We start from the raw sequence: 56,788 nt of genomic DNA, 5'->3' as shown, positions 1-56,788 counted from the left end.
GGATCACCCGTTCGGCAAAGCAGGCCAATTCAGAGGCCTTCGTCTTTGGCGAGCACTTTGGTGATGCCCGCCAGTGGCTGCAGGCCGATGCGGAAGATTCGGCGATGAACTATCGCGGCTTTACCTTCCCGCTGTGGGGCTTCCTCGCCAATACCGATATTTCCTACGATCCGCAGCATATCGACGCTGAAACCTGCATGAAGTGGATGGATAACTACCGCGCCAGCCTCTCGCATCAGCAGCAACTGCGCATGTTTAATCAGCTCGACAGCCATGACACCGCGCGCTTTAAATCGCTGCTGGGTAAAGATGTGGCGCGACTGCCGCTGGCGATCGTCTGGCTGTTCAGCTGGCCTGGCGTGCCGTGCATCTATTACGGTGATGAGGTGGGGCTGGATGGCAATAACGATCCGTTCTGCCGCAAGACCTTCCCGTGGGATACCGAGAAGCAGGATCAGGGGCTGCTGTCGCTTTATCAGCGGCTAATAAAGTTGCGTAAGCAGAGCAAGGCGCTGCGCTACGGCGGGTGCCAGGTGCTGTACGCCCACGACAACGTGGTGGTGTTTATGCGCGTCTATAATCAGCAGCGGGTGCTGATTGCCATTAACCGGGGTGATGCCTGCGAAGTGGTGCTGGATGATTCGCCGCTGCTTAACGTTAAACAGTGGACGTTGAAAGAGGGGAAAGGCGTGGTGCAGGAGGGCGTGCTCTCATTACCGGCGATTTCTGCCTCGATCTGGTACGGCAGCTGAACGCGCAATAAAAAAGGCCCGCATCAGCGGGCCTTTCTCGTCAACGATGCCGATTACAGGCTGGTGACGTTCTCGGTCAGGTATTTCGCTACGCCTGCTGGAGAAGCAGCCATACCTTCTTTCCCTTTTTCCCACTGAGCCGGGCACACTTCACCGTGCTCTTCGTGGAACTGCAGCGCGTCAACCATACGCAGCATTTCGTCGATGTTACGACCCAGCGGCAGATCGTTCACGACCTGGTGACGCACGATACCGTTCGCGTCGATCAGGAAGGAGCCGCGCAGTGCCACGCCAGCGTCCGGATGTTCGATACCGTAAGCCTGCTGGATTTCACGTTTGATGTCCGCAACCATTGCGTATTTCACCGCACCGATGCCGCCGTTGTCGACAGGGGTGTTACGCCATGCGTTGTGTACAAACTCAGAGTCGAAGGAGACGCCAACCACTTCTACGCCACGCTTCTGGAATTCTTCGTAACGCTTGTCGAACGCGATCAGCTCAGACGGGCAAACGAAGGTAAAGTCCATCGGCCAGAAGAACAGAACGGTCGGTTTACCATTGGTGTGCTGCTTGAAGTTGAAGTTATCAACGATTTCACCGTTGCCCAGAACTGCTGCAGCTGTAAAATCCGGAGCCGGACGAGTTACCAGAACCATAAGATTCTCCTGTAATGACTAAGGTTATTTGGAACGCAACGCGGGCCAGTATAGAGAGTAATGGGGCAGGTGACAAAGAGGTGCTGACAATCGTTAAGTCAGTTTTTACCTATCGATCACACTTTGATTAAAGTTGTTTGTTTTTCGCCTGCGCCATCATGCGCGGGTAAAACTGCCAGAAGCGGGCCTCTAATGCGTCGTAGTGAGCGTCCAGATCCTGCCAGGAGTCGCGCAGGGCATCGAGGCGCGGGCGGCGGCTGGCCATTCCGTTCAGCACTCGCTGAATGAAATCCATCTCGCTGTAGCGTTCCAACCAGCGCTCGGACCACAGGTAGTCATTCAGATTGACAAAACGCGGCGGGGAGTCGGGCAGGATCATCGCCACCTGGGCGTGGGCGTAGCGCACAAACGCCGGCAGCGGCATCTCCGGCGACAGTTGTGCCCAGTGTCGTGATAAAAAATGATCCCACATGACGTCCAGCGTAATCGGTGCCACGCGGCGCGTTTCGGGGCGGAACCAGGCTTTCGCTTCTTTAACTTCGGGCAGATTGTCGGTCAGAACATCAATCCGCCGGTGCATAAAAATCCCCTCAACGACGTCTGCGGCGTAATCCTCGGCGGGATTGCCGCGTACGAAATCGGCCAGCAGATTGCCGGAAAGGGAGCTGTCAGCGAGGTGAGCGAGATGCAGGTGAGCGAGAAAATTCATGCGATTCGTTATCCGGATACGGCTAGTTGTTGCAGCCAGGAGGTGTGGGCACTAGACTAAGCCGCCTGTTTTTAAGTCACGAGTATAAGCCATGCGCGTCGCCGATTTCTCCTTTGAATTACCCGAGTCCCTGATTGCCCACTATCCCATGCCTGAGCGCAGTAGCTGCCGCTTGTTGTCGCTGGACGGGCCGACGGGGGCGCTGACGCACGGTACTTTCACCGATTTACTCGACAAGCTCAACCCAGGCGACCTGCTGGTCTTTAACAATACCCGCGTGATCCCGGCTCGTCTGTTTGGCCGTAAAGCCAGCGGCGGCAAGATTGAAGTGCTGGTCGAAAGAATGCTCGATGATAAACGTATTCTGGCACATATTCGTGCGTCCAAGGCGCCGAAGCCGGGCGCGGAGCTGTTGCTGGGGGATGACGAGAGCATCAATGCTACCATGGTGGCTCGCCATGATGCGTTATTTGAAGTGCAGTTCAACGATGAACGTCCGGTACTGGATATTCTGAACAGCATCGGCCATATGCCGCTGCCGCCGTATATCGACCGTCCTGATGAAGAGGCTGACCGCGAGCTGTATCAGACCGTCTACAGCCAGAAGCCAGGTGCGGTTGCGGCGCCAACGGCGGGTCTGCATTTTGACGATCCAATGCTTGAAAAGCTGCGCGAGAAAGGCGTTGAGCTGGCGTTTGTGACCCTGCACGTGGGCGCGGGCACTTTCCAGCCGGTGCGGGTGGACAGCATTGAAGATCACATCATGCACTCTGAGTATGCCGAAGTGCCGCAGGACGTGGTAGACGCCGTGCTGGCGGCAAAAGCGCGCGGTAACCGTGTTATCGCTGTGGGCACCACCTCGGTGCGTTCGCTGGAGAGTGCCGCCCAGGCCGCCAGTGATGCGCTGATCGCCCCGTTCTTCAACGATACTAAAATCTTCATCTACCCAGGTTATCAATATCAGGTTGTTGACGCACTGGTGACCAATTTCCACCTGCCGGAATCCACCCTGATCATGCTGGTGTCGGCATTTGCCGGTTATCAACACACCATGAATGCCTACAAGGCTGCGGTAGAACAAAAATATCGATTTTTTAGCTACGGTGACGCGATGTTTATCACGTACAATCCGCAGGCTTTAAATGAGCGTGTCGGGGAATAGCTCCGCGACACTGGTGTAACGCGCCGGACTGTTTTTCTGGTGCAGGAGAAAACATGAAATTTGAACTCGATACCACCGATGGTCGCGCTCGCCGTGGCCGTCTGGTGTTTGATCGCGGCGTAGTCGAAACGCCAGCCTTTATGCCTGTGGGCACCTACGGCACCGTCAAAGGGATGACGCCGGAAGAGGTCGAAGCCACCGGCGCGCAAATTATCCTCGGTAACACCTTCCACCTGTGGCTGCGCCCGGGTCAGGAGGTCATGAAGCTGCACGGCGATCTGCACGATTTTATGCAGTGGAAAGGTCCGATCCTGACCGACTCCGGCGGCTTCCAGGTTTTCAGCCTCGGTGATATTCGTAAAATTACTGAAAAAGGCGTTCACTTCCGTAACCCGATCAACGGCGACCCGATTTTCCTCGATCCGGAAAAATCGATGGAGATTCAGAACGATCTCGGCTCCGACATCGTGATGATCTTCGACGAATGTACGCCATACCCGGCAGACTGGGACTACGCCAAGCGTTCGATGGAGATGTCCCTGCGCTGGGCGCAGCGCAGCCGCGACCGTTTTGACTCCCTGGAAAACAAAAATGCGCTGTTCGGTATTATTCAGGGCAGCGTTTACGAAGATTTACGCGATATCTCTGTTAAAGGTCTGGTAGAGATAGGTTTTGATGGCTACGCTGTCGGCGGTCTGGCTGTGGGTGAGCCAAAGGAAGATATGCACCGCATTCTGGAGCATGTTTGCCCGCAAATTCCAGCAGATAAACCCCGGTACCTGATGGGCGTGGGTAAACCAGAAGATCTGGTTGAAGGCGTTCGTCGCGGCATTGATATGTTCGACTGCGTTATGCCTACGCGCAACGCGCGTAATGGTCACCTGTTTGTGACCGACGGCGTGGTGAAAATCCGTAACGCGAAGCACAAAAGCGATACCAGCACGCTCGATGCCGAGTGCGATTGCTACACCTGTCGCAATTATTCACGTGCCTATCTGTACCATCTTGATCGCTGTAATGAAATATTGGGCGCGCGTCTCAACACGATTCATAACCTTCGCTATTACCAGCGCTTAATGGCTGGTTTACGCAAGGCTATCGAAGAGGGTAAATTAGAGAGCTTCGTGACTGATTTTTACCAGCGGCAGGGTCGGGATGTCCCACCTTTGAACGTTGATTAATTTATAAAATGAGGGAATTTGAATGAGCTTTTTTATTTCTGATGCGGTAGCGGCAACAGGTGCACCGGCGCAGGGCAGCCCGATGTCTCTGATCCTGATGCTGGTGGTGTTTGGTCTGATTTTCTATTTCATGATCCTGCGTCCACAGCAGAAGCGCACCAAAGAGCACAAAAAGCTGATGGACTCCATCGCTAAAGGTGACGAAGTGCTGACCAACGGTGGCCTGGTGGGTCGTGTGAGCAAGGTTTCCGACAACGGTTATGTTGTTATCGCCCTGAACGACACCACTGAAGTGGTTATCAAACGTGACTTCGTAGCTGCCGTTCTGCCGAAAGGCACCATGAAGGCGCTGTAATCAACTTTTCCCAAAGGGAACTGCCGTGTTAAACCGTTATCCTTTGTGGAAGTACATCATGCTGGTCGTCGTGATCGTCGTCGGCCTGCTGTATGCACTCCCCAACCTGTATGGTGAGGATCCGGCTGTTCAAATCACTGGCGCGCGCGGTGTCGCCGCCAGTGAGCAAACGCTGATCCAGGTCCAGAAAACTTTACAAGAAGAAAAAATTACCGCTAAGTCTGTGGCACTGGAAGAGGGCGCAATTCTTGCTCGCTTCGACTCCACCGACACGCAGCTCCGCGCTCGTGAAGCGCTGATGGGCGTGATGGGTGATAAATTTGTCGTGGCGTTGAACCTTGCTCCTGCAACTCCGCGCTGGTTAGCCTCTATTAACGCAGAGCCGATGAAACTCGGTCTTGACCTGCGTGGCGGCGTTCACTTCCTGATGGAAGTGGATATGGATACCGCGCTCGGTAAACTGCAGGAACAAAATATTGATAGCCTGCGCAGCGATCTGCGTGAAAAAGGCATCCCTTACACCACCGTGCGTAAGGAAGATAATTACGGGCTGAGCATCGCGTTCCGCGACAGCAGCGCGCGCGATCAGGCGATGGATTACCTGACGCAGCGTCATCGCGATCTGGTGCTGTCCAGCCAGGGTAGCAACCAGCTGCGTGCGGTGATGACCGATGTACGTCTGAAAGAAGCGCGTGAATACGCGGTTCAGCAGAACATCAACATCCTGCGTAACCGTGTAAACCAGCTTGGCGTGGCCGAACCGCTGGTTCAGCGTCAGGGCTCTGACCGTATCGTGGTTGAGCTGCCGGGTATCCAGGATACCGCGCGTGCGAAAGAGATTCTTGGCGCGACCGCAACTCTGGAATTCCGTCTGGTGAACACCAACGTCGATCAGTCCGCTGTGGCGTCTGGCCGCGTTCCGGGTGATTCGGAAGTGAAACAGACCCGTGAAGGTCAGCCGGTTGTCATGTACAAGCGTGTGATCCTGACCGGTGACCACATCACCGACTCCACCTCCAGCCAGGATGAATACAACCAGGCGCAGGTTAACATCTCGCTCGACAGCGCAGGTGGCAACATCATGTCTAACTTCACCAAGGACAACATCGGTAAACCGATGGCGACCCTGTTCGTGGAGTACAAAGACAGCGGTAAGAAAGACGCCAACGGTCGCGCTATTCTGGTGAAACAGGAAGAGGTGATTAACATCGCCAACATCCAGTCTCGGCTGGGTAACAGCTTCCGTATCACCGGTATCAGTAACCCGAACGAAGCCCGTCAGCTCTCGCTGCTGCTGCGTGCCGGTGCGCTGATCGCGCCAATTCAGATTGTTGAAGAGCGCACCATCGGTCCAACGCTGGGTATGCAGAACATCACCCAAGGTCTGGAAGCCTGTCTGGCCGGTCTTCTGATCTCCATCGTCTTCATGCTGTTCTTCTATAAGAAGTTTGGCCTGATTGCGACCTCAGCGCTGATTGCGAACCTGGTGCTGATCATCGGCATTATGTCCCTGCTGCCAGGGGCAACGCTGACCATGCCGGGGATCGCGGGTATCGTCTTAACCCTTGCGGTTGCGGTCGATGCTAACGTACTGATTAACGAACGTATCAAAGAAGAGTTGAGCAACGGGCGTTCAGTACAACAGGCGATCGATGAAGGCTACCGCGGCGCGTTCAGCTCTATTTTCGATGCGAACGTGACGACGCTAATCAAAGTCCTGATCCTGTACGCTGTCGGTACTGGTGCCATTAAAGGTTTTGCTATCACGACCGGTATCGGCGTGGCGACCTCAATGTTTACCGCTATCGTCGGCACCCGTGCCATCGTGAACCTGCTGTACGGCGGCAAGCGCGTTAAAAAGCTGTCTATCTGAGGAGTGCGTTGTGGCACAGGAATATACTGTTGAGCAATTGAACTACGGCCGTAAAGTCTGGGACTTTATGCGCTGGGATAACTGGGCGTTCGGCATTTCAGGTTTGCTGCTGATCGTCTCTATCGCCATTATGGGCGTGCGTGGTTTTAACTGGGGTCTGGATTTCACCGGTGGTACGGTGATTGAAATTACCCTGGAGAACCCGGTCGATATGGACCAGATGCGTCTGTCGCTGGAAAAGGCGGGCTTTGAAGAGCCGCTGCTGCAGAACTTCGGCAGCAGCCGTGACATCATGGTGCGTATGCCGCCGGCGAAAGATGCCAACGGCAGCCAGGAGTTGGGCAGCAAGGTCGTTAACGTGATTAACGAATCGACCAACCAGCATGCAACGGTAAAACGAATTGAATTCGTTGGCCCGAGTGTGGGTGCCGATCTGGCCCAGACCGGTGCGATGGCGCTACTGGTCGCGCTGATCTCCATCCTGGCGTACGTCGGTTTCCGCTTCGAGTGGCGTCTGGCTGCCGGGGTGGTTATTGCGCTTGCGCACGACGTGGTGATCACCATGGGCGTGCTGTCGCTGTTCCATATCGAGATTGACCTGACCATTGTGGCATCCCTGATGTCGGTTATCGGTTACTCGCTGAACGACAGCATCGTGGTATCGGACCGTATCCGTGAAAACTTCCGTAAGATCCGTCGCGGCACGCCGTACGAAATCTTTAACGTGTCGTTGACTCAGACGCTGCACCGTACCTTGATCACCTCCGGTACCACCTTGATGGTGATCCTGATGCTGTATCTCTTTGGCGGTCCGATTCTGGAAGGCTTCTCGCTGACCATGCTGATCGGTGTCTCCATCGGTACGGCCTCTTCCATCTACGTGGCGTCCGCGCTGGCGTTGAAGCTGGGCATGAAGCGTGAGCACCTGCTGCAGCAGAAAGTGGAAAAAGAAGGGGCGGATCAGCCGTCAATTCTGCCGTAACGAGACATTCGTTCTGGTAATAAAATCCCGGCCATCTGGCCGGGATTTTTTTTATCGGCGTCTGACAAACACTCCTGACAGTATGCTGTCAGGAGGCCTGTCATACACTCCTTCTGAACCCCAATAACAGGCAGGAGGATGTATGAAAAGTGTGATTAACTGGTTTGAAATTCCGGTCGCCGATATGGCGCGGGCTATCGGTTTTTATGAGCCGGTGATGCAGGTGGCGCTGAAGATTGAAAAAATGGACTGTGCCGAGCTGGCGATCTTCCCTCATGAAGACCCGGCAACCGGTGGCGCGCTGGCAAAATTTGACGGCATTACACCAGCACCGCAGGGCGCTATTATTTACCTGCATACTGACAATCTGGCGGCCACGCTGGATCGTGTGTCATCGGCCGGTGGCGAGTGCGTTTTTGGCCCGCTTGAACTGCCGCGCGGTATTGGCACTATTGCGCTGTTTACCGACAGCGAAGGCAACAGGGTCGGGCTGCACCAGCCTGCCTGATACCCATAATGAAAGCGAAGAACCGATGACCCGACGTGCTGACCGGCTGTTTCAGATAGTCCAGATCCTGCGCGGCAGGCGGCTGACCACGGCGGCGTTGCTTGCCGAGCGGTTGGGCGTGTCTGAGCGGACGGTGTATCGCGATATCCGGGATTTGTCGCTTTCAGGTGTGCCGGTAGAAGGGGAGGCGGGCAGCGGGTACCGACTGTTGTCGGGCTTCGATTTACCGCCTCTGATGCTGACAAATCGTGAATCAGAAGCGCTGATGGTGGCGATTCGTCTGCTCAAAACCTGGGGCGGCGAGTCGCTGTCGCGCGAGCTGGAGTCGGTGCAGGAGAAGGTGCTGGCGATCCTACCAGAAGAGAGTCGTCGCAAGGCCGAGCAGACGCGGATCTACGCCCCGGACATCGCCATGCAAAACCACTCCCGCAGCGGTTTTGACGTTATTCATCAGGCGATATCTGCCCAGCGGGTGCTGGCGCTGCACTATCGCGATGAAGCCGGACAGCTATCCTGGCGTGACGTGCAGCCGCTGGGGTTGTTTTTCTGGGGAGAGCACTGGTTACTGGCCGCCTGGTGTGAAAGGCGCGATGACTACCGCTGTTTCCGGCTCGATCGCTGTCTCAATATTACGCTGACCGACAGGCGGTTTAGCGAAAGCGCGGACCGGTCGCTGGCGGATTTCCTGCGCAAAGTGAAGCAATAAAAAAGCCAGCGGTTACGCTGGCTTTTGCCCGGCAAAACGACAGGATTAGAAGTTGTAACCCACAACCAGGTAACCACCCCAGCCGGTAGAACGGACGTTGAAGTCACCTTTGCCGAAGTTCAGGCTAGCGTCGTCGTTCCACTGACCACCGTTGTGCCAGTAACGAGCCACAACAGAGTAGTGCCAGTGATCGTAGTTCAGCGCCAGGATGTGGCTGGAGGCGATGGAGTTGTTAGTGCGTGCTTTCTTACCGTCCAGATCACGGAAGTCGTCGTCGCCCAGGTCTGAACCCCAGTCAAAGTTGGTAAAGCCGATATAGCTCAGGTTACCGCCCCACAGGGAGGTGATCGGCACAAAGTATTTCACTTTGAAACGGTAGCCATCCCACTCGTTTTCGTTTGCTGCTCCGTAGTTCTGCCACTGGTATTTCGCGTACACGTTCATCGACAGGCTCATTGGCAGGCCGGTATCGATGTCGGTACCCAGACCCATATACCAGGTGCTCTGACGACCGTCTTCGTTGCGGCCCATGTCGTAGATGTAGTTGTTAGCGATGTACCACTCTTTGAACGGACCGAAGCTCAGGTCAGCACCGGTCAGCTTGTCGATGGAGAAGCGCGGTTCGATCTCCATGAACAGTGGGGAGCCGTGGTTCCAGATACCCTTCGCGTCAGTGTTACCCCCGAAGAAAACTGGCGCATCCATGTAGCCATAGAAATCAAACCAGTCTTTCTTAGCGAAAGCTTCGTATTCCAGGTAGGTATCGTTACGGATCTGTGGTCCAAAGCGGGTGTGATAGCTGCCAACCACGTTGACGCTCTGGTGCCACCAGTCGGAGACATACTCTGGTTTATCGTTTTCTGCTGCCTGCACAGCAAAAGTGGAGGAGAGTGCCAGTGCTGCACCGGCTGCCAGTAATGTTTTTTTCATAATGATGCCACTGATTTGAAATCCCTAACGGGAGTGAAAAAGGCGCGAATTGCGTTTCTAAATATTTCGTGTTTCTGCGAGCCTATTATAGGAATCCCTGCTCACAAAAATATGTGTTGTTTCACATATCTCTCATATACGTAATCGATTGCGTTCACGTTTGCGTATTTTAACGGAGCGGATTGTAATGGCAAACATTGATGTTGCCAATCATTACGGCGAAGGGAGGAGCGGAACGCGAAACACGTTCCGCAGGGGGATTATTGCGCGACGGGCTGAATATCGTGAATGCGGACAAACCCAAGCTGGTCCGGGGTGATACCGTTTAGCTGAAGCGGAATATCGACATCGCTCGGTGCCAGCACGCTGGCCGGAGCGTTAATCAGCTGGGTCTGGACATTCACCTCCTGGAAGCTATCGGTCGTACCCTGAATCTGGCCCCACTCTACGGTAGCGCTAAATGCCGGCAGCGGATCGTTCGATTCCCCCTGAATGCGTAGCGTCGCGCGGGTGCCATCGGCATTGGGCGCCACGTTGACCAGCGACATACGCAAGGTGCCAATCTGGCTGTTCAGACGAGCAGGGGTATTCGAGCCAGGCAGCAGATACACCCCGCTGGTGGATTTAACGTTCAGCGCGTTCTGTTGGGTGATTTTTACGGTTTCCTGATTGAGCTTACTCATGGTCGCATTCAGCGAGCTGACGCTCTGGTTCATCTGGCGCACTTCACTTTGCTGGGCGCAGGCGCTCAGGCTAAAGAGGCTTCCCACCAGCAGTATTCTTAGGTAACGTCTTGTCATGGTGATTATTTCCCTGAGATAACGGATTCTGCTAAGGGTAGTCAACGTCGCGGGCTCGGGTATAGATCCTTTATCCCAAAAACGCGTCTTCTTTGTTGTCAGCCCAGTTCAGGGTAAAATAGAGTTCAGTCAACCCGATAGTCAGGACATCGCATGCATTGCCCATTTTGTCTCGCCGTGGATACCAAAGTAATCGACTCCCGACTGGTGGGAGAAGGCTCTTCCGTGCGCCGCCGCCGCCAGTGCCTGGAGTGTAATGAACGTTTCACCACCTTTGAAGTGGCCGAGCTGGTGATGCCGCGCGTCGTGAAAAGTAACGACATTCGCGAACCGTTCAACGAAGAGAAGCTGCGCCGAGGGATCCTCAAAGCGCTGGAGAAACGCCCGGTCAGCGCCGACGACGTTGAAATGGCGCTCAACCATATTAAATCGCAGCTGCGTGCAACCGGTGAACGCGAAGTGGCCAGCAAAATGATTGGCAACCTGGTGATGGAGCAGCTCAAAAAGCTCGATAAAGTTGCCTATATCCGCTTTGCCTCCGTCTACCGCAGTTTTGAAGATATCAAAGAGTTTGGCGAAGAGATCGCCCGCCTACAGGATTAAGCGCATGCAGGATGAGATTTACATGGCGCGAGCGCTCAAGCTGGCGCAACGCGGACGTTTCACCACCCATCCCAACCCCAATGTCGGCTGTGTGATTGTTAACGATGGCCAGATTGTCGGCGAAGGTTTTCACTACCGTGCCGGCGAGCCGCATGCAGAAGTGCATGCCCTGCGCATGGCGGGCGAGAAAGCCCGAGGCGCAACCGCTTATGTGACGCTGGAACCTTGCAGTCATCACGGGCGTACGCCGCCGTGCTGCGACGCGCTGATCGCCGCCGGTGTGTCACGCGTTGTCGCTGCCATGCAGGATCCCAACCCGCAGGTTGCCGGGCGCGGTCTTTATCGCCTGCAGCAGGCGGGCATTGAGGTCAGTCACGGGCTGATGATGAGTGAAGCGGAACGCCTGAATAAAGGCTTCCTCAAGCGGATGCGGACCGGTTTCCCCTATATTCAGTTAAAGATGGGCGCCTCGCTCGATGGCCGCACGGCGATGGCCAGCGGCGAAAGCCAGTGGATTACCTCCCCGCAGGCAAGGCGCGATGTGCAACGTCTGCGTGCGCAAAGTCATGCTATTCTCACCAGCCATGCCACCGTGCTGGCAGACGATCCTGCCCTTACCGTGCGCTGGGATGAGCTGAATGCTGACACCCAGGCGCTCTACCCGCAGGGAAATGTCCGTCAGCCGCTGCGTATTGTGGTGGATCGTCAGAATAGCGTAACGCCCGCGCATCGGATCGTGCAGCAGCCGGGCGAGACCTGGTTTGCCCGCACTCAGGAAGACGATCGCAGCTGGCCAGAAGGGGTACGCAGCATTATGGTGCCGGAGCACAACGGTCACCTGGATTTAGTGGTGCTGATGATGATGCTGGGCAAACAGCAGGTCAACAGTATCTGGGTCGAAGCGGGCCCGACGCTGGCGGGCGCATTGATACAGGCTGGATTGGTGGATGAACTGATTGTCTATCTGGCGCCTAAACTGTTAGGCAGCGACGCACGCGGCTTGTGCAGCCTGCCAGGGCTTGAAAAACTGACTGATGCCCCGGCATTTAACTTTAGCGAGGTCCGGTCGGTTGGGCCGGATCTGTGCCTGCATTTGACTAACGCGTAACGGCTTTTGAATTTCGGAAGCAGTGCGCAAAGTATTATGATAAAATCCGCCCCCCTGCGGGGCCAAATGAACCCGTAAAGGAAGAGTATGAACATTATTGAAGCTGCTGTTGCTACCCCAGACGCTCGCGTCGCCATCACCATTGCGCGTTTCAACAACTTCATCAACGACAGCCTGCTGGATGGTGCGATTGACGCCCTGAAACGTATCGGCCAGGTGAAAGACGAAAACATTACCGTTGTCTGGGTTCCAGGTGCTTACGAACTGCCACTGGCAGCGGGCGCACTGGCGAAAACCGGCAAATACGATGCGGTAATCGCGCTGGGTACCGTTATTCGTGGCGGCACGGCACACTTTGAATATGTTGCAGGTGGTGCAAGCAACGGTCTGTTGCACGTCGCGCAGGAAGCTGAAATTCCTGTCGCTTTCGGCGTACTCACCACTGAAAGTATTGAACAAGCTATCGAACGCGCTGGCACTAAAGCCGGTAACAAAGGTGCAGAAGCTGCACTGACCGCGCTTGAAATGATCAATGTATTGAAAGCCATCAAGGCCTGATTTTTTTGTAAGGGGAATTCCGTGAAACCTGCTGCTCGTCGCCGCGCCCGTGAATGTGCCGTTCAGGCACTTTACTCCTGGCAGTTGTCCCAGAACGACATCTCTGATGTTGAATACCAGTTCCTGGCGGAACAAGACGTCAAAGACGTTGACGTCGTGTACTTCCGTGAACTGCTGTCGGGAGTGGCGACTAATAGCGCGTATCTCGACGGTCTGATGAAGCCGTACCTGTCCCGCCTGCTCGAAGAGCTGGGTCAGGTTGAAAAAGCGGTGCTGCGCATTGCGCTGTTTGAGCTGGCTAAACGTGACGATGTGCCGTACAAAGTGGCCATCAACGAAGCTATCGAACTGGCGAAAACCTTCGGTGCGGAAGACAGCCACAAATTTGTTAACGGCGTACTGGATAAAGCTGCACCTGCAATCCGTCCCCGCAAAAAGTGATCCCTAAGCCGGAGTGCTGCATTACCCCATGGGGTGGTGCGGGCTCCGGTTTTTTTATTTTCTTTGCTGAGGCATAACGTATGGCATGCGGCGAATTTTCCCTGATTGCCCGTTATTTTGACCGCGTCAGAAGCGCGCGTCTCGATGTGGAAACCGGCATCGGCGATGACTGTGCTCTGCTGAATGTCCCCGAAAAACAGACCCTGGCCATCAGCACCGACACCCTGGTGTGCGGTCGTCATTTTATGGCGGATATCGATCCTGCCGATCTGGCGTATAAAGCGCTGGCGGTGAACGTCAGCGATCTGGCCGCGATGGGTGCCGATCCGGCGTGGTTAACGCTGGCATTGACCCTGCCTGAAGTGGACGAAAGCTGGCTGGCTGCCTTCAGCGACGCGTTGTTTGAACAGCTCAACTACTACGATATGCAGCTGATCGGAGGCGATACCACCGCCGGGCCGCTGTCAATGACGCTGGCGATCCACGGCTATGTGCCGGTGGGCCGCGCCCTGAAACGCTCAGGTGCCAAACCGGGGGACTGGATCTACGTGACCGGTACACCGGGCGATAGCGCGGCAGGGCTGGCGCTGTTGCAGGAGCAACTGGTGGTGAATGATGCGGATGACGCCGCTTATCTGCGAAAACGCCATCTGCGTCCGACGCCGCGTATTCTGCATGGTCAGGCGCTGCGCGAACGTGCCAGTGCGGCTATCGATCTCTCGGATGGCCTGATTTCCGATCTCGGCCATATTCTGAAGGCCAGCGGCGTGGGCGCCCGGGTTGATCTGGATACGTTCCCACTGTCTGAAGCATTACTCCGACACGTTGAGCCCGAACAGGCTCTGCGCTGGGCGCTGTCCGGCGGCGAAGATTATGAGCTGTGCTTTACTGTGCCCGAGCTTAATCGCGGTACGCTGGATGTGGCATTAGCGCACTTAGGCGCGCGTTTCACCTGCATCGGGCAGATCCTGCCCGAAAGCGAAGGCATGCAGTTTGTGCAAAACGGCTTGCCGGTAAAACTCGACTGGAAAGGGTACGATCACTTCGCGTGATGTTGTGCTGGTTTATCGCCCGGTGGCGCTGTGCTTACCGGGCCTACGGCTTTTTATTTAAAACCCACGACAGGGTGCTGCCGGTACGGCATTTCCAGCTCGGCAATCTGCTCTGGGGTGAGGGTTAAATCTACCGCGTTCATCAACTCGTCCAGCTGCTCTTCGCGCGAGGCGCCAATAATCGGGGCGGCAACACCGCGTTTGCTCAGCACCCATGCCAGCGCCACCTGCGCGCGCGTGACGTCCAGTTCATCTGCGATGGCCGTTAAGCGCTCGGCAATTTGCGCATTGTTCGCTTCGGTTTCATCATACAGCGTTTTGCCAAACTCATCGGATACCGAACGGGCGGTGGTTTCACCCCATGGGCGGGTTAAACGCCCGCGCGCCAGCGGACTCCAGGGGATCACCGCCACGCCGTGCTGATAACAGAGGGGCAACATCTCGCGCTCTTCTTCCCGATAGATAAGGTTGTAGTGATCCTGCATGGTGACAAACGGCGCCCAGTCGTTCTGGGCCTGTAGCGCCAGCGCCTCGGCAAACTGGGCCGCATGCATCGATGAGGCGCCGATATAGCGCGCTTTCCCCGCTTTGACCACTTCATTCAGCGCGTCCAGCGTCTCTTCGATTGGGGTGTTGTAATCCCAGCGGTGGATCTGCAGCAGATCGACATAATCCATATTCAGGCGTTGCAGGCTGTCGTCGATGGAGCGAAGTATCTGCGCCCGTGAGAGCCCTTCCGCCAGGTCGCCCACCTGGTGATAGACCTTGGTGGCGACCACAACGTCTTCCCGGCGGGCGAAGTCGCGCAGCGCCCGGCCAACGATCTCCTCGCTGCTGCCGTCGGAATAGCTGTTAGCGGTATCAAAGAAGTTAATTCCGCCATCGAGGGCGTGCTTGATAATCAGGCGACTGCTCTCTTCAGGCAAGGTCCAGGCGTGCTTACCCCGGTCCGGTTCGCCAAAGGTCATACAACCCAGACATAAACGGGAAACCTTAAGATCTGTTTTTCCTAATGTATTGTATTGCATGGTTCCACTCCTGCTGATTGCTTAAAACAGTACCTTAAGCATAGCAGGAGCAGAAAGGGGAGGGATTACGCCAGCCAGGCGGCGATACGCGCTTCGATGCCGGCGGCATCAAGTCCGATTTCGGCGCGGGCTTCATCCTGCGTGCCCTGCGGAATAAAGCGATCCGGCAGGCCGAGATTGAGCACCGGTACAGGCTTGCGGTTGGCCATCAATACTTCGTTCACGCCGCTGCCAGCACCGCCCATAATGGCATTCTCTTCGAGAGTGATCAGGGCATCGTGTCGCGCCGCCATCTCCAGAATCAGCGTCTCATCCAGCGGTTTGACAAAGCGCATATCCACCAGCGTGGCGTTGAGGGATTCCGCGACTTGTGCCGCTTCCGGCATCAGCGTCCCGAAGTTCAGGATCGCCAGCTTTTCGCCTTCACGTTTAATAACCGCTTTGCCAATCGGCAGTTGTTGCAGCGGTTCCAGCGTCACGCCGACTGCATTCCCGCGCGGATAGCGCACCGCCGTCGGGCCGTCCTGATAGTGATAGCCGGTGAACAGCATCTGACGGCATTCGTTCTCGTCGCTCGGCGTCATCACCACCATATCCGGGATACAGCGCAAGTAGGAGAGATCAAACGCCCCCTGATGGGTCTGGCCGTCGGCCCCGACAATACCTGCCCGGTCAATGGCAAAGAGCACCGGTAATTTCTGGATTGCGACGTCGTGGATCACCTGATCGTAAGCGCGCTGCAGGAAGGTGGAGTAGATCGCCACCACCGGCTTGTAGCCGCCAATCGCCAGACCTGCGGCGAAGGTTACCGCATGCTGCTCGGCAATCGCCACGTCAAAATATTGCGTCGGGTATTTTTTGGAAAACTCGACCATCCCGGAGCCTTCGCGCATCGCCGGGGTCACGGCCATCAGCTTGCTGTCTTTGGCGGCGGTTTCACACAGCCAGTCGCCGAATATCTTCGAATAGCTCGGCATGCCGCCGCTGCTTTTTGGCAGACAGCCGCTGGTCGGATCGAATTTTGGTACCGCGTGGAAGGTGATTGGATCTTTTTCTGCCGGTTCGTAGCCCCGGCCTTTTTTGGTCATGATGTGCAGGAACTGCGGGCCTTTCAGGTCGCGCATGTTTTTCAGCGTGGTGACCAGCCCCAGAACGTCGTGACCGTCTACCGGGCCGATGTAGTTAAAGCCCAGCTCTTCGAACAGCGTACCGGGTACGACCATCCCTTTGATGTGCTCTTCGGTGCGACGCAGCAGCTCTTTGATCGGCGGAACGCCGGAAAAGACCTTTTTACCGCCTTCGCGCAGGGTGGAATAGAGCTTGCCGGACAGTAGCTGCGCCAGGTGGTTATTCAGCGCACCGACGTTTTCGGAAATCGACATCTCGTTGTCATTGAGGACCACCAGCATGTCCGGTTTGATATCCCCGGCGTGGTTCATCGCTTCAAACGCCATTCCAGCGGTGATGGCACCATCGCCAATCACGCTGACGGTGCGGCGCTGTTTGCCCTCTTTCGCGGCCGCCACGGCAATCCCGATCCCGGCAGAAATAGAGGTAGAGGAGTGACCGACGCTCAGCACGTCGTACTCGCTCTCGCCGCGCCATGGGAACGGGTGCAGGCCGCCTTTCTGGCGAATAGTGCCAATTTTATCCCGACGACCGGTGAGAATTTTGTGCGGATATGCCTGATGGCCCACGTCCCAGATCAGCTGATCGAACGGGGTATTGTAGACATAGTGCAGCGCCACGGTGAGCTCCACTGTGCCAAGCCCGGAGGCGAAATGGCCACTGGAACGGCTTACGCTGTCGAGCAGATAGCGACGCAGTTCGTCGCACAGCTTCGGCAGACTCTCTTTCGGCAACAGACGTAACTCCTGGGTGGAGTCAACCAACGCCAGCGTCGGGTATTTGGCAATATCAAAACTCATCAAAGGCTCATCGAGATTGTATGTTTATTTATCACGCTGGATTATATAGTCCGCTAGCGCTTCCAGTGCCGAGGTGTCCAGTGACTGCGCGGCCAGTAGGTCTAGCGACTGGCGGGCATCATTAATCAGGTCCCGGGCTTTTTGTTGGGCTTGCTCAAGGCCCAGTAGGGCGGGATAGGTACTTTTACCAAGCTGCTGATCGGCACCCTGACGTTTCCCCAATGTTGCAGTATCGCCCACGACATCCAGAATGTCATCCTGAACCTGGAATGCTAAACCGATACTCTGTGCGTAGCGATCCAGAATCGGCAGGGCCTGACGCCCGCGCTCGCCCGCGCTCAGCGCACCTAACCGCACGGCCGCCTGAATCAGCGCGCCGGTTTTATGGCGATGAATGCGCTCAAGCTGTTCCAGATTAACCTGACGGCCTTCGGCCTCCAGATCCAGCGCCTGACCACCGCACATGCCGGCCACGCCGCTGGCGTTAGCCAGCTCTGACACCATCGCCAGACGATCCCGGTCCGCTACCTCAACCATTGGGGCATCGCTCAGAATCGAAAAGGCCAGCGTCTGTAGCGCGTCGCCTGCCAGGATCGCGTTCGCTTCACCAAACTTGATGTGGCAGGTCGGCTGGCCGCGGCGCAGATCGTCATCGTCCATCGCCGGTAAATCATCGTGGATCAGCGAGTAGGCGTGAATACATTCAACCGCTGCTGCCGGGGCATCCAGCGTGTCATCGCTGATACCGAACATTCTGCCGGTGGCATACACCAAAAACGGGCGTAGGCGTTTGCCGCCTAACAATGCGCCATAGTGCATGGCCTCAACCAGTGGAGTGTTCTGAAAAGGCTGCGGGTCGATAAACCGGCGCAACGCATCGTTAGCACGCTCAACGCACGCCTGAAGCTGGTTCGGGAAATCCATTTACTCGGCGTCCGGCGTGAAGGGGGTCGGGGAAGCATCTTCGTTATCGGAGAGCAGGATCTGCACGCGCTGTTCTGCCTGCTGCAGCTTAACCTGGCCCTGACGTGCAAGCTGCACGCCGCGTTCGAACTCATTAAGCGCCTCTTCTAACGGCAGGTCGCCGCTTTCCAGACGGGTAACGATTTGCTCCAGTTCACTCAGCGCAGTTTCGAAACTGGCAGGTGCATCGTTTTTCTTCGGCATAGTGAATTTTTGACTCTCAGTTTTTTATCCCTGATATGGTATCGGACTCAGGGTAATTATCAAATAACGCGCAATATGCACAGGCGCTTCGCGATGGTGGTATACTTGCGGGCCTGGATGCAGCCTGGTGGATATGCAGGCTGCTGTACTCTCTTCCATCACAAGCCTTTACCGGCTTGCCAACGAAATATTGCCGCCATGAAGTTTATCATTAAATTGTTCCCGGAAATCACTATCAAAAGCCAATCTGTGCGTTTGCGCTTTATTAAAATATTGACCGGTAACATTCGTAACGTCCTAAAAGAATATGAAGAAACCCTCGCGATTGTTCGCCATTGGGATCACATTGAAGTTCGCGCCAAAGATGAAAGCCAGCGTCTCGACATCCGCGACGCGCTGACGCGCATTCCAGGGATCCACCACATTCTGGATGTCGAAGATGTGCCGTTCACCTCGCTTCACGATATTTTCGAAAAAGTGCTGGTGCAGTTTCGCCCTGAAGTTGAAGGTAAATCCTTCTGCGTACGTGTTAAACGTCGTGGAAAGCATGAGTTCACCTCAATCGAAGCCGAACGCTATATTGGCGGCGGTCTGAATCAGCATATTGAGTCTGCGCGCGTGAAGCTGACGCGTCCGGACGTGACGGTGAATCTTGAAATCGAAAACGATCGTCTGCTGCTGGTTAATGGCCGCTATGAGGGCATTGGCGGGTATCCGATCGGGACGCAGGAAGACGTGCTGTCACTGATCTCCGGCGGTTTTGACTCCGGCGTCTCCAGCTATATGCTGATGCGTCGCGGCTGTCGCGTGCATTACTGCTTCTTTAACCTGGGCGGTGCCGCGCATGAAATCGGCGTTCGTCAGGTGGCACATTACCTGTGGAAACGTTTTGGCAGCTCCCACCGCGTGCGTTTTGTCGCCGTTAACTTCGAACCCGTGGTCGGCGAAATCCTCGAAAAAGTGGAAGACGGCCAGATGGGCGTGGTGCTCAAGCGCATGATGGTGCGTGCCGCCTCCCAGGTGGCTGAGCGCTACGGCGTGCAGGCGCTGGTAACCGGCGAAGCGCTGGGCCAGGTTTCCAGCCAGACGCTGACCAACCTGCGCCTTATCGACAACGTGTCTGATACCTTGATCCTGCGTCCTCTGATCTCTCACGATAAAGAGCACATCATCGATCTTGCGCGTGAGATCGGCACCGCCGATTTTGCCCGTACCATGCCTGAATACTGCGGTGTGATTTCGAAAAGCCCAACCGTCAAAGCGGTGAAGGGGAAGATTGAAGCCGAAGAACTGAATTTCGATTTCGGTATCCTGGATAAAGTGGTCGCTGAGGCGTCCAATATCGATATCCGTGAAATCGCCCAGCAGACCGCGCAGGACGTGGTGGAAGTTGAAACCGTAACCGGTTTTGGCCCGGACGATGTGCTGCTGGATATTCGCTCCAGTGATGAGCAGGACGCAAATCCATTTACGCCGGAAGGCGTTGAAGTGACTTCGCTGCCGTTCTATAAGCTGAGCACGAAGTTTGGCGATCTGGATAAGAGCAAAACGTATCTGCTGTGGTGCGAGCGCGGCGTGATGAGCCGCCTGCAGGCGCTCTATCTGCGCGAGCAGGGCTTTACCAATGTGAAGGTGTATCGCCCGTAGCCGTGATGCCCGGCAAGCGCAGTGCCGCCGGGCAATTTCTATGCTTCGTAGTAGTTATAAATCCCTGCCGCCATGACCAGCGATGACGCCACGTCGTAGGCTTTTTCGCGTCCAACCAGCAGTTCAATCATCTTTAACGCAAAATCAATCGAGGTGCCTGGCCCCTGGCTGGTAAGCAGATTGACGCGCGGATCCCAGACCACACGCTTATCCACCCACTGCGCTTCTGGAATACGATCCTTCAGGGTCGGAAAACCGGTCATATTACCCATAGGGAAGATATTGTGCGGGACCAGTACGGTGGCAGCAGCGGCGCAAATGGCGGCAACAATTCGCCCGGAAAGATGAAACTGTCGGACGGTCTCGACCAGCAGTGGGTTGTCGCGAAAGCACTCCGCACCCTGCAGGCCGCCGGGCAGGACGATGACATCGTAATCGCCGTCGGCGACCTCCACCAGCGGCGCATCGGCTACAATTTTCACGCCTCGCGAACAGGTGATAATCAGATTGCCATCGCTGGCGACGCTCGCGGTCGTGACGCTAATCCCGGCGCGAACCAGCAGATCGATTGTAGTGACCGCTTCGGTTTCTTCGCTACCAGGGGCGAGACATACCAGGGCTGATGCGCTCATATTCACTCTCCTTACGTTTAACCTGCTCATACAGATAGACATTTTCAGGCACACTGATGCCGTGTGCACGGGCGCGTTTTAGCAGGTATCCGGTGATGTAGTCGATTTCGGTGTGGCGTAACCCGCGCACGTCCTGCAGCATCGACGAGATATTCTGCGCCGTGCTTTCAATGACCTCTTCGACGTAATAGCGAATATCGTCCACCGAGGTGTGGATCCCTTCGCGCTCAACAACGGCAGCCACTTCAGCGCACAGCGTGGCCAGCTTCTGTGGATGATTCTTCAGTTCACCATTCGGACAGTCCAGCAGGGCCGTCAGCGGGTTAATCACGCAGTTCACCGCCAGCTTGCGCCACATTTGCGGGCGAATATTGTCATGCCAGGCCACATCCGGCAGCACCTGCTGAAACAGATCGGCAAGTCCACTGTAGTCACCCTCCTGCGCTCTCGCCGGACCAATGTGAGTCATGCCGCTGGCGACATGGACGATCACGTTGCCATCCCGACGCGCGGCATGGGTGGTGATCGCCATCAGCAGCGGCTGGTGGATGCTTTTTAACTCTTCAATGGTGCCCATACCGTTGTGCAGCAGCATAATCGGCGAGGTGCGGGGAAGGGTGGAGGCCAGCGCTCTGACAGCATCGGAAACCTGCCAGGCTTTCAGTGTCACCAGCAGCAAATCGCTCTGTGCCAGGAAGTCAGGATCGTTTGCAATAAGAGATTCGTTAAAGATACTCCCATCTTCATCAATCAGGTTTACACTGCAATAGGGCTGTGGCACGCGCAGCCAGCCCTGTACTTCATGTCCATGTTTGCACAGTGCGGTCAGCCAAAGTTGTCCAAGCGCTCCGCATCCAAGCACGGTAATTTTCATTGTTCCTCCTCACCTGCAACCACACCAGGTGTTACAGCATTAAGTATAGCGTCGACAGCTAAGCTTCTGTTGAGTTATGCCTCGTTGCGGGTATTATGCAACGCAACAAAAGTAAAGGGAGAAGAAAAGATGCCATCTTTCGATATTGTTTCCGAAGTTGATATCCAGGAAGTACGTAACGGCGTGGATAACGCAAGCCGTGAAGTTGAGACACGTTTCGATTTTCGTGGCGTTGAGGCCAGTTTTGAGCTGAACGACGCGAATAAGACCATTAAGGTGCTCAGCGAATCTGATTTTCAGGTGACGCAGTTGCTGGACATTCTGCGTGCAAAGCTGTTAAAGCGCGGCATTGAAGGGACGTCCCTTGATGTGCCAGAAGAGTTCGTACACAGCGGCAAAACCTGGTTTGTTGAAGCCAAACTGAAGCAGGGCATTGAGAGCGCGATGCAGAAGAAAATCGTCAAGCTCATCAAAGACAGCAAGCTGAAAGTGCAGGCGCAGATTCAGGGTGAAGAAATTCGCGTAACCGGTAAATCCCGTGACGACCTGCAGGGCGTGATGGCGCTGGTGCGCGGCAGCGATCTTGGCCAGCCGTTCCAGTTCAAAAACTTCCGCGATTAAGAGACAAGCCCGGCTCGCCGGGCTTGTTTTCAGGCTTTTAGCGCCAGTTCAACTTCTACGCGGTTGGTCACTTTACTGTCGATCTTGACGTACAAACTGCGCTCTTCAGGCACCAGTAATACCTCACTGACCCCTTCTTTGCTCTCAATTCGCTGTTTTAACTCGTCATTAATCTCGACATCGTGCGGTATTTCTACCCGCAGACTGCTGACGTAGCGGGGCTCTTTCATGGTGCTGGCGACCAGCAGCCAGACTGTCGCCAGCAGTGCGCCCGCCAGGAACACGGTCTGAGAATCAAAAAATCCATCGACCCAGCCGCCCAGCGCGCCACCAATTGCCACGCCGATAAACTGGCTGGTGGAGTAAATCCCCATCGCCGTCCCTTTGTAACCCGCCGGTGACTCTTTACTGATCAACGACGGCAGCAGGGCTTCCATCAGATTGAAGGCGAGGAAGAACAGCTGTACGCCGGCAATCAGCTCCCAGAAGTGCGGACCCGAGCCCCAGAGCACGATTTCGGCGATGAGCAGCAGCGCGACGCAGGCGAGGAAGACGCGCTTCATCCGTCGCTTCACTTCGGCATAGATGATAAACGGCACGACGGAGACAAACGAGATCAGCATCGTCACCAGATAGACTTTCCAGTGCTCAGCGGCCGGAAAACCCGCTGCGGCAAGCTGGCCGGGCAGGGCGACAAAGGTGGACATCAGCAGAATATGCAGGCACATAATGCCAAAGTTCAGCTTCAGTAGGCGCGGTTCAGCCAGCACTTTGCTGAAGCAGCCTTTCACCATCCCCGATTCGCGGTTCAGAACGTGATTTTTACTGTCCGGTACGACCCATATTGTCAGGGCGATGCCGAGGGTTGCCAGCAGGGCAATCATCCAGAATAAGGCATTCAAACCCAGGGCATGGGTAATGATCGGACCCAGAACCATTGCGATAGCAAAGGTCACGCCGAAGCTGACGCCAATAAAGGCCATCGCTTTGGTTCGGTTCTGTTCTCGCGTTAAGTCAGAAAGCAGCGCCATTACTGCCGCCGCGATAGCGCCGGAGCCTTGCAGCGCACGGCCAAGAATAATGCCCCAGATGGAGTGGGAGAGGGCGGCGATAATACTGCCGACCACAAAGACCATTAATCCACCGATAATCAGCGGCTTGCGGCCCACGCGGTCCGAGAGCAGACCAAAGGGGATCTGAAACACCGCCTGCGCCAGGCCGTAAATCCCGATCGCCAGGCCAATCAGCGCTTCACTCGCCCCCTGCAGCGCCATGCCGTATGTAGTCAGAACGGGCAGGACCATAAACATGCCGAGCATACGCAATGAAAAAACAGTCCCTAAACCCCAGGTGGCGCGTAACTCGCCTGGTGTCATTTTATAATCGTTCATTACCACCTCTGTCTAAAAAGCGCGACCAGTGTAGTGCGAGTCAGGAGTGGGGTAAACAGAGGTAAGATAAACAAACATTTCCATAACGAATGATTTGTGCGGTTAAGCGGATGTCGGCGTAATGCTTCGGGTGGATATGGCGTTCTGTCGCGCCGGGAACGCGAGGATCGGTAGCCCTTTACGCTTTGAAAGGGAAACCATGCGTACATCCTCATCACGCTGTTCACACCAGGTCTGTCACAGTATGAATATTTCTTATTTTTTTCATTTTTAGAATCAATGGGTTTTAAGGTGAGTTAAATTTATGACTGTCTGCAAAACCCTTAATAACTCTGGGAAAGATGAAAAACCCGGTGCAGGGTGAGATTCACATAACGTTTATTGAATAGCCCCCTGTTTATAAAGAATTTTTAAAGCATGTTTCGCAGAGGTGCAACAAAGTGCGGTGAGGATGACGGAGCCCCCTAACCCTGATTTCATCGGTAACCTTCATTATTATCATTAATGCTAAACCGGAAATTCATCTGTGAATCATCTTCAAGCAGAGAATAATTCGTGGAAAGTCACGTCAGTCGAGGTCATTCATGTTTAATTCTGCCGCTCAACCCGCTGACTCATCCCGAAATTTGATTTAAATCATATTACAGGAAGGATTTAATAACATGAGTAACAATTCACTTTTTGTTCATCATGCAAACCGGAAAACTAGCAATCTGATAAGGCTGAATCAGGAGGCATGAAACGGACAAAGTATCCTCTCACCCGACCTTTCTCGACAAGTTCAAGTGAAAGCATTCTGTACAAGGAGCGTATTATGTTTTTATTTCAAGTCCTGGCCTCGTCATTTTTTAGTATGCACCTTTGCTGGCATCTTCGAACCCATTAAATATATTTTCACTCAATGTGATATGCGCAAATTAATCTCGACATGAATATGTTGCGCAAAACGGTCGAAGGTGAATAACCATGCCAGGGTTTTGGCTTTTTACTTTTGACTGCATTCAATAATACTATTTTCAAAAGGTTTATATGAAACAGAACAAAAACAAACATAAGGCAATCAAATTAAACCCGATTGCCGCATCGTTGTTACTGCTATTACCTGTAATGGCACACGCCGCTGATATTTCAATTATTAATGGCAGTATTACATCAGCAGCTAACGGCGTTACCGTGGTGAATATCAAGGAAGCAAACGGTAATGGATTATCTCATAATATTTATGAAAGTCTGAACGTACCTAAAGAAGGGGTGATCTTTAATAACGCCGCGACCGCGACTGACACTGTATTAGGCGGACAAATTGCGGCTAACGCCAACATGGCGGGCGGAACGGCAAAAGTCATTCTTAACGAAGTAACCTCCACCAATGCCAGTACTATCAGTGGGATGATGGAAGTGGCTGGCGACTCAGCACATCTGATCATTGCAAACCCAAATGGGATCACCACGCAAGGCGGCGGTTTTATCAACGCAAGCAAAGGGACCCTGACGACGGGGACGCCGAACGTTCAAGACGGTGCGCTTGCTGGCTATTCTGTCAACGGCGGGACCATTACCGTGGGCGGATTTCAGAGTGAATCGCCTACTGAGATTCTGGCGCGCAGCGTGAAAGTGATCGGAGAGATAAAAGTAGGCGAACTCTCCGTTGTCTCAGGGAGCAACGCGATTAATACCGATGGTACGGTGACAGGCCAGGTCATGGCGTCGGGCAAGGCAGGTAGCTCTTATGGCGTGGATGTTTCACGATTGGGTGGAATGTACGCCAATAAGATCAGCCTGATCAGTACTGAAAGTGGGATGGGTGTCCGTAACGAAGGCACTATCGCAGGTGGCGTAAGCGGGGTTAACATTGCCAGTAACGGCAAGCTTATCAATAACAAAGCCACCATTAATTCCAGCGGCAACCTTACTGTCAGTACCAATGATAAGCTGGAAAATATTACCGGTACCATCGGTAGCGATAAATCGATCACCATCAATACCGCCAATAATGCCATCGCCAATACCGGTTCGGGTAGCATCTCCTCGACAGAAAACACCTATATTACCAGCGGTGCGTTAGACAACACGAATGGCAAATTAGCCGCGGGCGCGACATTGGCGGTGAATACCTCCGGTAAGAAACTGACTAACTCAGGAAAGGCCAAAACAGCGGGTATTGAAGCGGCAGTTGTCGTCCTGGATACAGGGGAATTCAGCAACGAGAATGGTCAAATTCATGCTTACTACGTGGGTTCAAAAAACACGACCATGAACAATAATTCCGGTGTGATTGATTCCTATGAAAATGTGGAAATTGACAGTACGGGTAATATTGATAACGTCAGCGGATTGATACGTTCCAACGTAGGCACCGTAAAGCTTAAAACCACGAAAGCGATTAAAAATAATTATACTGACTCGGCCGACACCACCGGCGCAGAATCTCTAGGTATTATTGCCGGCAATGGTATTGAAATGTCTGCCGATTACCTGTTTAACCGGGGCGGGACGATTGCTTCCTCAAAAGATATCCACGTAGAGACAATAAGGGATATTGATAACTATCAGGGGAGTATTGAAAGCAGCGAGAACATTTCGCTGAAAGGACGTAAGCTCAACACCAGTCAGTCGGGCATCAACGGTATGAAAGGCGTTAATATTGACCTCAGCGATACCTATGACAGTCGAATTGGAGTCGTGACGTCAACCGATGGCGATGTCGTCATCAAAGCAAAAAATGTGAAAAACAGCAGTTCCGTCATCCTGGCAAAAAACATCAATATCCAATCACAATCTGATATGAATAATCAATATTCAATGATGGTTGCTGATGAAAATTTAACGCTTAACGCGGCGGGCAATATCACTGCCAGTGATAGTTACATGTTTGGTCCTCTCGTGGGTAGGTATCTTGGTTTTGCCAATCAGGATGGTGGATTGATTTCAGGTACTGGCGTCGATATTACGGCTAAAAGCCTGAATAATAAAGCTGGCCGTATTGTTGCACAGACCGGTGATATCAACATCAACTTAACAGGGGATATGGCCAGCTCATATGGGCAGGTTGCGGCGAATGCCGGGAATGTAACTATTGCGGCGAATAAAATTAACGCTGATTATGGCACCCTGTACAGTTCTGGCGATCTGCGCATTGATGCTAAAGGTTTAACCCTCAAAGGCGACGGTTCTATTGTGAACAATACTGCAAGGGGGATTATTGCATCCGACAGTGATGTAGTAATCAATATCAATGGCGATTTTCACAACAGAGGATGGATTAGTGGTAAAAATGACGTGACCGTTACTACTACTGGTAATTTAAATAACGATCACACCATCAGTGCTGATGCCAATTTAACCCTGAAAGGTAAAAATGTCGGCAACGGTAAGGATTATTCTGCGAAGAAAACCCTGACTATTACATCCGATAATGATCTCAAAAACTATTACGGCAGTAACATCTCTGGAGAGACTACCGTTGTCAATGCTAAAAACATTGTTAACTACGGCAATCTTGTTGCAGATTCCGTATTAAACGTAACGGCAAGTGATAACATTTATAATTACAGTAAAATATATACTCAAGGCAACGCTGTAATCAATACTAATAAAGTTTATAACAATGGTTTTTGGGCCGTAGTAGGTGGTGAAAAAGGACTGCAAACCACCGCGAAAATTGTCAATATTTTTGGCAAAGTAGTCGGTAAGTAATTACCTAACAGGTAAAAGCAGTAAGCGATTACTGCTTTTACCTTATCAGGACATGGAATGGATATTCGATACTTTTTCAGCGTTGCTGCATGTTTACTTGCAATTAGCTTTCAGTCGCAGGCTGATGTGCCTTTGGGTCGCCTTATAAAAGAACAGCAAAATAATGACAGCACATCTCTTCAGGAAAGCAAAATAGAGAAAAAAGACGTCTTTTCTGAAATCAAAGATAAACCCGACGTCGACAGCGAGTTTGCTCAGGAATCGCCCTGTTGGAACATCGATGAATTAGTGCTGGAAAGGGATTTTCTGCACGATCGCGGCATCCGAAAAATAAAGCAAAATGTGGCCGGGAAATGCCTCGGCGAGAAGGGTATTGGCAAGGTTGCGATACTGGTTCAGGATTATTTTATCCGTTCGGGATATGTCACTACGCGGGTGGAGACACCATCACAGGATTTGTTATCTAAAAAACTGACCCTGACCGTGGTGCCTGGGCGAATTTCAGAGGTCATTGTTACCCGTGGTGATATAAACAAAGCCTTGCTTCCCTTTGGTAAAGACGACATTCTCAATATCAGGGATATTGAGCAAGGCCTGGAAAATATCCAAAGAACGCCTGGTGTCGATGTTAAAATTAATATTGTTCCCGGTGATGTCAATGGCACCAGCAAGGTTGTAATTGATACACAACGCGCAACAAAATGGAATTTTCGCACAGCGTACAATAATTTTGGTGACAAGAGCACCGGTAGCCAGCTGATTGGCGCGACAGGGTATTTATATAATGTCGCCAGGATCAGCGATCTCTTTTATCTCGCGGGTACCAGTAGCCAGACCGGCGGTTATAAAAACGTTAGCACCTATTATAGCTTTCCCGTTGGCTACTCAGAATTTAGTCTTTTTTACAGTAACAGTAAATCCAGGCAGGGAATCAATATTGGCTCTTATCTTTTTGACTATATCGGGAAAACGGAATACCTCAGTCTTAAAGGCTACAGAATGCTACGTCGGGATGCGAACTCAAAACTGTCTACCAGCGTTGAGGTCATCAGACGTAAGTATGACTACAGTCTGGGAGGCGCTGATTTAGTTTTGCAAAAGCGTGATATGGGCAATTTACGGTTAGGTTTAAACTATAAGCAAAACTATACCGGGGCGACATTAGATTCGAGCTTAAGCTGGCAGCGTTTTATGCCGGAGTTCGGCGGAACCCAAACACCGGATATGCGCAGTGGTGACGTCAGTAGCCGTAGTCAGATTGTGAATCTGAATGTGAATTATGTGAAATGGCTGACTTTATTGCCCACAGAGGCTTATTACGATCTTAATCTGGGTGTACAGTATTCTCCTGATAACCTGACGTTGCAGGATAAAATTACCGTCGGTAATCGATGGACCGTACGTGGCTTCGAAAATAGCGACGGTATTGATGGGAATAAAGGTTTCTTTGTTCAAAATACGCTGAATTTAATGACAGGGCATAAAAACGCGGTAGCGTATTTGGGCACGGATTATGGTCAGGTTACCGGAAAAGGTTCATCGCAGGATGTCGGCGGGAGAAAAATTATGGGCGGTGTCGTCGGCCTCAAAGGTGCTATTAAGGCGCTGGAGTACGATCTTTCACTCTCGAGCCCATTTCTCTATCCTGAACATTTAGACGTCGATAACTATACGATTAATTTTAATGTGGCTTATCGACTGTAGTGACAACGGCGAAAACATGATGCGTATTGGGACAGATATTGTTGAAGTTGCGAGGATTGCCAGGGCCATTTCTAATGGGAAATCGGGTTTTCTTGAGCGCGTCTTTACGCAGCATGAAATGAAAGCAATTAATATTGCTGAACCTGACTATGAGCGCGCTTCGGGTTTCTGGGCCGCGAAAGAGTCGATTGTTAAAGCCGTCGGCTATGGATTTCGCAAGGGTATTCGCTTTCATGATATAGAAATCGCGCATGATGAGTACGGTGCACCGCGATTTAACCTTTCAGGAAGAATGAAAGAAATAGTTGAAGAGCAGGGTATTACGACTATTTCGCTGAGCATTTCCCACTGCCGTACCTATGCATTAGCGGCAACCATTATCTATTAACGTAAGGTACAAAACGGACATGTATCAATACAGCGACCTCGCCAATAAAACGGTGTTGGTAACCGGAGCCAGTGGTGATATCGGTCTTAGCATTTGCGCTAAGTTTCTTGAACAAAACTGTTCAGTTTTTGCGCTGTATCATTCGCATTCTGCTCCCTTGACGGAATTAAAAGCGCAACACCCCAGCGGTGAACAATTGCATATCGTCAAGTGTGACCTGACACGCCCGGAAGACATTGCTGCGCTCTGTGAATGGTTGTCCAGAGAAGCCGGGAAGGTGGATGTTCTGGTGAACAATGCCGGGATTGTGAAAGACAATCTTTTCGCAGTCATGAGTGAGGATGATTTTAGCGCGGTTATTGATACCAATGTGCTGAGCGTGTTTCGGCTAACAAAAGCAGCGCTCATGTTATTACGTGCTGCAGAAAGTCCGGCAATTATTAATGTTGCCTCTATTGCCGCCCTTGTTCCGAGCGTGGGTCAGATTAACTACAGCGCATCCAAGGGCGCGATGCTGAGCTTTACCCGCACGCTGGCTGCCGAACTGGCGCCGCGGGGCGTTCGCGTCAATGCCGTGGCACCGGGGATGATTGAGTCAACAATGGTGAAGAAAGTATCCCGTACCGTCGTGCGCGAAATCACGCATTCTATTCCACTGAAGCGTCTTGGAAAGTGTGACGAAGTGGCCAATACGATTGTCTATCTTAGCTCTTCTGCCGCCAGCTACATTATTGGTCAAACCATCGTGATTGATGGTGGCATGGTCATGCGGTGAGATATGTCTAAATACATCATTCCAGCGAAAATCTTTCTCGCCATGGGGGGCTGGCGACCGCCCTTGTCGATGGTCGATAAAATCAAAGATTATAAATACGGTGAAAATGGCTTTATTGAGGTGTTGAAGCATGTGACCTATAACGATCCTTATCTGGCCGGGCATTTCCCGGACGACCCCATTATGCCCGGCGCGATTATCTCGGAAGTTTTTGGTCAGGCAAGTGAGTACTTTTCGTTTTTAACCGATGTTTGCGATATTTATTATCAGCAAACGGGAAAAATTCTCAAAACCTTGCGCGATATTCATACCTGTATCAATGAACCCGACATGCTTGAGATTATGCGTACGCGGCGGGCCCAGGTTCGTGGCGTACTGGCCGCACAAAATTTGAAGTTCAAGCATTCCGCCTATCCTGGCGATACGATTGAAGTGGTCAGTAAACTTGCCTTTTCCGATAATAACGGCTTTAAACATTACTCAGTGACGGCCAATGTTGGTAAAAGAATTATCAGTCAGGGAACGATTATTAACTTTCGGGACGTTTTGTGATTTATCAATGGAGTGAATGGTATGACAAATATTAATGAGAAAATTGACGAGCGGAAAGCCATACTTGTGACAATTAAGGCTGAAATCATTCAGCGTTTAAATATCCAACGCGAAGAACATCAAATAGATGACGATACGCCACTGTTTGGCAATGGTCTAAAGCTTGATTCGGTGGATGCTACGGAGATTATTGTCCTGTTAGATAAAAAATTTAACATTCAGGTCGAAGAGAGTGATGATCCTTCCTATATGCGGAGTATCAACAGTCTTGCGTCATTTGTTATTCAAAAGAAACGTGCCTGATTACCCTTTGCAATCAGCGATAAAATAAGGATGTTTTATGACTTCACTTTCGGATATTCACCTGAAAAACAATGCGATCATGGGTGTCTACAATAACCGAACTCTGCCTTCTGCCTACCGTGATATTCTGGAAGAATATAAAGCCGTCAGAGAGAACGTTTTACTGGTTGATTATTCCCATATGTCTATTGTCAGCGTAATGGGCGACGATGCCTGGGCGCTGGTCAATTATATGGCCTCTGCTGATGTCTCAATTATCCGTGACGAGCAAGGTATTTATTCGCTGGTATTGAATGACGACGGAACGATTCGTGGCGATATCTATACTCTCTGCACCCCAGAGGGTTATTTCATTCTGTCAGAAAACGTGTCTGCTCAGGATATTATCGGGATCCTGCAAGGTGTCCTCGAAAAGGCTGATGAATTAGATATTCAGGATATCCCTGAAATCATCTCTATGGACGACGCCGACTGGGGAACCATCATGCTTGAAGGGCCGTATGCCTGGGAGCTGATGGCGGAGATCTTCGGGTTTGATGTGATTGGTTTACCTTATTACGAGTACATGAATACTGACCACGGTTTGATGGTATTCCGCTGTGGTAAGCACGGTGAATTTGCCTATCAGATGATTGGCCCGCAACGCGCGCTGGCCGAATTATGGCAGTCATTACTGGACGTCGGGGATAAATATTTACTTAAGACCGGCGGTCTGGATTACCAAAAAATTGTGCGTATTGAAAACTCAGGATGGGATGAAAGTCTGTATGCGAAATACTCGCGTAATCCCGTTGAATTACAGCTGCAGTGGGCTATTCAGTACGATAAGGACGATTTTATAGGTAAAGCCGCGGTGGAGCAGTTATCTGCACAGAAAGCGCAGCGTAAGGTAGTAGGAATACTGCCTTGTACGCAAGGTGCTTGTCTGAGCCCGGACGACAAGGTGATGGCCGACGACAAAGCGGTTGGGGTGATTATCTGTGCGGTATATTCGCCGGCCCTACAGCGTGAGATTGCGCTGGCACTGATCGACAGCGATTACGCGTTATCTGACATCGACGGTTTTACGATCCTCACTGTTCATGGCGGTGTAGCGGCCAAAACTCAGTCCGTACCGTTCATTTACAACCTGAGCCTGTCAGTCAACCCAACGGCACACAGCTATGTTGACGCCTCTAAATTAAGGCATGCATTTTAAATCGCGCCGAACGCTTTTGAGCTGATAACGTTGTGAAATTGCTGAACAAAGTAAGGGATGACCTGGAAAGATGAAGACGAGCAGAAAACGCGTGGTGATTACCGGTATGGGGATACTGTCATCCCTTGCGGACAACATACAGGATTTCCGGCAGGCGCTGCTGGAGAAAAGGCGTGGCGTAGCAGACAGCCAACGTTTCTCTCAGTGGTTTGAGCATGCCCGCGCGGCCGAAGTCCTGCACGACATCGACGATGCTGAATTACCTGAAGAGATTGTTGCCTCTCTCGATAACGCCGCGCTGTGGGCTTATAAAGTGGGCAAGGACGCGCTGAATCAGGCCGGGCTGGCACAGCACCGTCAGTGCCTTGAGGAGATGGGATTAATTGTCGGAGTCTCTTCTGCGGGTACCGAAGCCTTTCTGCCCCTCTTTGAGCAGCGAGTGCAGGACTTCTCGTTACGTAAGGCCGTCTATTCAGGTGCCTTTTCATCCTGCTGCTCCAGCGTTTCTACCCTGTTAGGCCTGAAAGGTGGCGTAGAGCTGGTCGCCACGGCCTGTACCGCAAGCCCGAATGCCGTCGGTATGGCATTCGACTATATCCAGAATGGCAAAGGTAAGGCCATGCTGGCTGTCGGAACGGAACCCATCTATCTGCCGACCTTTGCCGGGTTTTATGCACTGAATGTCATGCACCCTGATTCCTGCTCGCCGTTTTCAGGGCAGTCCGGCATGTCAATCGGGGAGGGTGCAGGGGCCATTGTTCTGGAAGAGTATGACCACGCCGTTGCACGGGGGGCCACCTTGTATGGAGAAATCCTCTCATACGCAACTTCCTGCGACGCCTATCATGAAACGGGGCCCGATCCGCGCGCCAGCGGTGCTGTGCAGGTGATGCTGAAAGCAATGGAAAATGCAGGCGTTACGCCTGAGCAGATCGATTACGTCAATGCGCACGGCACGGGTACAGAAGCCAACGATCAAATTGAAACGCTGGCCATGAAAAAAGTGTTCCCGCAGGTTGAAAAGCTGTTAATCAGCTCCACCAAATCCTACTTTGGTCACAATATCGGGGCGGCGGGCATCGTCGAACTGATTGCGTGTCTGGTCACACTGCCTGAAAAACAGGTTCTGCCCACCTTAAACTTTTCGACGGCGCGGCCGAACTGCGATCTGGATTACGTCCCGAACGATTTCAGGCAGAAAGACATCAACATTTTTATGAAGAACAACTACGCATTCGGCGGAAATAACTGCTGCATGATTGTGAGTACCCGGCCGGGCTCGGTTCCTGTAACGTCCTATGAGGCGAAGCGGGTTGCGATATCAGGCATTGGTGCCCTCTCTGCCATAGGCCATAGCATTAATGAGATTCTGGAACATATCAACGAGGGCGGCAAAGCGGTTGAGCTGGGCGGTATTGTGTTCCCCGACGATACGCTGCAAGAAGCCAGGGAGCTTCTGGAAGTGTTAGTAAAAACTAACCAACTAAATGAAATATATGGCGATGAGTATGCTATTCGCGCCTGTCAGCTCCCCGAAGAGGAGGTGAATTTCAAAACCTTCCAGATCAACGCGCTTGAGCCTCGCAAGCATTTACGCCGTTTCGATCCGCGAAAAGCCACTCGCGGCGGCACGTTTGCGCTGATTGCACTGTCGGAAGCGCTGACCCAGGCGAAGCGCAAAATCAAGCGTGACGGAGAAACGCTGGGCATGGTGATGGGCATGTCCCGTGGCCCACAGGAAACGACTTATAAATATCTGCAGAGCCTGAAACCGGATCCGCGAAAAGTACGTACTTCAGAATTTCCGGGCTCGTTGATGAACGCCATTGCCACTTTCTGTGGTATTTCCGAAGGGGTGAAAGGCTATACGACAACCCTTGCGACGGGTGAGAACGCGGCGCTGGGGGCGTTAACCTATGGCTATGAAATTATTCGCCAGCAGCTACAGCCGCAAGTGCTTGTGGGGGGGGCAGACGAGTACTTTCCGTCGATGTCGCTGTATATGGATGCGGTGGCGCAAAAGATCCATATGACCTCCGAGGCCAGCGATTATCAGATCTACGGTGAAGAGGCTAAAGGCTATGTGCCTGGTGAAGGTGCCTGCATGCTGCTGCTGGAAGACCCGCAGGCTGCAGCAGCTCGTGGTGCTGAGGTGTTGGCGGAAGTTGCGGGTTATGGCAAGTCATGCAGCAACAGCTACTTCGATGCGTCGCAAACGGATGAGAAATCCCGCGCCCTGTCGCTGGCCATTCATCGCGCGCTTACCGATGCCGGTATCACCGCTAACGATATTGATCTGGTTTGTGGCACCAGCAATGGCAGTGCAGAGAGCGCAAAAATTGAAATCGACGCCATCTACGCGTCCTTCCATCAGGATAACCTGCAGGTTCCCGTGGTGAATTACAACGCCTTCTTTGGTTTTGTTGCGTCTTGTGCGGGCCTGCTGAACCTGGCGGTTATTCTGGATTGCATCAAAAAACAGTCGGTGCCCGCCATTCCGTATACCCGGACGTTTATAGACCAACGAATCAATTTTGTGCGCCAACCTTTACAGAGAGCAATTCACACTGTTCTGCTGATCGGGGCGACGGAAGGTGGGAACTATTACGCATTTGTGATTAAGGGGTAATACGGTGGACAGGACGTCGATCATTTCAGGCTACAGCCTCTGTTTACCGTTTGCAGATAACAGCGCGCAGCTTATCGCCAATCTCAAAAGCGGTGAGCGCGTGCCCGTATCGCCATGGTTTGCCTCGGAGGATGAGGCCGTTAAATGTGGCTTTACCGGCAATAAGCGAATTGCAAAGCTGGAAAAGACGGATGATAGCGCTGTCGATCTCCTGTCCCGTCTCATTGAGCATGCTCTCCTGCAGGCAATGCTGGGTGCGCATTGTCTGACAGGCGAAAATGTCAGGGTTTATCTGACGGGGATAGGGCCTCGGGTCGACGTAAAAGACTATAAAGCCCTCTATGATCATAATGATGTGGAAGATGTTGCGCTGTCTTCATCGCTGATCCACCTCTGTGTCGCAAATATGTCTCAGGATGCGATTTCACTTCATCTGGCGCAAAAATATCACCTGAAACATCTGCCACCGAATATGAACAGTACCAGTAATTCTGCGCTGGTCGCCGTTCACCTTAGTGCTCAGGCTATTGAGCAAGGGGATATCGATCTTGCTCTCATTATTAATATTTCAAAAATTAAGACCCAGGATATCTGGTTCCTTGACACTCAGTCGATGCTGGATACTGAGGTAGTACAGCCGTTTGGCGTAAACAGTAAAGGGGTGCTTTTTGCGGAGGGCTATAGCGTGCTGCTGCTTGAAAGCGACCATCATCGGCAGGCCAGAAATTTGTATGGGGGAGTTAGTTTGCGCTCTGCTTACACACAGATTAATGCCAGCAGAAGCAATGATATCTCATGGCAAAGCACCAACATGCTTAAATTAATCAATAAAATCCTGCAGGAGACTGGCGTCAAAAAAGAGGAATTATGTGCTGTTATTCCTCATGGTAATGGATCCGCAATTAGCGATGGCATTGAGGCAAACACCATTGCGATGCTGGCGGGTGACCAGACTCTGCCGGTTCTGGCTTACAAAGGTCAAACAGGTTATACCGCCACCGGTTCGGGACTGGTGGATTTAGTGATTGGGCATCATTCCTTGGCGTATCGGGAGCTTATTATGCCAGTTGGCAATGAGCCGATTTCAGATGAGATGGCTCGGCACGTCCTGCAGGGGAAAGGCGCAATAAAACATGACAAAAAACATCTGCTTAAAATGGGCGTAGGTGTCGATGGATCCGTTATTGCGGTGATATTAACGGATACGAGTAAGGAACAATAACGGACAGGATGTCAGTATGTATTTAGCATCATGCGCTTTCGAAGAACCCGAAGAACCGTTGGTTTTATATTATCCCAGCTGGCTGAACGTCTGGGAGTCACATTCATATAATAATGCGCTGAAATCGACGGGAAAAACGGGCTGGGGGTTTAAGCGTTTTGGCACGCTTCAGGAGAGTTATATTCGTGAAACGATCCGTAAGCCAGACTATATCCCCTATATAGAGGCAATGGAAAAGACCGCTGATTCCGCGCTGCATCAATTATCCACCAAAGAGCGTATGCGGTTATTCAAATCACGTACTGCATTTATCTATGTTGATTCATGGGGTGAGTCGGGTGTGTTTGAGAATAACATCAGCGCGCTGCACGCTTCAGTGATCAATACCTTACCTAAAAGTTTGGTTAAAAAATTTTCCGTCACCGACGTGACATGCAAAATTCGCGGCGAAAAATACGCTCTGATTCAGGCCATGCGCCTGGCGCAGGATTATCTGAACTGGAATGTCTTTGATTTTGTCATTATTTGCGGGGGATATCGTGCCATCCCCCTGCTGACGTTTACAGCTGAGAATATCAATCCGCGTCGTAAAGGGAAAAATTCCGGGGAAACATCCGCTATCAACGTCTCCATTGAACGTGTGGGGTGCTTTATTTTTAGCCAGCGGGAAAGCCGATTGAAAATAGAGTGCGGGGTCTATGTTGCGCCAGATAGTGCCGACCGTTGGCTGTCTGCCAGTATGCACGGCCCGGATATTGATCTGCTTGCCTACGCCGGGGGCCGCGACATTACGGAACTCTCGGGGAAGACAATCGATCTGGTCAGCATATACGGGGCAAGTGGATGTCTGACCCCGGCTTTGAGTTGGCAATATATTACGCATCGCGAATTGAGTGGGGGCTGCATAAGAACGATTCTGGCGGATAACCTTGGCGGCTGCAGCTATTTTGATACCTGGTACTGACCGGGTCGGTGGTGGAATATGCAATCCAATATAAAAGCGCTACCCGCTATTTACTTGAATGGTATTTATAAGCGTTATGGAAATAATGAGAATAACGTTGAGGCGCTCAGCAATATCAATCTTGAAATAGCGAATGGCGAGTTCTTAGCCTTATGTGGGCCGTCAGGTAGCGGTAAAAGTACGTTACTCAATATCCTGTCGGGTATCGATAAACCGTCACTCGGATACGTGGTGCTTCTCAATAAGCTGCTGAATGATTTAGCAGAAAAAGATCTGGCAAGCCTTCGCAGCAGGCACCTGGGGTTCATCTTTCAGTTTTTCAACCTTATGCCGGTACTCAACGCTTTCGATAATGTGTTTTATCCCCTGGTGCTTAACGGCCATTTTGATACTAAAGCCGCAACGGAGCGCAGCCTGCATTTTCTGGATAGCGTGGGACTGGCCGATCTGCGGGATCGTAAACCTGGCCAACTGTCTGGCGGGCAGCAGCAGCGCGTGGCAATCGCCAGAGCGTTGGCGCATGAGCCGCAGATCGTCGTCGCCGATGAACCGACGGGTAATCTCGATCTGGCGACGGGTGATGCGATTTTAGATCTGTTGCTCAATATCAATCAGCAAACCGGAACCACTTTTGTGATATCAACGCACTCCACCCAGCTTAAGGCGCGTGCAGGGCGGGTGGTGGAGATCAGGGATGGAGCGTTAGCCTATGATTCAGCGAAGTAATCTTTTACAGGTATTCTGTCTGGGCCTGTCGGTGGTCACATATGCGCAAGCTGTTGATGCATCCGCGCTTCCCGCCGTCGACACTGTGCTGCTGCATAATTTTCCGACGCAGCCAACGGCATTAGCCAGCCTTACAGAATCGTTATTCCAGGAATATACGCGCACCAGGAATACCGCGGCGCTGGTCTTCTATTCCTACGGCATGCTGCAGCAGGCGCAGTATTTCGTGAGCGTAAATGATGTGGTCCACGCCTCCGAGTACGCCAAGACCGGCTTCTTTTATCTCGATGAAGCCGTCGAAGGCAATGAAAATGAGCCGCGCATCCGCTATTTACGCGCCAGGATGGATGCCTACCTGCCCGCTGAACTGGGGCGTTGTGTCATAACCCTTGCAGACACCGAGCTGTTGCTAAAAGCGCAATGGGATCGGGATCTGACCGCGCATATCAACGCTATGCGCTACAGAGCCCTGCAACATTGCCGCAAGGATGAACAGGCCCGTCAGTTTTCAGCCCAGCTAAAGACCGTGGAAACGACGGGGAATGATTCGCCTGCCTGGGATGGCGAGGAAGTGACGAACATTATTCTTCCGCTGGTAAAAGGTCATTAAATGGCAAAGGAACTGATGTGGGTCGAGGGGACGGTGTCGCTGATTATGGCGTTTGTTCTGTACTGTCTTATTTTTCGTTTTCGCGATGCCACCTTCTCGTTTCTGAATCTGTTCAGACATCGCAGAAGATCATTGTCGACGGTGCTGGCTATTGTATCGGGCGGCGTGACCATATTTTTGTATGGTGGGTTTATTGATTACTCTTTCTGGATCCTGAAGGAACAAACAATTCGTACCAATATCGGGCATGTGCAAATTTATCATCAGTCGTACTTTGACACGGCGAATAAAAGTAAGAGTCTGATTAAAAACTACGCGGCGCTCAAACAGGATATTTTAACCTATCCGACCTTAGCGAAAGACATTTCAACCTTGTCAGGACAGCTTGAGTTCAGCGGGATTATTTCACAGTATGAAAATGAAACCTCCAGCTATTTCTCCGGGCTGGGCGTTGAGCCCCTGCCTGCCTTAAAATTAGGCGCATTTGATAAGATTATTTCTGGTAGTGATTTATCTCGTATCAAGCATAACGAAATTACCATTGGAGGAGGTCTTGCCAGCACGCTTAATGCCCGGTACGCCGACTGGCTCGATGTCATGGTCGTCAATACTGCCGGGGGACAGGGCGCTTTATCGCTGAAGCTACGCGGTATTTTTGCCTCGGGCATCAAAGACTATGACGATGTGGCGATGAAGATCCCGCTGGAAACCGCCCAACACATCATGGGAACCGAGGGGGTGAGCAAGGTCCTTATCTTACTCAACAACGATGACGTTGAGGCATTTGTGGCGAGGCTCAGACAGTATATTGCCAACAATCACTTGCCGTTAATAGTGAAGGACTGGAAAGAGACGTCGCTTTTTTATCAGCAGGTTGAAGGGATGCTGTCGGGCATTTACTTCTTTATCAAACTTATCGTCGCTCTCATTGTTGTCTTTATGATCGGTAACGCTATGACCATGAATATTATCGAGAGAACGCGTGAGATCACCACCCTCAGGGCCATGGGGCTACAGCCCTGGCATGTGACGCGGATTTTCTGGCTTGAAGGGGTATTTGTCGGGATGATCGGTGCCCTCGGCAGCCTTATTGCAGGGTACGCTTTGGCCGCATTAATCAATATCTCTGGCATTGCGATACCGCCATCACCAGGGCAATCCATTGGCTATACCGCATTTATTAAAACGACGAACCCTGAACTGTTCTGGACAACCTGGGTATTGCCGATTTTAACGGCCTCGCTGGCCTCGATCTTGCCTGCGGTGCGCGCATCGCGGCTGAATATTGCCGATGCGTTTAAATTTTCGTAAGGGAAGAATATGCAAAACAATGGACTGTGGTGGGGGATTATTTGGGTCGCACTGTGTACGGTGTCTGCGCCAGCCGGTGCGGTTGATGCAAAGGCGTTGGACATTATCCGTCGCTCTGATGATGTTCGCTCGCCCAATGCGCCTTTTCGCTACACCGTGACTGTGCTGGAGTACAAAGCGGGATCGATAGAACCCGACAACAAACAAGTCCTCGATATATCAATGCGTTTTATTAAACCCAAAAACGGCGTGCCGGCAGATGCCCGCTCCCTGGCCCGATTTGTCTATCCCCCGCGAGACAAAGGGAAGGTCATGCTATCCGACTGGTACGATCTTTGGTTTTATACCCCTGAGCTTCGTCGGCCCATTCCCGTTTCGCGCGAGCAAAGGCTGATTGGGCAAATATCAAATGGTGATGTCATTGTCACCAATTTCGAGGATGCCTACGATTCGACGTTAGAGGGAGAAGAACCGTGCGGCGACAAGATTTGCTACAGATTATCACTGATCCGTAAATCGGATGCGGTGACGTATCCCCGAGTGATGTACTGGGTAGAAAAGGGCAGTGACTATCGGCCCAATAGAGCATTGTATTACTCACTGGATAATCAGTTGCTAAAGAATGTGCTGTACCAGAATTATCAGCTGGTGCTCGGTAAATATCGGCCAACAGAGATTGTTGTGCAGAATGCGCGATACGGCAAAGGGTATTCAGTCATGAAATACAGCGATGTCCGGCTGGAATCGCTGCCGGAATATCACTTCACAAAAGAAGCAATACTAAGAGGTGCAAGGTGAAGTGTCCTTCCGCTATTCTGGTTATTACTGCTTCGCTGCTCTCCTCGGGAGTTGAGGCTGATTGCCTTGCGGCAGACGAGCTAAAAGCCAATGCGGATGTTGTGCTAACGGGACAGGCCTCGTACGTAAACAAAAAGGCGTCCATATGGCGAATTCAGGGCCGTAATCCCTACACTGCGGATAATCTGTATAACGATATTGCGTTAAAGCTCAGCAGCGCATGTGCTCTGGTCGAGAATGCACTGGATCTGGATTTTTCCTTTTATGGACTGGGGTATTATCCCGCCCTGAGCGTGGGCGCTTTTGAGAAAGACAATCATCGCGCGAAGATGCTGATCGACCAGCTCCGGGTAACCTACACATTATCAGATACCGTGCAGCTGGAGGGCGGAAAACTCAGCACCCCGCAGGGCACATTCTTTTTACGCTCACCCGCGACGCTGCTCACTAATTTTTATGCAGCCTTTAAGCCAACACGTCTTTACGATTCAGAGATGAAATCAGCTTACAGTGAGTCATTCTGGGGAGGGCGATTAACGAAGGCGTTTCGCGATTATGCACTTTCGCTTACCGTGGCGCCGCAATTGACGCACATTGACTATTATTATCAATCTTCCGGTAACTGGTCTGCGAATGAGCGTTCTAATAGTAGTGAGCGCTACCTGTTAAGCTATACCGATTATCGGCTGAAAAATCATACATCCTCTGTTAGCCTGATGCTGGGCGATTCACCGTCGATCGCGATAGCGGATAGCTACAATTACACCCCCCAGTTGGTGATAAATGCCGAAGTTGCCTACCATACTGCTCAGCAATGGCGCCATTTTTCTGCCAAAAAGGCGGCAGACGTTCAGGCCTGGCAGTTCCCCTCTTCACTGTATTCGACAGAGAATAAACAAGGAATCGAGCTGGCTATAGGCGGGCAATATACGACTAACCAGTTCAGTGTGCTGGGTCTGGAGTACTATTTTCAAAGTGAGGGGTATTCAAAATCTGAGTGGCGTGATCAGACTGATTTTATTCGCTATCTCGATAAAGAAACCGGCTACAGGATGCTGGATCGGGCTTTTGATAACTACAAATATCTGATGGGATCAGAAATAAGCAACACCTCAAATAAAGGCATGCTACAGGGCAAACATTACGTTAATGCCTATGCCAGTTTCCTGAGCGATGATAAATCTACCCTGCAACCCTACCTGGCGATGAATATCATGGATGGCAGCGCCTTGCTGGGCGTCCATCATGTCAAACCGCTTAAAGGCATGAGTGACAAAGTTGAACTCTATAGCGGATTGTATAGCGCGCTGGGTAGCAAAGACGCTGAATTTGCCCTCTTTGGCGACACCCTCGGGGTTTATATCGGCTTTAAATACCATTTATAAGGATATGGGTATGAAGAAAAATCAGTCAGTGCAGCCCTTGGTTCTTCTGTTTGCCGGACAGGGAAACCCGGTCATTGGGATGGGAAGTGATTTATGGGATCGCAATGCATCCACAAAACAGATCTGGGATTGCGCCAGCGATATCACCGGGAAGGATATTCGCCGTCTGTGTCAGAAAGGACCGATGAATCGCCTGATTCAGACCACGGTACAGCAGGTTGCGGTGACGGCAATTAACGTGATGCTTTACCGTCTTTGGGCTGAACAACCTGAACCTGCACACATTGTGGGCGCCTGCGGACACAGCGTCGGTGAATACAGCGCACTCTATGCTGCAGGCGCGATAACGCTGGAAGCCTTGTTTGGCATGATCGACGTCCGGGCCAATATCATGCATGACATCAGTCAACGTCATAAAGGCGCCATGCTGGCCGTTAAAGGTGCTGATTACCAGACAATGAAGAACCTGATTTCAGGTTCAGGTATGGCCGTCGACATCAGTTGCGATAACAGTCCGTGTCAGCAGGTCATTGGTGGAACCGTATCTGAGTTGAGTCAGTTCTCGCGCATCCTGATGGATTTTAGTTTTGACGTTGTGAAGCTGGGCGTCAGCGGGGCCTGGCATACGCGCCTGATGAGTGAGGGCGTTCAGCGGATGCGAGACGCTCTGGCCGGTTTCGACATCCGCCCGCCGGTACATGATGTGATGATGAATGTGACAGGGCAGGCGGAATTCAACCCGGAGCAGATCAGAGAGAACTTATCTTTGCATCTGACCCATACGGTGCAGTGGACACATTCAATGGCGTCGTTGTTGCAACAATCTCCGCCGGTAATGTTTGTCGAAATGAGTAACAAAGCCTATCTGGGACAGATCCTCAATGACTTTACCGGTTTCACGCCAGAAGCGTTGATCCATTGTAGAAAAGTCACCGGACTATAAAGGGGCGATGATGATTCCTGACTATCTGGCTTATTTTCGCTATCAGGATAAGCGGCTTATCCCTTACCTGTACGTCATTACCTTCATGCTGCTGGGCTTTTACTGGAAAAACAACGGATACACGTTCGTTAAGGGGGATGCCGTGAGCCTTAGCATTGTGTTGTCTTTAATCGCGTTCAATTTTATCTATGAACTGAGAGGCTACTGGGCTTACAAATGTGTGGTCAAGAAAATTGACGCATCCGCTGTGCCAGGCAACTTGCCGTCACGATATCAAGCCATGCTTTTGCATCCGCTGATCGGCACCGTTTTATGCTGGGTACTCTTTTATCTGATCGTCAGTGGCTTTCTGCAATACCTCTCACCTGGGTATGTATTGCCTTGCATTGCCCTGGCTTCACCAGCGCTGATGTACCTGATATTCAGATTTGCCCGTTTTTATTACGTGAGGCAGATGAAGCAGGCGGTGGTCGACAGGGTGAAGTATCGCAACTTACATTGCTATGCGGGTCTTAATCTGTTGCTCACGATTCTGATGAGCGCGCTGATTATCAGTCCACTGCGCGTTCACGATGATTTCTCGCTGTTGGAGGGTTTTTTTTCTGCGCGCCTGATGGTTGCGATGCTAATTCTGTGTGCCATCGTGCTTGCCATAAATCTGATCTTCATTCACCCCTCACGCCGCTACGCTTTTTTGGGGCGTTTGTTCCTGCAGGAGATCGATTTTAACTTCTCCGCATCCCTGCCATTGCGCGGGTTACACGATATGCCGTTATGGGCAAGATTGATCGTGTTGTTGATTATCGAATCGCTGTGGTTAATCATCATCAGCGCGATCCTGTCGTTGGTAGGATGGCATGTCTATTTTGAAATCTATTATCTGCTCTGTATCGTGCCCGCGATGATTTATTATTACCTGCATATTTACTGGCGCTGGCACAATGATTATCTGATGGCGTGTGATATGTATTTACGTTGGGGAGTCATTGATAAACAAACCACGCTTTGGTAGCGGGTTGTCCTGTCGTAATGGGATGGTTAAAATAAGGCCTGTCAATAAAAGCATTGACAGGCCTTTTATTATTTATTTTTGCAGCGCGTAGTTAAATTTTCCCCAGTCTGTCGCAGCTTCAGCAACAAAGTTTGACCAGATACCAGAGATTGAAAAAGTCAATTCGTTCACATGATCGTCGATAATGCTGTCAGGGTTAATGGGTGAGCCACTAAAAAAATTATCTACGATATCAAATGTCCCATCCACAATGTTAAGAGCTGTACTATAGCCTACTTCAAAACCGGCTTTGACCAGCCCAAACGCGGATTGGACGGTAAAGCTGGTGAATGCGCAAGGAAGTCTCAGAATACCGGCACCGGACACAGATTCCATTTCAGTCAGTGTTAATTCTTTCACTTTTATTTCCTTATTAAATGAACAAGAGAATGTAAGCGTCATGCTTACGGCCCAAGATTACCATCTATTAATCTCTTAGGGATAGAGATCAGTGAATACAAAATAATATATTTTTATTTTTTAACTCAACCAATATTATGATGTTATTGGTTTGGTATTAATAATTGATTTTTTATATGTAAAAGGGGTGGGGTATATTAATGGAGGGCGAACTGATTTTTTTTAATAGAGTGAGGAATATGCGGTGCTAATAAAAAAATAGCCCGCAACCATGACGGTTGCGGGCTGTTGAGTCTTCAGGCCTGATAAACAGGCTGTCAGAACTTACCAGACGTAGGTCAGCAGATTATGCGAATCTGGCACCATAAAGTCGACGGACATCATCACTGAGAGGGAGGTGATAGCGACAATCGAGAACACAAACAGCTTGCGCGCCCAGACCTTGTCGTCTTCCACTTTATAGCCCCGCAGCGCCATACCGAGCCACCAAACGCTCACTGCCGCAGCTACTACCAGATATTTGTATCCTGCGTAGCCGCCCAGAGAGAGCATCAGCGTCGCCACGGCAAAGGCGATGATGTAAAGCGTGATATGGTTCTTGGCGACCGAAATGCCTTTCACCACCGGCAGAACCGGAATGTTCGCCGCCTGATAATCCTTAAAGCGGAAAATCGCAATGGCGTAGGAGTGCGGCATCTGCCACAGGCTAAAGATAGCCAGCAGGATCAGTGCACCGCTGTCGAACTCATTGGTGACCGCGCAGTAGCCAATCACCGGCGGCGCAGCGCCGGAGAGTGAACCAATCAGCGTACCGTAAACGGAGTGACGTTTCATATACAGGCTGTAGACGCCTACATACACCACGAAACCCATTACCCCCAGCCAGCAGGCCAGAGGGTTGGCGCCGAACCACAGCAGCATAAAGCCAGCAATACCCAGCAACGTGGCGTACACCAGCGAGACGGTAGGGGATATCAGGCCTTTGACAAGCACCCGATTCTTGGTCCTTTCCATCTTCCTGTCGATATCCATGTCGATGTAGTTGTTAAATACACAACCGGACGCCACAACCAGCGACACGCCGATCAGCGTAGATGCAAAGAGGGTGTAATCGATACTGCCCTTAGAGGCCAGCAGGAACCCTCCGATCACCGAGATCAGGTTGCCAAAGATGATGCCTGGTTTCGTTACTTGCAGGTATTGCTTAAACATACTCGCCGCTCTTAGTGAACCATCATGTTGTAGTTGAGGTTCCACATAATCCAGATGGAGCCGACTACCAGGATTGCGATGATAATCACGGTAAAGACAAAGGCAGTCATATTCCAGCCTTCATCGGACTTGGTGTTCATGTGCAGGAAGCAAACCAGATGCACCAGAATCTGCACTACCGCGGTCACCAGGACAGTGCCCAGGATTGCCGCGTGAGATGCAGTACCGCTCATCACCATCCAGAACGGGATCACCGTCAGGATGATCGACAGGATAAAACCTGTCATGTAGGTTTTTACGCTACCGTGGGAAGCGCCATGATCGTTAGTATGACTCATTACATCGCCCCCATCAGATACACAACAGAGAACACACAGATCCACACCACGTCCAGGAAGTGCCAGAACAAGCTCAGGCACATGATACGGGTACGGTTAGTGCTGGTCAGGCCGCGACGGTTTACCTGGAACATCAGTACTGCCATCCAGATAAGACCCGAGGTCACGTGCAGACCGTGGGTGCCGACCAGCGCGAAGAACGCGGACAGGAAGCCACTGCGATCCGGACCAAAACCTTCTGCAATCAGGTGATGGAATTCATAGATTTCCATCCCGATAAATCCGGCACCAAACAGCCAGGTCAACGCCAGCCAGGAGACAACCTGGCTCTTGTTGTTTTTGTACATGGCAATGGCGGCCATGCCGTAGGTGATGGAGCTGAATAACAGCAGGGCAGTTTCTACCAGTACGAACGGCAGCTCAAAAATGTCCTTGCCGGTCGGGCCGCCCGCTGTGCCGTTCACCAGAACGGCATAGGTCGCGAACAGACAGCAGAACAGAATGCAGTCGCTCATCAGGTAGATCCAGAAACCGAAGACTTTCATCGGTCCTGTGTCGTGGTGCGCGTGTTCATGCGCATGGGCAGTTGAGTGCGCCAGGGTATCAGTTGCCATTTTTCAGCCCCGCTTTAGAAATCTCATCGAAATGCTGGTTTTCCAGTTTTTCGACTTCACGGACTGGTACGTAGTAGTCCACGTCCTCGTCAAAGCTCTTCACAATCCAGCTGATGATCACGCCAGCGAAGCCGACGATCGCAAGCCACCAGATGTGCCAGATCATTGCGAAGCCAAATACCGTAGCGAAGGCGGCGATAACAATGCCCGCACCGCTGTTTTTCGGCATATGGATTTCTTCGTAATGCTCAGGTTGCTTATACGCTTCGCCTTTTTCTTTCATTTCCCAGAATGCGTCACGCTCATGGATGTGCGGCACAATGGCAAAGTTATAGAACGGAGGCGGGGAAGAGGTTGCCCACTCCAGCGTACGGCCACCCCATGGGTCACCGGTCAGGTCACGGTTCTGCTCGCGGTCGCGAATAGAGACGTAGAACTGAATCAGCTGGCACGCAATACCGCAAGCAATCAGCACCGCACCGCCCGCTGCAACAACCAGCATTGGGTGGAACTGCGGATCAATCTGCTGGCTCAGGCGACGGGTCATACCCATGAAGCCCAGCACGTACAGCGGCATGAAGGCCACGAAGAAGCCGACGATCCACAGCCAGAATGCGCGTTTGCCCCAGGTTTCGTTCAGCGTGTAGCCGAACGCTTTTGGCCACCAGTAGGTTACGCCAGCGAAGCAGCCGAAGACGACGCCGCCGATGATAACGTTATGGAAGTGCGCAATCAGGAACAGGCTGTTGTGCAGCACGAAGTCCGCGCCCGGCACCGCCAGCAGTACACCCGTCATCCCACCGACAGAGAAGGTGACGATGAAGCCGATAGTCCACAGCATGGCTGAGTGGAACACAATACGGCCCTGGTACATGGTGAACAGCCAGTTGAAGATCTTCACCCCGGTCGGGATGGCGATAATCATAGTGGTAATACCGAAGAAGGCGTTTACGTTCGCGCCGGCACCCATAGTAAAGAAGTGGTGCAGCCACACGATGAACGACAGTACGGTAATACACACGGTTGCCCACACCAGAGAGGTGTAACCAAACAGGCGCTTACGCGAGAAGGTTGCTGCGATTTCGGAGAACACACCGAAGACCGGCAGAACCAGGATGTACACTTCAGGGTGACCCCATGCCCAAATCAGGTTGATGTACATCATCATGTTGCCGCCCATATCATTGGTGAAGAAATGGGTGCCCAGATAGCGATCCAGGGTCAGCAGCGCGACGGTGACAGTCAGAATTGGGAATGACGCGATAATCAGGATGTTGGCGCACAGAGATGCCCAGGTAAATACCGGCATCTTGAACATGGTCATGCCAGGGGCACGCATCTTGATAATGGTCACGAAGAAGTTGATACCGGTCAGGGTCGTACCAATACCGGAGAGCTGAATCGCCCAAATCCAGTAATCGACGCCAACGCCAGGACTGTACTCAATTCCCGAAAGCGGTGGATAAGCCAGCCAGCCAGTCTGTGCGAATTCACCTACGCCCAGAGACAAGTTAACCAGGATCACACCCACAACCGTGAACCAGAAGCTCAGGTTGTTCAGGAACGGATATGCAACGTCGCGCGCGCCAATCTGCAGCGGAACGACAACGTTCATCAGACCGATAACCAGCGGCATCGCCACGAAGAAGATCATAATCACGCCATGCGCGGTAAAGATCTGGTCGTAGTGGTGCGGTGGCAAGAAGCCTGCTTCGCCCGCAGAGGCAAGCGCCTGCTGGCTACGCATCATGATTGCATCGGCAAAGCCACGAATTAACATGACGATACCGACGATGCAGTACATGATACCGAGTTTTTTGTGGTCAACCGAGGTCAGCCACTCATTCCACAGGTAGCTCCACTTACCGAAGTAAGTGATTAAGCCCAGTAAGGCTGCGCCACCAATGATAATTGCAGCAATCGTAACCACGATAATAGGTTCATGGTACGGCACCGCATCCAGTGTCAATTTTCCGAACATTTTCTTCCTCGGCCCCTTAGTGAGAGGTTTCCGCGTGGCTCATGTCCATGCCTTCCATTCCTTCGTGCGAGCTATGCTCACCTTCAGGCTGGGTCACGTTCATGCTCTTGCCGTGGTCCATAAATTTGCCAATCACTTCTTTGAACAAATCTGGTTTCACGTCAGAGAAGTACTCCACCTTGTTGTATTCGCTAGGCGTTGCCACTTTGTCGAACGCGGCCATGTCAGACATGGTGTTCGTAGACTGTTTCGCTTTAGCAACCCACTGGTCGAAAGCGGCACGGTCAGGCGTGGCAATGGCTTTGAACTTCATACCTGAGAAGCCTGGGCCACTGTAGCTGGCGGAGATACCATCAAAGGTGCCTGCTTCATTTGCGATCAGGTGCAGGTTAGTCTGCATACCTGCCATCGCGTAGATTTGGCTACCCAGACGCGGGATAAAGAAGGAGTTCATCACGGAGTTAGACGTTACTTTGAACTGAACCGGAACGTTTGCCGGGAAGGCAATTTCATTCACGGTAGCAATGCCCTGTTCCGGGTAGATGAAGAACCATTTCCAGTCCATGGAGACGACTTCGATCGTAATCGGTTTCTCATCGTGAACCAGCGGTTTTGCAGGCTCGAGCGCGTGAGTGGTTTTCCATGTCAGTACGGCAAGGAACAGGATGATCAGAATCGGCACCGTCCAGACCACAGCTTCCACTTTATTGGAGTGTGACCAGTTAGGGCTGTACTTCGCATCTTTATTGCTTGCACGGTACTTCCAGGCAAAACCAACAGCCATCAAGATGGCGGGAATAACCACAATCATCATCAGGCCAAATGCCGTCAGTATGAGTGAGCGTTGCTCCAGTCCAATCTGTCCTTTGGGGTCCAGAAGCGCAGAATCACAGCCACTGAGTAAAACAGTGCCTGCAAATAACGACAACCATCCCAAACTTTTATTGTATTTCCTAAGTGTCATTTAACGACCTCAATTCCACGGGGACCTGGTGGCGTTTAAAGTGTGGGGGCATTTTACGGGAAGGTTACATTACTGTAAACATCATTAGACCTGTGTCAGGACCGTGTTACCGGGTTCTGCCGGATAAGTCACACATGTTGCAAAATATTAACGATTTTGCAGTGCAAGCGCCGTCGGGTGGGCGTTATAACGAAACCGCCTCTGCTGGAGTGGTAAAACGGGCAATTGGTATAACCATTACTAAAAACAAACAATTAATTAACAATTTATTATCAATAAAAGGACAAGTGCAGAACGTAAAATTAAACTTTCTTTTGCTGAATCGGTTAATGGAAAATAGCGTTTAATACGGGTTCCAATAATTTCCGGAATTCTTAGTCGCACAAATCAACAAATATTATTTTTGCCAGCGTAAATTTATTTACCGTTATAATTTCGCATCGTTATTACAACGGTAAATAACGTTTTAGCTGACCTTAAACTGCCTGGATTTTGCGCAGTGCCAGGTAATCCAGTAGGGCTCCCGTCAGGATCCCGGTCAGGGCAAACAACGCGCCGATATCCAGCAGCAGCACCGTAAACGGTAGCGCCAGCGAGGTCGTGGCATTAATGATTAACACGACCAGCCACAGCGCCAGCGCGACGCATCCAATCAGCAATAGCGTTAAAGCAAAGCGATAGACGGTCGGATAGGCCGTTCGTGGCATAAATTGTTCGGTTTGCTGGGTATATTCCAGCGTCTGACGGCAAAATAATAACAGCACCAGGCCGGGAATCGCCGCGAACACTGAGAATAAATAGAACGCAGGCCAGCCGTGCGCTTCAACAAACCATCCTGCGATCGGCCCGACATACACCCGACCCACGGCAGACAGCGCAGAGAGCAGGGCGAACTGGGTGGCCGAAAAGGACTTGTTGCATAAGGTCATCAGCAGGGCGACAAACGCCGCTGTTCCCATCCCGCCGCACAGGTTTTCAAAGAATACCGCCGCCGCCATGCTGAACATGTGCTTGTCCGTAATGGCGAGTAGCCAGTAACCGGCGTTTGAAATCCCCTGCAAAATGCCGAAGATCATCAGCGCGCGGAACAGGCTTAAGCGCTGCATCAGCACCCCGCCATACAGCGCCCCGACGATGGTAGCTATCAATCCCAGCGTTTTATTGACCACGCCCACTTCTCCGGCATCAAAACCGACGCCGCGAATCAAAAAGGTGGTGGTCAGGCTCATCGCAAACGCGTCGCCGAGCTTGTACAGCACGATCAGCAGCAGAATAAGCCAGGCGTTGTTACGGCCAAAGAAGTCGCGCAGCGGTTCGGCGACCGCCTGTTCCAGTGAGCGGGGAACCGGGATCACGTCGCTCGGTTCCGGCGCCAGCAGCGTGGCAATCATGCACGGGATCAGCAGCACGGCCATCAGCCAGTACATTCCCTGCCAGCCGAGATAGCGATCCGCCAGCCACAGCGCCAGCCCGCCGGAAACCAGCATCCCCAAACGGTAGCCCAGCACGCTGATGGCGGCGCCTGTGCCACGCTCTTCGGCGGAGAGTACGTCGGTTTTCCAGGCATCGAAGACGATATCCTGCGAGGCAGAGCAGAAGGCGATCACCACCGCCAGCGCGGCCATCCAACGCAGCTGCGACGTGGGTTCCAGGAATCCCATCGCCGCCACTGCCAGCAGCAGCAGACCCTGGGTGATCAGCAACCAGCCACGACGCCTGCCAAGGAATGGCGGGGTGTAGCGGTCCATCATCGGTGACCATAAAAACTTAAACACGTAGGCCTGACCGACCAGCGAGAAAAAGCCGATGGTCTTAAGATCGATATTCTCAACGGTCATCCAGGCTTGTAGCGTGCCGGACGTCAGCGCGAGCGGTAAACCGGAGGCAAAACCGAGGATCAGCAAGATAGCTGATTTTGGCTGCTGGAAAATACGTAAGTATTGACTGGACATGGGGCGTTAACTGACCCGGCAGGGCACCGGGTCAGCAGGCACAATTAACGTGCGTTTTGCTTGATGAATTCGTGAATGCTGGTGTCCTGCGCCATATCGGCGATGGTGTCGGTCAGCACGCTGTTCACGGCATCAGCGATGTTTTTATTGGTTGCCTGGAAGGCGCCTTCAACGGAGTAGCTTGCACGGTAGTTCTTGTTCATCTTGTTGCCATTCTTCGCCGTGGCGATGATAGCGATATCGGCTTTGGTCGCGATGTTGTAGCGCACGTTGCCCTGAGAGACGTCGGCGTACAGATTGTTGACGATGATCTGCAGATCAACGGCACCGCTTGGGCCAACCATATAGCCGCGGGAGGTCATCTGCTTCTCGAGCACTTCCTGCAGCAGGAAGCGCAGATCGCGCGAGGCGGTCAGCGTCACCAGCTGGTTTTCACGCGTCACTTTCGCCAGCGCCTGGTCTTTACGCTGGTCCGCACCGTTGATGCTGACGGTCACGCCCATCAGGCTCGGATCCTGCTGTGGCAAGGAAATTTTCGGGGAGACGTCAATGGTGGTTGGAGGGGTTGCACAGCCAGCCAGCATAAAAAGGGCGACCAGCGGTAAAATGAGTTTTTTTAACATGTTCGGGCTCTCAACGAATCGTAGGCATAATATAGAGAAAAATTGCCGCCATCATAACATCGCCAACGGCGAGGGGAAGTAGTCAACGCATGTAAATTCATCGCCTTGTCTGAAAACTGACCACCCGAGGCGCTTTCATGTCGTACAGGCGACAAAACGGCTTCCCCCCTATAAGACTTCATCCCTTTGAATGAGAAAATCAGACGAAAGCTAATTTTTTGTTGTCTTCTTGTTATGCAAGCGGTAAAAGCGGCTAACATTTAAAGGGATGGGTGACATCTCAGCGTTGTCGGAGGAGTAATTTCATGATGATACGTGAACAGATAGAAGATAAGTTAAGGGCGGCGTTTGAACCTGTGTTCCTTGAAGTCGTCGACGAAAGCTATCGTCATAACGTACCGGCAGGGTCTGAAAGCCACTTCAAAGTCGTGCTGGTCAGCGATCGCTTTGTCGGGGAGCGGTTCCTTAATCGCCACCGTATGATTTACGGTACCCTGACGGAAGAACTCTCCACCACCGTACACGCGCTGGCGCTGCACACCTACACCATTAAGGAATGGAAAGGGTTGCAGGATACCATCTTCGCGTCGCCGCCGTGCCGGGGAGCCGGGACTATCGCGTAATAAATCCTGTTTGCAACAGCAGGAACTTTTCCAGTATGTTGCATCAAGATGACGTTAAAACGGCCTGCGGGCCGTTTTGTTTTGTCCGGGTTTTGAGGCGGTGGCGCGATTTTAAGGCCAAAAATAGCCTTAAATTGTGAAAAAAGCCGCAGCAACATGGGGCAACCGTTCTCGACTCACCTAAGTGATGCCGCTATAATGCCGCGTCTTAATGAATGCTTCGGGATGATTCTGGCGACAGGGAATGTGAATCTGCTAAGAGAGCATCCCGGTATTGCGAGGCAAATTCAGAGTTGACCGAGCACTGTGATTTTTTTGAGGTAACAAGATGCAAGTTTCAGTTGAAACCACTCAAGGCCTTGGCCGCCGTGTAACGATTACTATCGCTGCTGACAGCATCGAAAACGCTGTAAAAAGCGAGCTGGTCAACGTAGCGAAGAAAGTCCGTATTGACGGCTTCCGCAAGGGCAAAGTACCAATGAATGTCGTTGCTCAGCGTTATGGCGCATCTGTTCGCCAGGACGTGCTGGGCGACCTGATGAGCCGCAACTTCGTTGATGCGATCATCAAAGAAAAAATCAACCCAGCCGGTAACCCGACCTATGTTCCGGGCGAATACAAACTGGGCGAAGACTTCACCTACTCTGTAGAGTTCGAAGTGTACCCGGAAGTTGAGCTGAAAGGTCTGGACGCGATCGAAGTTGAAAAACCGGTTGTTGAAGTCACCGAAGCTGACGTTGACGGTATGCTGGACACCCTGCGTAAGCAGCAGGCGACCTGGAAAGACAAAGACGGCGCTGCTGATGCAGAAGACCGCGTGACCATCGACTTCAACGGCTCTGTAGACGGTGAAGAGTTCGAAGGCGGCAAAGCGTCTGACTTCGTACTGGCGATGGGTCAGGGTCGTATGATCCCAGGCTTCGAAGAAGGTATCAAAGGCCACAGCGCAGGCGAAGAATTCACTATCGACGTGACCTTCCCGGAAGAATACCACGCTGAAAACCTGAAAGGTAAAGCGGCTAAGTTCGCCATTACCCTGAAGAAAGTAGAAGACCGCGAGCTGCCAGAACTGACTGCAGATTTCATCAAGCGTTTCGGCGTTGAAGATGGTTCTGTTGAAGGTCTGCGTGCAGAAGTGCGTAAAAACATGGAACGCGAGCTGAAAGGCGCCGTGCGTAACCGCGTTAAGTCTCAGGCTATCGAAGGTCTGGTTCAGGCTAACGAAATCGATATCCCGTCTGCACTCATCGACAACGAAATCGACGTTCTGCGCCGCCAGGCTGCACAGCGTTTCGGTGGCAATGAGAAACAGGCTCTGGAACTGCCACGTGAGCTGTTCGAAGAGCAGGCTAAACGCCGCGTTGTTGTTGGTCTGCTGCTGGGCGAAGTGATTCGTACCCACGAGCTGAAAGCTGACGAAACCCGCGTTAAAGGTCTGATCGAAGAGATGGCCTCTGCCTATGAAGATCCGTCAGAAGTTGTTGAGTTCTATGGCAGCAACAAAGAACTGATGGAAAACATGCGCAATGTAGCACTGGAAGAGCAGGCTGTTGAAGCCGTTCTGGCGAAAGCGAAAGTGTCTGAAAAGGCCACTTCTTTCAACGAACTGATGAACCAGCAGGCGTAATTCTGCCAGGCTTGTTTAAAGTTTGAACAAAAACCCGTTGCCTCCCGGCGGCGGGTTTTTTTTATCACAGTTATAAACCAGGAAGAGTGCTAAAACGCCTTTTCAGTGTTAGCGTTACAACAAAAGATTGTTATGCTTGAAATAGGGCTGAGCCGCCCCCATTAGTGGGGAAGCAGTATTAAAGAGACTGGCTGATAATCCGTCCGCAAGGTTACAATCAGTACAGCAGGTATTTTCATTTTTTATCCAGGAGACGGACATGTCATACAGTGGCGAACGAGATAACTTTGCACCCCATATGGCGCTGGTGCCAATGGTTATTGAACAGACCTCTCGCGGTGAACGTTCTTTTGATATCTATTCCCGTCTGCTTAAAGAGCGCGTTATCTTTATGACTGGCCAGGTCGAAGACCACATGGCTAACCTGATCGTGGCGCAGATGCTGTTTCTGGAAGCGGAAAACCCGGAAAAAGATATTTACCTGTACATTAACTCCCCTGGTGGCGTGATCACCGCCGGGATGTCTATTTACGACACCATGCAGTTTATCAAGCCTGATGTGAGCACCATTTGTATGGGCCAGGCGGCATCGATGGGCGCATTCCTGCTGACCGCAGGGGCGAAAGGCAAGCGTTTCTGCCTGCCAAACTCGCGCGTGATGATTCACCAGCCGCTGGGAGGTTACCAGGGGCAGGCAACAGATATTGAAATTCATGCCCGTGAAATCCTGAAGGTAAAAGGGCGCATGAATGAACTTATGGCTCACCACACGGGTCAATCACTTGAGCAGATCGAGCGCGATACCGAGCGCGATCGCTTCCTGTCCGCACCAGAGGCAGTTGAGTACGGTTTAGTCGACTCCATTTTGACCCACCGTAAATGATGCCCACGACGCGAGTGTGCCGCTATACTAAGATAGGGCGGCACGCTGCTTACCAGCAGCTCGCGTCTCAGATTGGCATTTGCGTCGTCATGTGCGGCACAAAGAACTTAAAAAGAGGTTTTGACTCATGACAGATAAACGCAAAGATGGTTCGGGCAAACTGTTGTATTGCTCTTTTTGCGGCAAAAGCCAGCATGAAGTGCGCAAACTGATTGCCGGGCCGTCCGTGTATATCTGCGACGAATGTGTCGACTTATGTAACGACATCATCCGCGAAGAAATTAAAGAAGTTGCTCCGCACCGCGAGCGTAGCGCCTTGCCAACCCCGCATGAGATCCGTCATCACCTTGATGACTATGTCATCGGTCAGGAACAGGCGAAAAAAGTGCTGGCTGTGGCGGTGTACAACCACTACAAACGTCTGCGTAACGGGGATAGCAGCAACGGCGTTGAGCTGGGCAAAAGCAACATCTTGCTGATCGGCCCAACCGGTTCCGGTAAAACCCTGTTAGCTGAAACGCTGGCGCGTCTGCTGGATGTTCCGTTCACCATGGCGGATGCCACCACCCTGACCGAAGCGGGTTATGTGGGTGAAGATGTGGAAAACATCATCCAGAAGCTGCTGCAGAAATGCGATTACGACGTACAGAAAGCGCAGCGCGGGATCGTTTATATCGATGAGATCGACAAAATCTCGCGTAAATCCGATAACCCGTCCATCACCCGTGATGTATCCGGTGAAGGCGTGCAGCAGGCGCTGCTGAAGCTGATCGAAGGCACCGTCGCCGCAGTTCCACCTCAGGGCGGTCGTAAGCATCCTCAGCAGGAGTTTCTGCAGGTTGATACGTCCAAAATCCTGTTTATCTGTGGTGGTGCATTTGCGGGTCTGGATAAAGTCATTGCTAACCGCGTTGAAACCGGTTCAGGCATTGGCTTTGGTGCCACGGTGAAAGCGAAGTCTGAAAAAGCGAAAGAGGGTGAACTGCTGACCCAGGTTGAACCAGAAGATATGATCAAGTTTGGTTTGATCCCTGAGTTCATTGGTCGTCTGCCGGTTGTTGCCACGCTGAGCGAACTGAGCGAAGAAGCGCTGATTCAGATCCTGAAAGAGCCGAAAAACGCGCTGACTAAACAGTACCAGGCGTTGTTCAATCTGGAAGGCGTTGAGCTGGAGTTCCGTGACGAAGCGCTGAACGCCATCGCCAAAAAAGCGATGATGCGTAAAACCGGTGCGCGTGGCCTGCGCTCTATCGTTGAAGCCGCTTTACTCGACACCATGTACGATCTTCCTTCGATGGAAGAGGTCGAAAAAGTGGTCATTGATGAATCCGTGATCGCCGGGCAAAGTAAGCCGCTGCTGATTTACGGTACCCCGGAAGCCCAGCAGGCATCTGGCGAATAATTCACCAACTCATACAAGCAGTTAATCAAAAAGGGGGGATTTTATCCTCCCTTTTTCTTTTTCCGTAAACATGGCGTTGAATGTATGGGAATCATCCCCATATACTGGATTACATGTTAGTGGTTGCATGAAGCACAGTCGCGCAACCTGATTACCTGGCGGACACTAAACTAAGAGAGAGCTCTATGAATCCTGAGCGTTCTGAACGCATTGAAATCCCCGTATTGCCGCTGCGCGATGTGGTGGTTTATCCGCACATGGTCATACCCTTATTCGTAGGGCGGGAAAAA

At 52.0% G+C, this 56,788-nt stretch carries 57 protein-coding genes (1 of these 57 cut by a window edge); 38 read left to right on the top strand and 19 right to left on the bottom strand.

Annotation, left to right across the window (positions count from 1 at the left end):
- Nucleotides 1-752, top strand: the final stretch of a protein-coding gene (malZ, locus tag ACRDD5_RS09530) for a maltodextrin glucosidase (RefSeq protein ID WP_438676613.1). The gene continues 1,066 nt to the left of window position 1, outside the view; only the last 752 of its 1,818 coding nucleotides appear in the window; its start codon lies beyond the left edge, outside the window; it ends in the stop codon at nt 750-752.
- Between the two features lie 53 nt (nt 753-805).
- On the opposite strand, the gene ACRDD5_RS09525 is transcribed toward malZ, so the two are convergent.
- Nucleotides 806-1,408 carry a peroxiredoxin C gene (locus ACRDD5_RS09525; protein WP_271280878.1) on the bottom strand — a complete coding sequence of 201 codons (603 nt, stop codon included), beginning with the start codon at nt 1,406-1,408 and terminating at the stop codon, nt 806-808.
- A gap of 127 nt (nt 1,409-1,535) precedes the next feature.
- Complete coding sequence (gene acpH, locus ACRDD5_RS09520) at nt 1,536-2,117, bottom strand: ACP phosphodiesterase (RefSeq protein WP_438676612.1); 582 nt, start codon at nt 2,115-2,117, stop codon at nt 1,536-1,538.
- Nucleotides 2,118-2,208: 91 nt separating this feature from the next.
- Between acpH and queA the strand changes: the two genes are divergently transcribed.
- The 7 genes from queA (at nt 2,209) to ACRDD5_RS09485 (ending at nt 8,884) form a co-directional block, all read left to right on the top strand.
- Nucleotides 2,209-3,279, top strand: a complete 1,071-nt coding sequence (gene queA, locus ACRDD5_RS09515; RefSeq protein WP_271280880.1) for a tRNA preQ1(34) S-adenosylmethionine ribosyltransferase-isomerase QueA — start codon at nt 2,209-2,211, stop codon at nt 3,277-3,279.
- A 53-nt stretch (nt 3,280-3,332) separates the two neighbouring features.
- Complete coding sequence (gene tgt / locus ACRDD5_RS09510; RefSeq protein ID WP_271267682.1) at nt 3,333-4,460, top strand: tRNA guanosine(34) transglycosylase Tgt; 1,128 nt, start codon at nt 3,333-3,335, stop codon at nt 4,458-4,460.
- Nucleotides 4,461-4,482: 22 nt separating this feature from the next.
- Nucleotides 4,483-4,815, top strand: coding sequence for a preprotein translocase subunit YajC (gene yajC / locus ACRDD5_RS09505; protein ID WP_271267683.1), 333 nt, complete (start codon nt 4,483-4,485; stop codon nt 4,813-4,815).
- Between the two features lie 25 nt (nt 4,816-4,840).
- On the top strand, nt 4,841-6,688 hold the full coding sequence (gene secD, locus ACRDD5_RS09500) for a protein translocase subunit SecD (RefSeq protein WP_271280881.1): 1,848 nt from the start codon (nt 4,841-4,843) through the stop codon (nt 6,686-6,688).
- Between the two features lie 10 nt (nt 6,689-6,698).
- Nucleotides 6,699-7,670, top strand: a complete 972-nt coding sequence (gene secF, locus ACRDD5_RS09495) for a protein translocase subunit SecF (protein ID WP_271280882.1) — start codon at nt 6,699-6,701, stop codon at nt 7,668-7,670.
- Nucleotides 7,671-7,812: 142 nt separating this feature from the next.
- On the top strand, nt 7,813-8,178 hold the full coding sequence (locus tag ACRDD5_RS09490; RefSeq protein ID WP_271280883.1) for a VOC family protein: 366 nt from the start codon (nt 7,813-7,815) through the stop codon (nt 8,176-8,178).
- A 25-nt stretch (nt 8,179-8,203) separates the two neighbouring features.
- Complete coding sequence (locus ACRDD5_RS09485; RefSeq protein WP_438676611.1) at nt 8,204-8,884, top strand: helix-turn-helix transcriptional regulator; 681 nt, start codon at nt 8,204-8,206, stop codon at nt 8,882-8,884.
- Between the two features lie 45 nt (nt 8,885-8,929).
- On the opposite strand, the gene ACRDD5_RS09480 is transcribed toward ACRDD5_RS09485, so the two are convergent.
- Nucleotides 8,930-9,814: a nucleoside-specific channel-forming protein Tsx gene (locus ACRDD5_RS09480; RefSeq protein ID WP_271280885.1), complete on the bottom strand. Its 885-nt coding sequence runs from the start codon at nt 9,812-9,814 to the stop codon at nt 8,930-8,932.
- A gap of 260 nt (nt 9,815-10,074) precedes the next feature.
- Nucleotides 10,075-10,614, bottom strand: coding sequence for a DUF3251 domain-containing protein (locus tag ACRDD5_RS09475; RefSeq protein ID WP_438676610.1), 540 nt, complete (start codon nt 10,612-10,614; stop codon nt 10,075-10,077).
- Between the two features lie 153 nt (nt 10,615-10,767).
- Here ACRDD5_RS09475 and nrdR point away from each other — a divergent pair, with 153 nt between their 5' ends.
- The 5 genes from nrdR (at nt 10,768) to thiL (ending at nt 14,376) form a co-directional block, all read left to right on the top strand.
- A complete protein-coding gene (nrdR, locus tag ACRDD5_RS09470; protein ID WP_271280887.1) occupies nt 10,768-11,217 on the top strand; it encodes a transcriptional regulator NrdR in 450 nt (149 codons plus the stop codon).
- A gap of 4 nt (nt 11,218-11,221) precedes the next feature.
- Nucleotides 11,222-12,325: a bifunctional diaminohydroxyphosphoribosylaminopyrimidine deaminase/5-amino-6-(5-phosphoribosylamino)uracil reductase RibD gene (gene ribD, locus ACRDD5_RS09465; protein ID WP_438676609.1), complete on the top strand. Its 1,104-nt coding sequence runs from the start codon at nt 11,222-11,224 to the stop codon at nt 12,323-12,325.
- A gap of 87 nt (nt 12,326-12,412) precedes the next feature.
- The gene (gene ribH, locus ACRDD5_RS09460; protein ID WP_271280889.1) at nt 12,413-12,883 is read left to right on the top strand and encodes a 6,7-dimethyl-8-ribityllumazine synthase; all 471 of its coding nucleotides are present in this window, start codon (nt 12,413-12,415) and stop codon (nt 12,881-12,883) included.
- A gap of 21 nt (nt 12,884-12,904) precedes the next feature.
- The gene (gene nusB, locus ACRDD5_RS09455; RefSeq protein WP_271280890.1) at nt 12,905-13,324 is read left to right on the top strand and encodes a transcription antitermination factor NusB; all 420 of its coding nucleotides are present in this window, start codon (nt 12,905-12,907) and stop codon (nt 13,322-13,324) included.
- Between the two features lie 80 nt (nt 13,325-13,404).
- Nucleotides 13,405-14,376: a thiamine-phosphate kinase gene (gene thiL, locus ACRDD5_RS09450; protein ID WP_438676608.1), complete on the top strand. Its 972-nt coding sequence runs from the start codon at nt 13,405-13,407 to the stop codon at nt 14,374-14,376.
- Between the two features lie 53 nt (nt 14,377-14,429).
- On the opposite strand, the gene ACRDD5_RS09445 is transcribed toward thiL, so the two are convergent.
- From ACRDD5_RS09445 to xseB, 4 genes are all read right to left on the bottom strand, one after another.
- A complete protein-coding gene (locus ACRDD5_RS09445; protein WP_438676607.1) occupies nt 14,430-15,404 on the bottom strand; it encodes an aldo/keto reductase in 975 nt (324 codons plus the stop codon).
- A 65-nt stretch (nt 15,405-15,469) separates the two neighbouring features.
- On the bottom strand, nt 15,470-17,332 hold the full coding sequence (gene dxs, locus ACRDD5_RS09440) for a 1-deoxy-D-xylulose-5-phosphate synthase (protein ID WP_438676606.1): 1,863 nt from the start codon (nt 17,330-17,332) through the stop codon (nt 15,470-15,472).
- 24 nt (nt 17,333-17,356) lie between these two features.
- The gene (gene ispA, locus ACRDD5_RS09435; RefSeq protein WP_271280894.1) at nt 17,357-18,256 is read right to left on the bottom strand and encodes a (2E,6E)-farnesyl diphosphate synthase; all 900 of its coding nucleotides are present in this window, start codon (nt 18,254-18,256) and stop codon (nt 17,357-17,359) included.
- Nucleotides 18,257-18,499, bottom strand: a complete 243-nt coding sequence (xseB, locus tag ACRDD5_RS09430; protein WP_438676605.1) for an exodeoxyribonuclease VII small subunit — start codon at nt 18,497-18,499, stop codon at nt 18,257-18,259.
- A gap of 198 nt (nt 18,500-18,697) precedes the next feature.
- Here xseB and thiI point away from each other — a divergent pair, with 198 nt between their 5' ends.
- A complete protein-coding gene (thiI, locus tag ACRDD5_RS09425; RefSeq protein WP_271280896.1) occupies nt 18,698-20,146 on the top strand; it encodes a tRNA uracil 4-sulfurtransferase ThiI in 1,449 nt (482 codons plus the stop codon).
- Between the two features lie 38 nt (nt 20,147-20,184).
- Here the strand turns inward: thiI and yajL are convergent, their stop codons facing one another.
- Both yajL and panE read right to left on the bottom strand, forming a co-directional pair.
- Nucleotides 20,185-20,778, bottom strand: a complete 594-nt coding sequence (gene yajL, locus ACRDD5_RS09420) for a protein deglycase YajL (protein WP_271280897.1) — start codon at nt 20,776-20,778, stop codon at nt 20,185-20,187.
- Nucleotides 20,741-21,652, bottom strand: a complete 912-nt coding sequence (gene panE, locus ACRDD5_RS09415; RefSeq protein ID WP_271280898.1) for a 2-dehydropantoate 2-reductase — start codon at nt 21,650-21,652, stop codon at nt 20,741-20,743. The genes yajL and panE overlap by 38 nt, the downstream gene beginning before the upstream one ends.
- A gap of 129 nt (nt 21,653-21,781) precedes the next feature.
- On the opposite strand from panE, the gene ACRDD5_RS09410 reads away from it, so the two are divergent.
- Entirely contained in the window at nt 21,782-22,273 is a 492-nt protein-coding gene (locus ACRDD5_RS09410) for a YajQ family cyclic di-GMP-binding protein (RefSeq protein ID WP_271280899.1), read from the top strand.
- A gap of 29 nt (nt 22,274-22,302) precedes the next feature.
- Here the strand turns inward: ACRDD5_RS09410 and ACRDD5_RS09405 are convergent, their stop codons facing one another.
- On the bottom strand, nt 22,303-23,664 hold the full coding sequence (locus tag ACRDD5_RS09405) for an MFS transporter (protein ID WP_438676604.1): 1,362 nt from the start codon (nt 23,662-23,664) through the stop codon (nt 22,303-22,305).
- Nucleotides 23,665-24,693: 1,029 nt separating this feature from the next.
- Between ACRDD5_RS09405 and ACRDD5_RS09400 the strand changes: the two genes are divergently transcribed.
- From ACRDD5_RS09400 to ACRDD5_RS09320, 17 genes are all read left to right on the top strand, one after another.
- Nucleotides 24,694-27,360, top strand: coding sequence for a two-partner secretion domain-containing protein (locus tag ACRDD5_RS09400; RefSeq protein WP_438676603.1), 2,667 nt, complete (start codon nt 24,694-24,696; stop codon nt 27,358-27,360).
- Between the two features lie 57 nt (nt 27,361-27,417).
- Nucleotides 27,418-29,064, top strand: coding sequence for a ShlB/FhaC/HecB family hemolysin secretion/activation protein (locus ACRDD5_RS09395; RefSeq protein ID WP_438676602.1), 1,647 nt, complete (start codon nt 27,418-27,420; stop codon nt 29,062-29,064).
- Between the two features lie 19 nt (nt 29,065-29,083).
- Entirely contained in the window at nt 29,084-29,452 is a 369-nt protein-coding gene (gene acpS, locus ACRDD5_RS09390) for a holo-ACP synthase (protein ID WP_438676618.1), read from the top strand.
- Nucleotides 29,453-29,471: 19 nt separating this feature from the next.
- On the top strand, nt 29,472-30,227 hold the full coding sequence (locus ACRDD5_RS09385) for an SDR family oxidoreductase (RefSeq protein WP_438676601.1): 756 nt from the start codon (nt 29,472-29,474) through the stop codon (nt 30,225-30,227).
- 3 nt (nt 30,228-30,230) lie between these two features.
- Entirely contained in the window at nt 30,231-30,779 is a 549-nt protein-coding gene (locus tag ACRDD5_RS09380) for a 3-hydroxyacyl-ACP dehydratase FabZ family protein (RefSeq protein WP_438676600.1), read from the top strand.
- A 21-nt stretch (nt 30,780-30,800) separates the two neighbouring features.
- Nucleotides 30,801-31,082 (top strand): phosphopantetheine-binding protein, encoded by a 282-nt coding sequence (locus ACRDD5_RS09375; RefSeq protein ID WP_438676599.1) that lies wholly within the window; start codon nt 30,801-30,803, stop codon nt 31,080-31,082.
- A gap of 37 nt (nt 31,083-31,119) precedes the next feature.
- Nucleotides 31,120-32,280: an aminomethyltransferase family protein gene (locus ACRDD5_RS09370; protein WP_438676598.1), complete on the top strand. Its 1,161-nt coding sequence runs from the start codon at nt 31,120-31,122 to the stop codon at nt 32,278-32,280.
- A gap of 70 nt (nt 32,281-32,350) precedes the next feature.
- The gene (locus ACRDD5_RS09365; RefSeq protein WP_438676597.1) at nt 32,351-34,909 is read left to right on the top strand and encodes a beta-ketoacyl synthase N-terminal-like domain-containing protein; all 2,559 of its coding nucleotides are present in this window, start codon (nt 32,351-32,353) and stop codon (nt 34,907-34,909) included.
- Between the two features lie 4 nt (nt 34,910-34,913).
- Nucleotides 34,914-36,131 carry a beta-ketoacyl synthase N-terminal-like domain-containing protein gene (locus tag ACRDD5_RS09360; RefSeq protein ID WP_438676596.1) on the top strand — a complete coding sequence of 406 codons (1,218 nt, stop codon included), beginning with the start codon at nt 34,914-34,916 and terminating at the stop codon, nt 36,129-36,131.
- Between the two features lie 16 nt (nt 36,132-36,147).
- The gene (locus tag ACRDD5_RS09355; RefSeq protein ID WP_438676595.1) at nt 36,148-37,095 is read left to right on the top strand and encodes an ATP-binding protein; all 948 of its coding nucleotides are present in this window, start codon (nt 36,148-36,150) and stop codon (nt 37,093-37,095) included.
- Nucleotides 37,096-37,113: 18 nt separating this feature from the next.
- A complete protein-coding gene (locus ACRDD5_RS09350; RefSeq protein ID WP_438676594.1) occupies nt 37,114-37,821 on the top strand; it encodes an ABC transporter ATP-binding protein in 708 nt (235 codons plus the stop codon).
- On the top strand, nt 37,805-38,431 hold the full coding sequence (locus ACRDD5_RS09345) for a hypothetical protein (protein ID WP_438676593.1): 627 nt from the start codon (nt 37,805-37,807) through the stop codon (nt 38,429-38,431). Before ACRDD5_RS09350 ends, ACRDD5_RS09345 begins: the two co-directional genes overlap by 17 nt.
- A complete protein-coding gene (locus ACRDD5_RS09340; protein ID WP_438676592.1) occupies nt 38,432-39,742 on the top strand; it encodes an ABC transporter permease in 1,311 nt (436 codons plus the stop codon).
- A 9-nt stretch (nt 39,743-39,751) separates the two neighbouring features.
- A complete protein-coding gene (locus ACRDD5_RS09335) occupies nt 39,752-40,540 on the top strand; it encodes an outer membrane lipoprotein-sorting protein (RefSeq protein ID WP_438676591.1) in 789 nt (262 codons plus the stop codon).
- Entirely contained in the window at nt 40,537-41,925 is a 1,389-nt protein-coding gene (locus tag ACRDD5_RS09330; RefSeq protein ID WP_438676590.1) for a hypothetical protein, read from the top strand. The genes ACRDD5_RS09335 and ACRDD5_RS09330 overlap by 4 nt, the downstream gene beginning before the upstream one ends.
- A gap of 10 nt (nt 41,926-41,935) precedes the next feature.
- Nucleotides 41,936-42,868, top strand: coding sequence for an ACP S-malonyltransferase (locus ACRDD5_RS09325; protein WP_438676589.1), 933 nt, complete (start codon nt 41,936-41,938; stop codon nt 42,866-42,868).
- Between the two features lie 7 nt (nt 42,869-42,875).
- The gene (locus tag ACRDD5_RS09320; protein ID WP_438676588.1) at nt 42,876-43,880 is read left to right on the top strand and encodes a hypothetical protein; all 1,005 of its coding nucleotides are present in this window, start codon (nt 42,876-42,878) and stop codon (nt 43,878-43,880) included.
- 72 nt (nt 43,881-43,952) lie between these two features.
- Here the strand turns inward: ACRDD5_RS09320 and ACRDD5_RS09315 are convergent, their stop codons facing one another.
- The 6 genes from ACRDD5_RS09315 to cyoA form a co-directional block, all read right to left on the bottom strand.
- Nucleotides 43,953-44,279, bottom strand: a complete 327-nt coding sequence (locus ACRDD5_RS09315) for a hypothetical protein (RefSeq protein ID WP_438676587.1) — start codon at nt 44,277-44,279, stop codon at nt 43,953-43,955.
- Between the two features lie 324 nt (nt 44,280-44,603).
- Entirely contained in the window at nt 44,604-45,491 is an 888-nt protein-coding gene (cyoE, locus tag ACRDD5_RS09310; RefSeq protein ID WP_095280995.1) for a heme o synthase, read from the bottom strand.
- A gap of 11 nt (nt 45,492-45,502) precedes the next feature.
- The gene (locus ACRDD5_RS09305) at nt 45,503-45,829 is read right to left on the bottom strand and encodes a cytochrome o ubiquinol oxidase subunit IV (protein WP_271280918.1); all 327 of its coding nucleotides are present in this window, start codon (nt 45,827-45,829) and stop codon (nt 45,503-45,505) included.
- A complete protein-coding gene (locus tag ACRDD5_RS09300) occupies nt 45,829-46,443 on the bottom strand; it encodes a cytochrome o ubiquinol oxidase subunit III (RefSeq protein ID WP_271280919.1) in 615 nt (204 codons plus the stop codon). The genes ACRDD5_RS09305 and ACRDD5_RS09300 overlap by 1 nt, the downstream gene beginning before the upstream one ends.
- Complete coding sequence (gene cyoB, locus ACRDD5_RS09295; protein WP_271280920.1) at nt 46,433-48,424, bottom strand: cytochrome o ubiquinol oxidase subunit I; 1,992 nt, start codon at nt 48,422-48,424, stop codon at nt 46,433-46,435. The genes ACRDD5_RS09300 and cyoB overlap by 11 nt, the downstream gene beginning before the upstream one ends.
- 16 nt (nt 48,425-48,440) lie before the next feature.
- A complete protein-coding gene (gene cyoA / locus ACRDD5_RS09290) occupies nt 48,441-49,388 on the bottom strand; it encodes a cytochrome o ubiquinol oxidase subunit II (RefSeq protein WP_438676586.1) in 948 nt (315 codons plus the stop codon).
- Nucleotides 49,389-49,522: 134 nt separating this feature from the next.
- Here cyoA and ACRDD5_RS09285 point away from each other — a divergent pair, with 134 nt between their 5' ends.
- Nucleotides 49,523-49,735, top strand: coding sequence for a hypothetical protein (locus tag ACRDD5_RS09285; protein WP_438676585.1), 213 nt, complete (start codon nt 49,523-49,525; stop codon nt 49,733-49,735).
- A 129-nt stretch (nt 49,736-49,864) separates the two neighbouring features.
- Here the strand turns inward: ACRDD5_RS09285 and ampG are convergent, their stop codons facing one another.
- Nucleotides 49,865-51,340, bottom strand: coding sequence for a muropeptide MFS transporter AmpG (gene ampG, locus ACRDD5_RS09280; protein WP_438676584.1), 1,476 nt, complete (start codon nt 51,338-51,340; stop codon nt 49,865-49,867).
- A gap of 44 nt (nt 51,341-51,384) precedes the next feature.
- Nucleotides 51,385-51,963: a lipoprotein gene (locus tag ACRDD5_RS09275; RefSeq protein ID WP_271280924.1), complete on the bottom strand. Its 579-nt coding sequence runs from the start codon at nt 51,961-51,963 to the stop codon at nt 51,385-51,387.
- A gap of 305 nt (nt 51,964-52,268) precedes the next feature.
- On the opposite strand from ACRDD5_RS09275, the gene bolA reads away from it, so the two are divergent.
- From bolA to ACRDD5_RS09250, 5 genes are all read left to right on the top strand, one after another.
- On the top strand, nt 52,269-52,586 hold the full coding sequence (gene bolA / locus ACRDD5_RS09270) for a transcriptional regulator BolA (protein WP_271280925.1): 318 nt from the start codon (nt 52,269-52,271) through the stop codon (nt 52,584-52,586).
- 328 nt (nt 52,587-52,914) lie between these two features.
- The gene (gene tig / locus ACRDD5_RS09265) at nt 52,915-54,213 is read left to right on the top strand and encodes a trigger factor (RefSeq protein ID WP_271280926.1); all 1,299 of its coding nucleotides are present in this window, start codon (nt 52,915-52,917) and stop codon (nt 54,211-54,213) included.
- Nucleotides 54,214-54,472: 259 nt separating this feature from the next.
- A complete protein-coding gene (gene clpP, locus ACRDD5_RS09260) occupies nt 54,473-55,096 on the top strand; it encodes an ATP-dependent Clp endopeptidase proteolytic subunit ClpP (RefSeq protein WP_271280927.1) in 624 nt (207 codons plus the stop codon).
- A gap of 127 nt (nt 55,097-55,223) precedes the next feature.
- The gene (gene clpX, locus ACRDD5_RS09255; RefSeq protein WP_271267730.1) at nt 55,224-56,498 is read left to right on the top strand and encodes an ATP-dependent protease ATP-binding subunit ClpX; all 1,275 of its coding nucleotides are present in this window, start codon (nt 55,224-55,226) and stop codon (nt 56,496-56,498) included.
- Between the two features lie 185 nt (nt 56,499-56,683).
- On the top strand, nt 56,684-56,788 hold a 105-nt coding region (locus ACRDD5_RS09250), incomplete at its 3' end, for an LON peptidase substrate-binding domain-containing protein (RefSeq protein ID WP_438676617.1).

This window comes from Silvania sp., from assembly GCF_051656365.1.
GTDB classification, from domain to species: Bacteria; Pseudomonadota; Gammaproteobacteria; order Enterobacterales; family Enterobacteriaceae; genus Enterobacter; species Enterobacter hatchlandensis.
Note: the sequence above shows the minus strand (reverse complement) of the source record. Positions and strands in the feature narration are given on the sequence as shown.

Excerpts from the sequence above, each read along its gene's own strand:
- ACRDD5_RS09525 (WP_271280878.1), bottom strand. The coding sequence starts at position 1,408 with ATGGTTCTGGTAACTCGTCCGGCTCCGGATTTTACAGCTGCAGCAGTT.
- acpH (WP_438676612.1), bottom strand. The coding sequence starts at position 2,117 with ATGAATTTTCTCGCTCACCTGCATCTCGCTCACCTCGCTGACAGCTCC.
- queA (WP_271280880.1), top strand. The coding sequence starts at position 2,209 with ATGCGCGTCGCCGATTTCTCCTTTGAATTACCCGAGTCCCTGATTGCC.
- tgt (WP_271267682.1), top strand. The coding sequence starts at position 3,333 with ATGAAATTTGAACTCGATACCACCGATGGTCGCGCTCGCCGTGGCCGT.
- yajC (WP_271267683.1), top strand. The coding sequence starts at position 4,483 with ATGAGCTTTTTTATTTCTGATGCGGTAGCGGCAACAGGTGCACCGGCG.
- ACRDD5_RS09490 (WP_271280883.1), top strand. The coding sequence starts at position 7,813 with ATGAAAAGTGTGATTAACTGGTTTGAAATTCCGGTCGCCGATATGGCG.
- ACRDD5_RS09485 (WP_438676611.1), top strand. The coding sequence starts at position 8,204 with ATGACCCGACGTGCTGACCGGCTGTTTCAGATAGTCCAGATCCTGCGC.
- ACRDD5_RS09480 (WP_271280885.1), bottom strand. The coding sequence starts at position 9,814 with ATGAAAAAAACATTACTGGCAGCCGGTGCAGCACTGGCACTCTCCTCC.
- ACRDD5_RS09475 (WP_438676610.1), bottom strand. The coding sequence starts at position 10,614 with ATGACAAGACGTTACCTAAGAATACTGCTGGTGGGAAGCCTCTTTAGC.
- nrdR (WP_271280887.1), top strand. The coding sequence starts at position 10,768 with ATGCATTGCCCATTTTGTCTCGCCGTGGATACCAAAGTAATCGACTCC.
- ribD (WP_438676609.1), top strand. The coding sequence starts at position 11,222 with ATGCAGGATGAGATTTACATGGCGCGAGCGCTCAAGCTGGCGCAACGC.
- ribH (WP_271280889.1), top strand. The coding sequence starts at position 12,413 with ATGAACATTATTGAAGCTGCTGTTGCTACCCCAGACGCTCGCGTCGCC.
- thiL (WP_438676608.1), top strand. The coding sequence starts at position 13,405 with ATGGCATGCGGCGAATTTTCCCTGATTGCCCGTTATTTTGACCGCGTC.
- ACRDD5_RS09445 (WP_438676607.1), bottom strand. The coding sequence starts at position 15,404 with ATGCAATACAATACATTAGGAAAAACAGATCTTAAGGTTTCCCGTTTA.
- dxs (WP_438676606.1), bottom strand. The coding sequence starts at position 17,332 with ATGAGTTTTGATATTGCCAAATACCCGACGCTGGCGTTGGTTGACTCC.
- ispA (WP_271280894.1), bottom strand. The coding sequence starts at position 18,256 with ATGGATTTCCCGAACCAGCTTCAGGCGTGCGTTGAGCGTGCTAACGAT.
- xseB (WP_438676605.1), bottom strand. The coding sequence starts at position 18,499 with ATGCCGAAGAAAAACGATGCACCTGCCAGTTTCGAAACTGCGCTGAGT.
- thiI (WP_271280896.1), top strand. The coding sequence starts at position 18,698 with ATGAAGTTTATCATTAAATTGTTCCCGGAAATCACTATCAAAAGCCAA.
- yajL (WP_271280897.1), bottom strand. The coding sequence starts at position 20,778 with ATGAGCGCATCAGCCCTGGTATGTCTCGCCCCTGGTAGCGAAGAAACC.
- panE (WP_271280898.1), bottom strand. The coding sequence starts at position 21,652 with ATGAAAATTACCGTGCTTGGATGCGGAGCGCTTGGACAACTTTGGCTG.
- ACRDD5_RS09410 (WP_271280899.1), top strand. The coding sequence starts at position 21,782 with ATGCCATCTTTCGATATTGTTTCCGAAGTTGATATCCAGGAAGTACGT.
- ACRDD5_RS09405 (WP_438676604.1), bottom strand. The coding sequence starts at position 23,664 with ATGAACGATTATAAAATGACACCAGGCGAGTTACGCGCCACCTGGGGT.
- ACRDD5_RS09400 (WP_438676603.1), top strand. The coding sequence starts at position 24,694 with ATGAAACAGAACAAAAACAAACATAAGGCAATCAAATTAAACCCGATT.
- ACRDD5_RS09395 (WP_438676602.1), top strand. The coding sequence starts at position 27,418 with ATGGATATTCGATACTTTTTCAGCGTTGCTGCATGTTTACTTGCAATT.
- acpS (WP_438676618.1), top strand. The coding sequence starts at position 29,084 with ATGCGTATTGGGACAGATATTGTTGAAGTTGCGAGGATTGCCAGGGCC.
- ACRDD5_RS09385 (WP_438676601.1), top strand. The coding sequence starts at position 29,472 with ATGTATCAATACAGCGACCTCGCCAATAAAACGGTGTTGGTAACCGGA.
- ACRDD5_RS09380 (WP_438676600.1), top strand. The coding sequence starts at position 30,231 with ATGTCTAAATACATCATTCCAGCGAAAATCTTTCTCGCCATGGGGGGC.
- ACRDD5_RS09375 (WP_438676599.1), top strand. The coding sequence starts at position 30,801 with ATGACAAATATTAATGAGAAAATTGACGAGCGGAAAGCCATACTTGTG.
- ACRDD5_RS09370 (WP_438676598.1), top strand. The coding sequence starts at position 31,120 with ATGACTTCACTTTCGGATATTCACCTGAAAAACAATGCGATCATGGGT.
- ACRDD5_RS09365 (WP_438676597.1), top strand. The coding sequence starts at position 32,351 with ATGAAGACGAGCAGAAAACGCGTGGTGATTACCGGTATGGGGATACTG.
- ACRDD5_RS09355 (WP_438676595.1), top strand. The coding sequence starts at position 36,148 with ATGTATTTAGCATCATGCGCTTTCGAAGAACCCGAAGAACCGTTGGTT.
- ACRDD5_RS09350 (WP_438676594.1), top strand. The coding sequence starts at position 37,114 with ATGCAATCCAATATAAAAGCGCTACCCGCTATTTACTTGAATGGTATT.
- ACRDD5_RS09345 (WP_438676593.1), top strand. The coding sequence starts at position 37,805 with ATGATTCAGCGAAGTAATCTTTTACAGGTATTCTGTCTGGGCCTGTCG.
- ACRDD5_RS09340 (WP_438676592.1), top strand. The coding sequence starts at position 38,432 with ATGGCAAAGGAACTGATGTGGGTCGAGGGGACGGTGTCGCTGATTATG.
- ACRDD5_RS09335 (WP_438676591.1), top strand. The coding sequence starts at position 39,752 with ATGCAAAACAATGGACTGTGGTGGGGGATTATTTGGGTCGCACTGTGT.
- ACRDD5_RS09325 (WP_438676589.1), top strand. The coding sequence starts at position 41,936 with ATGAAGAAAAATCAGTCAGTGCAGCCCTTGGTTCTTCTGTTTGCCGGA.
- ACRDD5_RS09320 (WP_438676588.1), top strand. The coding sequence starts at position 42,876 with ATGATGATTCCTGACTATCTGGCTTATTTTCGCTATCAGGATAAGCGG.
- cyoE (WP_095280995.1), bottom strand. The coding sequence starts at position 45,491 with ATGTTTAAGCAATACCTGCAAGTAACGAAACCAGGCATCATCTTTGGC.
- ACRDD5_RS09305 (WP_271280918.1), bottom strand. The coding sequence starts at position 45,829 with ATGAGTCATACTAACGATCATGGCGCTTCCCACGGTAGCGTAAAAACC.
- ACRDD5_RS09300 (WP_271280919.1), bottom strand. The coding sequence starts at position 46,443 with ATGGCAACTGATACCCTGGCGCACTCAACTGCCCATGCGCATGAACAC.
- cyoB (WP_271280920.1), bottom strand. The coding sequence starts at position 48,424 with ATGTTCGGAAAATTGACACTGGATGCGGTGCCGTACCATGAACCTATT.
- cyoA (WP_438676586.1), bottom strand. The coding sequence starts at position 49,388 with ATGACACTTAGGAAATACAATAAAAGTTTGGGATGGTTGTCGTTATTT.
- ACRDD5_RS09285 (WP_438676585.1), top strand. The coding sequence starts at position 49,523 with ATGTTGCAAAATATTAACGATTTTGCAGTGCAAGCGCCGTCGGGTGGG.
- ampG (WP_438676584.1), bottom strand. The coding sequence starts at position 51,340 with ATGTCCAGTCAATACTTACGTATTTTCCAGCAGCCAAAATCAGCTATC.
- ACRDD5_RS09275 (WP_271280924.1), bottom strand. The coding sequence starts at position 51,963 with ATGTTAAAAAAACTCATTTTACCGCTGGTCGCCCTTTTTATGCTGGCT.
- bolA (WP_271280925.1), top strand. The coding sequence starts at position 52,269 with ATGATGATACGTGAACAGATAGAAGATAAGTTAAGGGCGGCGTTTGAA.
- tig (WP_271280926.1), top strand. The coding sequence starts at position 52,915 with ATGCAAGTTTCAGTTGAAACCACTCAAGGCCTTGGCCGCCGTGTAACG.
- clpP (WP_271280927.1), top strand. The coding sequence starts at position 54,473 with ATGTCATACAGTGGCGAACGAGATAACTTTGCACCCCATATGGCGCTG.
- clpX (WP_271267730.1), top strand. The coding sequence starts at position 55,224 with ATGACAGATAAACGCAAAGATGGTTCGGGCAAACTGTTGTATTGCTCT.